This window comes from Nocardioides marmoraquaticus (assembly GCF_054777915.1).
The window spans coordinates 57,112-113,962 of record NZ_BAAHAA010000011.1 but is presented as its reverse complement, the minus strand read 5'-3'; the positions used below and the strand labels follow the sequence as shown (position 1 = coordinate 113,962).

Annotated in this window: 53 protein-coding genes (1 of these 53 cut by a window edge); 36 read left to right on the top strand and 17 right to left on the bottom strand. The window is 73.9% G+C overall.

Annotated features, from left to right (window positions below; all coding sequences use genetic code 11):
- Positions 1-221, bottom strand: partial view of a hypothetical protein gene (locus ACYU8I_RS10545; RefSeq protein ID WP_460840392.1) — the 5' portion only. Its footprint begins 322 nt before the window's first position; 221 of the gene's 543 nt are visible here — the first part of the coding sequence; its start codon is at positions 219-221; the stop codon falls past the left edge of the window.
- 212 nt (positions 222-433) lie between these two features.
- Here ACYU8I_RS10545 and ACYU8I_RS10540 point away from each other — a divergent pair, with 212 nt between their 5' ends.
- From ACYU8I_RS10540 to ACYU8I_RS10495, 10 genes are all read left to right on the top strand, one after another.
- Complete coding sequence (locus ACYU8I_RS10540; protein ID WP_460840390.1) at positions 434-1,711, top strand: NupC/NupG family nucleoside CNT transporter; 1,278 nt, start codon at positions 434-436, stop codon at positions 1,709-1,711.
- Between the two features lie 85 nt (positions 1,712-1,796).
- On the top strand, positions 1,797-3,434 hold the full coding sequence (locus ACYU8I_RS10535; RefSeq protein ID WP_460840388.1) for an AMP-binding protein: 1,638 nt from the start codon (positions 1,797-1,799) through the stop codon (positions 3,432-3,434).
- 151 nt (positions 3,435-3,585) lie between these two features.
- Positions 3,586-5,256, top strand: coding sequence for a DUF885 domain-containing protein (locus ACYU8I_RS10530; RefSeq protein WP_460840386.1), 1,671 nt, complete (start codon positions 3,586-3,588; stop codon positions 5,254-5,256).
- 249 nt (positions 5,257-5,505) lie between these two features.
- Positions 5,506-6,546 (top strand): LacI family DNA-binding transcriptional regulator, encoded by a 1,041-nt coding sequence (locus ACYU8I_RS10525; RefSeq protein ID WP_460840382.1) that lies wholly within the window; start codon positions 5,506-5,508, stop codon positions 6,544-6,546.
- Positions 6,543-7,826: an ABC transporter substrate-binding protein gene (locus ACYU8I_RS10520; protein ID WP_460840381.1), complete on the top strand. Its 1,284-nt coding sequence runs from the start codon at positions 6,543-6,545 to the stop codon at positions 7,824-7,826. The genes ACYU8I_RS10525 and ACYU8I_RS10520 overlap by 4 nt, the downstream gene beginning before the upstream one ends.
- 9 nt (positions 7,827-7,835) lie before the next feature.
- On the top strand, positions 7,836-8,714 hold the full coding sequence (locus tag ACYU8I_RS10515; RefSeq protein ID WP_460840379.1) for a carbohydrate ABC transporter permease: 879 nt from the start codon (positions 7,836-7,838) through the stop codon (positions 8,712-8,714).
- A 1-nt stretch (position 8,715) separates the two neighbouring features.
- A complete protein-coding gene (locus ACYU8I_RS10510) occupies positions 8,716-9,546 on the top strand; it encodes a carbohydrate ABC transporter permease (protein ID WP_460840377.1) in 831 nt (276 codons plus the stop codon).
- Positions 9,543-11,591, top strand: a complete 2,049-nt coding sequence (locus ACYU8I_RS10505; RefSeq protein WP_460840375.1) for a hypothetical protein — start codon at positions 9,543-9,545, stop codon at positions 11,589-11,591. Before ACYU8I_RS10510 ends, ACYU8I_RS10505 begins: the two co-directional genes overlap by 4 nt.
- Before the next feature lie 29 nt (positions 11,592-11,620).
- Positions 11,621-12,571, top strand: coding sequence for a glycoside hydrolase family 130 protein (locus tag ACYU8I_RS10500; protein ID WP_460840373.1), 951 nt, complete (start codon positions 11,621-11,623; stop codon positions 12,569-12,571).
- A complete protein-coding gene (locus ACYU8I_RS10495; protein ID WP_460840372.1) occupies positions 12,568-13,782 on the top strand; it encodes an AGE family epimerase/isomerase in 1,215 nt (404 codons plus the stop codon). Before ACYU8I_RS10500 ends, ACYU8I_RS10495 begins: the two co-directional genes overlap by 4 nt.
- A 6-nt stretch (positions 13,783-13,788) precedes the next feature.
- On the opposite strand, the gene ACYU8I_RS10490 is transcribed toward ACYU8I_RS10495, so the two are convergent.
- Positions 13,789-14,223, bottom strand: coding sequence for a hypothetical protein (locus ACYU8I_RS10490; RefSeq protein WP_460840370.1), 435 nt, complete (start codon positions 14,221-14,223; stop codon positions 13,789-13,791).
- Between the two features lie 64 nt (positions 14,224-14,287).
- Between ACYU8I_RS10490 and ACYU8I_RS10485 the strand changes: the two genes are divergently transcribed.
- On the top strand, positions 14,288-14,920 hold the full coding sequence (locus tag ACYU8I_RS10485) for an HAD family hydrolase (RefSeq protein ID WP_460840367.1): 633 nt from the start codon (positions 14,288-14,290) through the stop codon (positions 14,918-14,920).
- An 89-nt stretch (positions 14,921-15,009) separates the two neighbouring features.
- Complete coding sequence (locus ACYU8I_RS10480; RefSeq protein WP_460840364.1) at positions 15,010-15,405, top strand: cold-shock protein; 396 nt, start codon at positions 15,010-15,012, stop codon at positions 15,403-15,405.
- A 213-nt stretch (positions 15,406-15,618) separates the two neighbouring features.
- Here the strand turns inward: ACYU8I_RS10480 and ACYU8I_RS10475 are convergent, their stop codons facing one another.
- Positions 15,619-17,139, bottom strand: a complete 1,521-nt coding sequence (locus ACYU8I_RS10475; protein WP_460840360.1) for an MFS transporter — start codon at positions 17,137-17,139, stop codon at positions 15,619-15,621.
- Between the two features lie 70 nt (positions 17,140-17,209).
- Here ACYU8I_RS10475 and ACYU8I_RS10470 point away from each other — a divergent pair, with 70 nt between their 5' ends.
- Complete coding sequence (locus ACYU8I_RS10470) at positions 17,210-17,959, top strand: DUF3027 domain-containing protein (protein WP_460840358.1); 750 nt, start codon at positions 17,210-17,212, stop codon at positions 17,957-17,959.
- 396 nt (positions 17,960-18,355) lie between these two features.
- Here ACYU8I_RS10470 and ACYU8I_RS10465 read toward each other — a convergent pair whose 3' ends face one another.
- Together ACYU8I_RS10465 and ACYU8I_RS10460 are read right to left on the bottom strand one after the other, a co-directional pair.
- On the bottom strand, positions 18,356-18,895 hold the full coding sequence (locus ACYU8I_RS10465; protein ID WP_460840356.1) for a dihydrofolate reductase family protein: 540 nt from the start codon (positions 18,893-18,895) through the stop codon (positions 18,356-18,358).
- Complete coding sequence (locus ACYU8I_RS10460) at positions 18,892-19,266, bottom strand: DUF2530 domain-containing protein (RefSeq protein WP_460840354.1); 375 nt, start codon at positions 19,264-19,266, stop codon at positions 18,892-18,894. The genes ACYU8I_RS10465 and ACYU8I_RS10460 overlap by 4 nt, the downstream gene beginning before the upstream one ends.
- 54 nt (positions 19,267-19,320) lie before the next feature.
- Here ACYU8I_RS10460 and ACYU8I_RS10455 point away from each other — a divergent pair, with 54 nt between their 5' ends.
- The 8 genes from ACYU8I_RS10455 (at position 19,321) to ACYU8I_RS10420 (ending at position 28,183) form a co-directional block, all read left to right on the top strand.
- Positions 19,321-20,748 carry an NCS2 family permease gene (locus tag ACYU8I_RS10455; RefSeq protein WP_460840352.1) on the top strand — a complete coding sequence of 476 codons (1,428 nt, stop codon included), beginning with the start codon at positions 19,321-19,323 and terminating at the stop codon, positions 20,746-20,748.
- Positions 20,749-20,902: 154 nt separating this feature from the next.
- Positions 20,903-21,355: a MarR family transcriptional regulator gene (locus tag ACYU8I_RS10450; protein ID WP_460840350.1), complete on the top strand. Its 453-nt coding sequence runs from the start codon at positions 20,903-20,905 to the stop codon at positions 21,353-21,355.
- A 34-nt stretch (positions 21,356-21,389) separates the two neighbouring features.
- A complete protein-coding gene (locus tag ACYU8I_RS10445; RefSeq protein ID WP_460840347.1) occupies positions 21,390-22,688 on the top strand; it encodes an MFS transporter in 1,299 nt (432 codons plus the stop codon).
- Positions 22,678-22,800 (top strand): hypothetical protein, encoded by a 123-nt coding sequence (locus ACYU8I_RS10440; RefSeq protein ID WP_460840344.1) that lies wholly within the window; start codon positions 22,678-22,680, stop codon positions 22,798-22,800. Before ACYU8I_RS10445 ends, ACYU8I_RS10440 begins: the two co-directional genes overlap by 11 nt.
- Positions 22,801-22,802: 2 nt before the next feature.
- On the top strand, positions 22,803-24,014 hold the full coding sequence (locus ACYU8I_RS10435) for a class I SAM-dependent methyltransferase (protein WP_460840343.1): 1,212 nt from the start codon (positions 22,803-22,805) through the stop codon (positions 24,012-24,014).
- The gene (locus tag ACYU8I_RS10430) at positions 24,011-24,898 is read left to right on the top strand and encodes a hypothetical protein (RefSeq protein WP_460840342.1); all 888 of its coding nucleotides are present in this window, start codon (positions 24,011-24,013) and stop codon (positions 24,896-24,898) included. The genes ACYU8I_RS10435 and ACYU8I_RS10430 overlap by 4 nt, the downstream gene beginning before the upstream one ends.
- A gap of 10 nt (positions 24,899-24,908) precedes the next feature.
- A complete protein-coding gene (gene pta / locus ACYU8I_RS10425; protein ID WP_460840340.1) occupies positions 24,909-26,993 on the top strand; it encodes a phosphate acetyltransferase in 2,085 nt (694 codons plus the stop codon).
- Positions 26,990-28,183: an acetate/propionate family kinase gene (locus ACYU8I_RS10420; protein ID WP_460840338.1), complete on the top strand. Its 1,194-nt coding sequence runs from the start codon at positions 26,990-26,992 to the stop codon at positions 28,181-28,183. The genes pta and ACYU8I_RS10420 overlap by 4 nt, the downstream gene beginning before the upstream one ends.
- 99 nt (positions 28,184-28,282) lie before the next feature.
- On the opposite strand, the gene serC is transcribed toward ACYU8I_RS10420, so the two are convergent.
- Both serC and ACYU8I_RS10410 read right to left on the bottom strand, forming a co-directional pair.
- The gene (serC, locus tag ACYU8I_RS10415) at positions 28,283-29,404 is read right to left on the bottom strand and encodes a phosphoserine transaminase (RefSeq protein ID WP_460840336.1); all 1,122 of its coding nucleotides are present in this window, start codon (positions 29,402-29,404) and stop codon (positions 28,283-28,285) included.
- A gap of 23 nt (positions 29,405-29,427) precedes the next feature.
- Positions 29,428-29,883, bottom strand: coding sequence for a MarR family winged helix-turn-helix transcriptional regulator (locus ACYU8I_RS10410; protein ID WP_460840335.1), 456 nt, complete (start codon positions 29,881-29,883; stop codon positions 29,428-29,430).
- 59 nt (positions 29,884-29,942) lie between these two features.
- Between ACYU8I_RS10410 and ACYU8I_RS10405 the strand changes: the two genes are divergently transcribed.
- The gene (locus tag ACYU8I_RS10405) at positions 29,943-30,476 is read left to right on the top strand and encodes a GNAT family N-acetyltransferase (protein WP_460840333.1); all 534 of its coding nucleotides are present in this window, start codon (positions 29,943-29,945) and stop codon (positions 30,474-30,476) included.
- Positions 30,477-30,506: 30 nt separating this feature from the next.
- Complete coding sequence (locus tag ACYU8I_RS10400; protein ID WP_460840330.1) at positions 30,507-31,124, top strand: hypothetical protein; 618 nt, start codon at positions 30,507-30,509, stop codon at positions 31,122-31,124.
- A 130-nt stretch (positions 31,125-31,254) separates the two neighbouring features.
- Here ACYU8I_RS10400 and ACYU8I_RS10395 read toward each other — a convergent pair whose 3' ends face one another.
- Positions 31,255-32,358: a citrate synthase 2 gene (locus ACYU8I_RS10395; RefSeq protein WP_460840328.1), complete on the bottom strand. Its 1,104-nt coding sequence runs from the start codon at positions 32,356-32,358 to the stop codon at positions 31,255-31,257.
- 125 nt (positions 32,359-32,483) lie between these two features.
- Here ACYU8I_RS10395 and pdxH point away from each other — a divergent pair, with 125 nt between their 5' ends.
- The 9 genes from pdxH to ACYU8I_RS10350 all read left to right on the top strand — a co-directional run bounded on the left by pdxH (position 32,484) and on the right by ACYU8I_RS10350 (position 43,647).
- Positions 32,484-33,152, top strand: a complete 669-nt coding sequence (pdxH, locus tag ACYU8I_RS10390; RefSeq protein ID WP_460840326.1) for a pyridoxamine 5'-phosphate oxidase — start codon at positions 32,484-32,486, stop codon at positions 33,150-33,152.
- Positions 33,153-33,298: 146 nt separating this feature from the next.
- Complete coding sequence (locus ACYU8I_RS10385; RefSeq protein ID WP_460840324.1) at positions 33,299-34,546, top strand: glycosyltransferase family 4 protein; 1,248 nt, start codon at positions 33,299-33,301, stop codon at positions 34,544-34,546.
- A 133-nt stretch (positions 34,547-34,679) separates the two neighbouring features.
- Entirely contained in the window at positions 34,680-35,942 is a 1,263-nt protein-coding gene (locus ACYU8I_RS10380; RefSeq protein WP_460840322.1) for a hypothetical protein, read from the top strand.
- Positions 35,939-37,171, top strand: a complete 1,233-nt coding sequence (locus ACYU8I_RS10375; protein ID WP_460840320.1) for a glycosyltransferase — start codon at positions 35,939-35,941, stop codon at positions 37,169-37,171. Before ACYU8I_RS10380 ends, ACYU8I_RS10375 begins: the two co-directional genes overlap by 4 nt.
- Positions 37,172-37,174: 3 nt before the next feature.
- Positions 37,175-37,690 carry a hypothetical protein gene (locus ACYU8I_RS10370; protein WP_460840317.1) on the top strand — a complete coding sequence of 172 codons (516 nt, stop codon included), beginning with the start codon at positions 37,175-37,177 and terminating at the stop codon, positions 37,688-37,690.
- Positions 37,687-40,104: a hypothetical protein gene (locus tag ACYU8I_RS10365; RefSeq protein WP_460840315.1), complete on the top strand. Its 2,418-nt coding sequence runs from the start codon at positions 37,687-37,689 to the stop codon at positions 40,102-40,104. The genes ACYU8I_RS10370 and ACYU8I_RS10365 overlap by 4 nt, the downstream gene beginning before the upstream one ends.
- Positions 40,101-41,366, top strand: coding sequence for a lipopolysaccharide biosynthesis protein (locus tag ACYU8I_RS10360; RefSeq protein ID WP_460840313.1), 1,266 nt, complete (start codon positions 40,101-40,103; stop codon positions 41,364-41,366). The genes ACYU8I_RS10365 and ACYU8I_RS10360 overlap by 4 nt, the downstream gene beginning before the upstream one ends.
- Complete coding sequence (locus ACYU8I_RS10355) at positions 41,363-42,538, top strand: glycosyltransferase family 4 protein (protein WP_460840310.1); 1,176 nt, start codon at positions 41,363-41,365, stop codon at positions 42,536-42,538. Before ACYU8I_RS10360 ends, ACYU8I_RS10355 begins: the two co-directional genes overlap by 4 nt.
- Positions 42,535-43,647, top strand: a complete 1,113-nt coding sequence (locus ACYU8I_RS10350) for an acyltransferase family protein (protein ID WP_460840307.1) — start codon at positions 42,535-42,537, stop codon at positions 43,645-43,647. The genes ACYU8I_RS10355 and ACYU8I_RS10350 overlap by 4 nt, the downstream gene beginning before the upstream one ends.
- Positions 43,648-43,983: 336 nt before the next feature.
- Here the strand turns inward: ACYU8I_RS10350 and ACYU8I_RS10345 are convergent, their stop codons facing one another.
- Both ACYU8I_RS10345 and ACYU8I_RS10340 read right to left on the bottom strand, forming a co-directional pair.
- Positions 43,984-45,537, bottom strand: a complete 1,554-nt coding sequence (locus ACYU8I_RS10345) for an HNH endonuclease signature motif containing protein (RefSeq protein WP_460840305.1) — start codon at positions 45,535-45,537, stop codon at positions 43,984-43,986.
- Between the two features lie 330 nt (positions 45,538-45,867).
- Complete coding sequence (locus ACYU8I_RS10340) at positions 45,868-47,190, bottom strand: cellulase family glycosylhydrolase (protein ID WP_460840302.1); 1,323 nt, start codon at positions 47,188-47,190, stop codon at positions 45,868-45,870.
- Between the two features lie 239 nt (positions 47,191-47,429).
- Between ACYU8I_RS10340 and ACYU8I_RS10335 the strand changes: the two genes are divergently transcribed.
- On the top strand, positions 47,430-47,873 hold the full coding sequence (locus tag ACYU8I_RS10335) for a hypothetical protein (protein ID WP_460840299.1): 444 nt from the start codon (positions 47,430-47,432) through the stop codon (positions 47,871-47,873).
- 3 nt (positions 47,874-47,876) lie between these two features.
- Here ACYU8I_RS10335 and ACYU8I_RS10330 read toward each other — a convergent pair whose 3' ends face one another.
- Positions 47,877-48,110, bottom strand: coding sequence for a hypothetical protein (locus ACYU8I_RS10330; RefSeq protein ID WP_460840297.1), 234 nt, complete (start codon positions 48,108-48,110; stop codon positions 47,877-47,879).
- Between the two features lie 313 nt (positions 48,111-48,423).
- Between ACYU8I_RS10330 and ACYU8I_RS10325 the strand changes: the two genes are divergently transcribed.
- Positions 48,424-48,864 (top strand): MarR family winged helix-turn-helix transcriptional regulator, encoded by a 441-nt coding sequence (locus ACYU8I_RS10325; protein ID WP_460840295.1) that lies wholly within the window; start codon positions 48,424-48,426, stop codon positions 48,862-48,864.
- Positions 48,865-49,004: 140 nt separating this feature from the next.
- Entirely contained in the window at positions 49,005-49,691 is a 687-nt protein-coding gene (locus tag ACYU8I_RS10320) for a metal-dependent transcriptional regulator (RefSeq protein WP_460840293.1), read from the top strand.
- Here ACYU8I_RS10320 and ACYU8I_RS10315 read toward each other — a convergent pair.
- Positions 49,678-50,532: an NAD-dependent protein deacetylase gene (locus ACYU8I_RS10315; protein WP_460840290.1), complete on the bottom strand. Its 855-nt coding sequence runs from the start codon at positions 50,530-50,532 to the stop codon at positions 49,678-49,680. The genes ACYU8I_RS10320 and ACYU8I_RS10315 overlap by 14 nt on opposite strands.
- Complete coding sequence (locus ACYU8I_RS10310; RefSeq protein ID WP_460840288.1) at positions 50,525-50,797, bottom strand: DUF2277 domain-containing protein; 273 nt, start codon at positions 50,795-50,797, stop codon at positions 50,525-50,527. Before ACYU8I_RS10310 ends, ACYU8I_RS10315 begins: the two co-directional genes overlap by 8 nt.
- Positions 50,798-50,895: 98 nt before the next feature.
- Between ACYU8I_RS10310 and ACYU8I_RS10305 the strand changes: the two genes are divergently transcribed.
- A complete protein-coding gene (locus ACYU8I_RS10305; RefSeq protein WP_460840286.1) occupies positions 50,896-52,053 on the top strand; it encodes a saccharopine dehydrogenase family protein in 1,158 nt (385 codons plus the stop codon).
- Between the two features lie 16 nt (positions 52,054-52,069).
- Here ACYU8I_RS10305 and ACYU8I_RS10300 read toward each other — a convergent pair whose 3' ends face one another.
- The 4 genes from ACYU8I_RS10300 to efeO all read right to left on the bottom strand — a co-directional run bounded on the left by ACYU8I_RS10300 (position 52,070) and on the right by efeO (position 56,849).
- Positions 52,070-53,386, bottom strand: a complete 1,317-nt coding sequence (locus ACYU8I_RS10300; protein WP_460840284.1) for a hypothetical protein — start codon at positions 53,384-53,386, stop codon at positions 52,070-52,072.
- A 61-nt stretch (positions 53,387-53,447) separates the two neighbouring features.
- Positions 53,448-54,287: an aldo/keto reductase gene (locus tag ACYU8I_RS10295; RefSeq protein WP_460840281.1), complete on the bottom strand. Its 840-nt coding sequence runs from the start codon at positions 54,285-54,287 to the stop codon at positions 53,448-53,450.
- 140 nt (positions 54,288-54,427) lie between these two features.
- Positions 54,428-55,663 (bottom strand): iron uptake transporter deferrochelatase/peroxidase subunit, encoded by a 1,236-nt coding sequence (gene efeB / locus ACYU8I_RS10290; protein ID WP_460840279.1) that lies wholly within the window; start codon positions 55,661-55,663, stop codon positions 54,428-54,430.
- Positions 55,664-55,670: 7 nt separating this feature from the next.
- The gene (gene efeO, locus ACYU8I_RS10285) at positions 55,671-56,849 is read right to left on the bottom strand and encodes an iron uptake system protein EfeO (RefSeq protein WP_460840278.1); all 1,179 of its coding nucleotides are present in this window, start codon (positions 56,847-56,849) and stop codon (positions 55,671-55,673) included.
- Positions 56,850-56,851: the final 2 nt, after the last annotated feature.

The following is a 56,851-nucleotide window of genomic DNA, read 5'->3' as shown; positions in this document are numbered from 1 at the left end:
AGGACGTGCCCGTCGACCCGGACCGACCGTGGCACCCGGCACCGTGGGGCCGTCCCGGCGCAGCCCGCGGCGACCGGCTCCCACACCTCGGCGCGCGACGCGACGTCATCGGTGGTCACCGGCGCCCGTGCCCCGTCCAGCCGCGAGGACAGCACCACCAGCCCCGCGACCACCAGCGCCGTCACGGCCAGCAGGGTTGTGATGAAGGTCCGACGGGGCATGCGGGGCCTTCCGGGCGGGGGTGTCACTCCCCGGGTGCCCAGTCGCGGGGTCAGTCGTCGTCGACGTCGACCTTGGTGGACAGGGTCCCGATCGAGCCGGAGCCGTTGCGGCGCACGTCGTACGACGACGCCGTCGAGCGCCACCCGCCGCGGCGTGGCGCACTCGGCCGGCTCCCAGTCCGAGCGCGGCTCGCACCTGGCACCATCAGCACGTGGACGCGCTCAGGGGGCTGCTCGCCCTGGCCCTGCTCATCGGTGTCGCGGTGCTCTTCTCCCGCCACCGGCGCGGCATCAGCCTGCGCACGGTCGGGGCGGCGCTGCTGCTCCAGGTGGTCTTCGCGATCGCCGTGCTGCGGTGGGGTCCGGGGGAGGCGGCGCTGCGCTGGACCTCCGACCGGGTGGCCGCCCTCGTCGGCTTCACCGACGAGGGCACGTCGTTCGTCTTCGGCTCGATCTTCACCGACGTGCCGGCCGACAGCCCCACCGTCGCGCTGTCGGTGCTGCCGGTGATCGTCTTCCTCGGCGCGCTCGTCTACCTGCTCTTCTACCTCCGGGTGATCCAGTGGGCGACGTGGATCTTCGGGGGCGCGATCGGCTGGCTGCTCAAGGTGTCCAGGGTGGAGTCGCTCTACGCCGCGACGGTCATCTTCCTGGGTCAGAGCGAGGCGCCGCTGATGGTGGCGCCGTACCTCAGGCGGGTGCGCACCGCCCAGCTGTTCGCCTTCATGACCGGCGGCTTCGCGGCGGCCGCGGGCTCCACGCTGGTGGGCTACTCGCTGCTCGGCGCGCCGCTGGAGTACCTCCTGGCCGCGACCCTGATGAACGCCCCGGCCGGCCTGCTCTTCGCCAAGCTGCTGTGGCCCGACACGACGCCGGAGCCGGAGTGGGCGGCGGCGTACGTGCGGGAGCACGCGGGGGAGGCCTCCGAGCTCGACGACGACTTCGACGTGCGCTCGGTGCGTGACGAGGAGTCGGCCAACGTGATCGACGCGATCGGCCGCGGTGCCCTCGCGGGCGGCCGGATCGCCGTCACCATCGGCGCGCTGCTGCTCGCCTTCGTCGCGCTCATCGCCACGGCCAACGCCGGGCTGTCGCGGGTGGGCTCGGTCTTCGGCAACCCCGACCTGACCTTCGACAGCGCCCTCGGCACCCTGCTCTCGCCGCTGGCCTGGCTGCTCGGCGTGCCGTGGTCGGAGGCGACCCAGGCCGGGGCCTGGATCGGCCAGAAGACGATCCTCAACGAGTTCGTCGCCTACGCCAGCTTCGGCCCGGAGGTCGGCTCGCTGAGCCCCGTCACCGTGGTCGTCGTGACCTTCGCGCTGGCCGGCTTCGCCAACCTCGCGAGCATCGCCATCCAGATCGGCACCTACGCCTCGCTCGTGCCCGAGCGCCGCTCCCACGTCGCCCGCCTCGGCCTGCTCGCCCTGCTCGGCGGCTCGCTCGCCAACCTCGCCAACGCCGCCATCGCCGGTCTCGTCGTCGCGGTGTAGCCGGGGTCGCGGACGGCGGAGCCCCGAGCTGCCCGTCGGTCGACGGGCACTGGCCCTGGGCGGGGCGCGCTCCTAGGTTGGGGTGATGGAGTCCTACGCCGCCGGAGAGACAACCCCGCCGCTGCTCGAGGAGACCATCGGGGCCAACCTGGCACGCACGGTGGCGGCGCACCCCGAGCGCGAGGCGCTGGTGGAGGCGGCGACGGGCCGGCGCTGGACGTGGGCCGACCTCGAACGTGACGTCGACGCCCTCGCCCGCGGGCTGATCGGTGCCGGGATCGAGCAGGGCGACCGGGTCGGGATCTGGGCGCCCAACTGCGCCGAGTGGACGCTGGTGCAGTACGCCAGCGCCCGCATCGGCGCGATCCTCGTCAACGTCAACCCGGCCTACCGCACGCACGAGCTGGCCTACGCCCTCGCGCAGTCGGGCACCCGGCTGCTGGTCGCGGCCGAGTCCTTCAAGACCTCCGACTACCGCGGCATGGTCGAGGAGGTGCGCGGCGCCGACGGTGTCGCGCTCGAGCGCACCGTGTTCATCTGCACCGACGACTGGGGCGCGCTGCTGGCCGAGGGGGAGGGCCTGCCGGACGACGCCGTCGCGACGCGGGCGGCGGCCCTGACGCCCGACGACCCCATCAACATCCAGTACACGAGCGGCACCACCGGCTACCCGAAGGGCGCCACGCTCAGCCACCGCAACATCCTCAACAACGGCTACCTGACCACCGAGCTGATCGGCTTCAGCGAGGTCGACCGGCTGTGCATCCCGGTGCCCTTCTACCACTGCTTCGGCATGGTGATGGGCAACCTCGGGTGCACCAGCCACGGCGCCACCATGGTGATCCCGGCGCCGGCCTTCGACCCCGAGACCACGCTGCGGGTGGTCGCCGAGGAGCGGTGCACGGCGCTGTACGGCGTGCCGACGATGTTCATCGCGATGCAGCACCACCCGACCTTCGCCGAGCACGACCTGTCGTCGCTGCGCACCGGCACCATGGCGGGCTCGATCTGCCCGGTCGAGGTGATGAAGCGCTGCATCGACGACATGCACATGGCCGAGGTGTCGATCGCCTACGGCATGACCGAGACCTCCCCGGTGTCGTGCCAGACCCGCGCCGACGACGACCTGGAGCGGCGTACGGCGACGATCGGGCGGGTGCACCCCCACGTCGAGGTCAAGGTGGTCGACCCGGTCACCGGCGAGACCGTCAAGCGCGGTATGCCGGGCGAGCTGTGCACGCGCGGCTACTCGGTGATGCTCGGCTACTGGCAGGACGAGGAGAAGACCGCCGAGGCCATCGACGCCGACGGCTGGATGCACACCGGCGACCTCGCCGAGATGCGCGAGGACGGCTACTGCAACATCGTCGGCCGGATCAAGGACATGGTCATCCGCGGCGGCGAGAACATCTACCCGCGCGAGATCGAGGAGTTCCTCTACACCCACCCCGACGTCGAGGACGTGCAGGTCATCGGCGTCCCCGACGCGAAGTACGGCGAGGAGCTCTGCGCCTGGGTCAAGGTCACCGACGGCGCGGAGCCGCTCGACGCCGACGCCGTGCGCGCCTTCGCGACGGGCAGGCTGGCGCACTACAAGATCCCGCGCTACGTGCTCGTCGTCGACGAGTTCCCGATGACCGTGACCGGCAAGGTCCGCAAGGTGCAGATGCGCGAGGAGACCACCCGTCGGCTCGGCCTGGAGGGCGTCGGCCACGACGGGTGACGTCGCGCCCTTCGTGGCTCGCTCCGCTCGCACCTCAGGGACCGGCGCGCTCGGGGTGGCTCGCACATCAGGGACCGGAGGGGCCGCTCCCTGAGGAGCGCCGCGAGGGACGAGCGGGGCGTCACGAAGGGGCGCACGTAGGTTGTGCTGCGTGACTTCCGAGAGCAGCCCCGCCCACGACGTCGACAACCTGGCCCAGCAGTACTGGTCGCACCACCTCGTCACCAACCCGACCAGCGCCCACCTGCTGGGGGAGTACGACGCGGCGGGGCGGTTCGAGGACGGCAGCCGGACCGCCGAGGACGCCAACGTCTCGGCGCTGCGGGCGTTCGTCGAGCGGGCCGAGGCCGTCGACGCCGAGGGGCTCGACGACGACCGCCGGCTGACCGTGCAGGTGCTGGCCGCAGACGCGCGCAACCGCGCCGACCTGGCGGAGGCGCGGCTCGAGGAGATCGCGGCCGACCCGATCTTCGGTCTGCAGGGCTCCCTGCAGGTGCTGGTGCCGATGCTCGGCCTGCCGACGCCCGAGGTGGCCGAGGCGATGGTCGACAAGTACGCCGCCATCGGTCGCCACTTCGAGCAGCTCGGCGAGCGGTTGCGCGAGGGCGTCGCCGCCGGCCGGTTCCCGGCCGCCTTCGCGGTCGAGGGCACGGTGCGCCAGCTCGACGAGATCCTGGCGACCCCGGTCGCCGACGACGCCCTGCTGCGCACGGTTCCGCCGCCGGCCGGCATCGACGTCGACGGCTGGAAGGCGCGGCTGCGCGCGGTCGTCGAGCAGCAGGTGCGGCCGGGCATGGCGGCGTACCGCGCGGTGCTGGCCGACGAGGTCGCCCCCGGTGCCCGCGGCGACGAGCAGGTCGGCCTGGCCCACCTGCCGGGCGGCGAGGCGGCGTACGCCGCGACGCTGCGCTACTTCACGACCACCGACAAGAGCGCCGAGGAGATCCACGAGATCGGCACGGCGCAGGTGGCCAAGCTGGCCGAGGAGTACCGCGCGCTCGGCCCCGAGGTCGTCGGCAGCGACGACCTCCAGGCGATCTTCGAGGCGATGCGCACCGACCCCCCTCTCCACTACAGCGACGGCGAGCAGATGGTGCGCGACTCCGAGGTCGCGATGCAGCGGGCGTGGGACGCCATGCCGGAGTGGTTCGAGGTGCTGCCGCAGGCTCCGTGCGCCGTGCAGTCGACGACCAGCGGCGCGAAGGCCTTCTACTACCCGCCGTCGCCCGACGGCAGTCGCGGCGGAACGTTCTTCGTCAACACCACCGACGTGGCGTCGTGGGGCACCTTCGAGCTCGAGGCGATGGCCTTCCACGAGGGCATCCCCGGTCACCACCTGCAGATCGCGATCGCCTCCGAGCTCGAGGGGCTGCCGACCTTCCGCCGCCACCTGCGCAACTCGGCGTACTCCGAGGGCTGGGGGCTCTACACCGAGCGGCTCTCCGACGAGATGGGGCTCTACTCCGGACCCGTCGACCGGCTCGGCATGTACTCCGCCGACTCGATGCGCGCCTGCCGCCTCGTCGTCGACACCGGCATGCACGCGCTCGGCTGGAGCCGCGAGCAGGCCGTGCAGTACATGGTCGAGAACTCACCGCTCACCGAGGGCGTCGTACGGCCCGAGATCGACCGGTACGCCGTGACCCCCGGCCAGGCCTGCTCCTACATGGTCGGCCGGCTCGAGATCCAGCGGATGCGCCACGAGGCCGAGCAGCGCCGCGGGGCGGCGTTCGACGTCAAGGCCTTCCACTCGGCCCTGCTCGACTCCGGCGCGCTGCCCCTCGGCGTGCTCGACGAGCAGGTCCGCCGCCGGCTGCCCTGACCCGCCCTGCCCGACGCCCCCGCCCGGCCCCGCCGGCGGGGGCGTCGACGCGCGCGGGCGGGGGATCCCGCAAACGCGCGGGTGCAAGTTCTGGACCGCGTCCGTCTTGGCCGGACCCGCCGGGACAGATCGGGCGGCCGCGACAACGTGAGTCCGCGTGTTTGCGGGTCGGGGTCACCGCGGGAAGGCGGCAGCGCTGCGAAAGTGACGGTTGACACACTCAGTCCTAAACCGGTTTAGTACGACGGCATGGCCCGCCCCACGATCGCTGACGTCGCCCGCGCCGCGGGTGTGTCGAAGGGGGCGGTGTCGTTCGCGCTGAACGACCGGCCGGGCATCTCGGCCGACACCCGCCGGCGCATCCTCGAGGCCGCCGAGGGGCTCGGCTGGACGCCCAACGCCGGCGCCCGGGCGCTGTCGACGAGCCGGTCGATGGCCGTCGGGCTGGTGCTCGCACGGGCCCCGGAGGTGCTGCGCGCCGACGCGTTCTTCCCGTCCTTCATCGCCGGGCTCGAGACCGTGCTCTCGGCCCACGACCGGGCACTGCTGCTGCAGGTCGCCGAGCGCGACGACCAGGCGGCGTACCGCCGGCTCGCGCGCGACGGCCGGGTCGACGGCGTGCTGGTCACCGACCTCCGCGTCGGCGACCGGCGGCCGGCGCTCCTGGCCGAGCTCGACCTGCCGGCCGTGCTCGTCGGCCCCGACCTGGGCGAGACCTGGGGTCCGCTCCAGGTCGCCTGCGGCGCCGACGACGCCCCCGCGGTCGTCGAGACGGTGCAGCACCTGCTCGACCTCGGCCACCGGCGCATCGCCCACGTGGCCGGTCCGCAGCAGCTCGTGCACGGCCGCTCGCGACGCCGGGCCTTCGAGCAGGCGCTGCTCGAGGCGGGGGTCGTGCCGGGTCCCGTCGTCGAGGCCGACTTCTCGGCCGAGTCGGGGGCCCGTGCGACCGCGCAGCTGCTCGACCTCGCCGACCCGCCCACCGCGATCGTGCTCGCCAACGACCTGATGGCCACCGCGGCGCTCGCCGTCGCCCACGAGCGCGGCGTCGACGTGCCGGGGCAGCTCTCGCTCACCGGCTTCGACGACACCGAGATCGCCGCCCACCTCCGACCCGCCCTGACCACCGTGCGCACCGACGTCGTCGCCTGGGGCCGCACCGCCGCCACCCGGCTGCTGCGGCTCGTCGGCGACGACGTCGGCGACGTGCCGCCGGCTCCCGCCGCCCGGCTCGTCGTCCGCGCCTCGACCGGACCCGCCCCGACCCCCACCCAAGGAGACCGCCCATGAACCGCCGTCTGGTGACCGGCACCGCCCTCGCCCTGTCCCTCGGCCTCACCGCCGCGTGCGGTGGCGGAGGCGACGCCTCGGAGTCGCGCTCCTCCACCGGCCCCATCACGATCTGGCTCTCGAACAACCCCGAGGAGATCGCCTGGGGCGAGCAGATGGTCGAGAAGTGGAACGAGGCCAACCCCGACCAGGAGGTCAAGGCCCAGGAGATCCCCGCCGGCAAGACCTCCGAGGAGGTCATCGGCGCGGCCATCACCGCCGGCAACGCGCCCTGCCTGGTCTTCAACACCAGCCCCGCGGCGGTGCCGCAGTTCCAGAAGCAGGGCGGCCTGGTGCCGCTCGACGACTTCGAGGACGGCGCGTCGTACGTCGAGGAGCGCAGCGGCGACCTCGCCGAGCAGTACCAGTCGCCCGACGAGAAGTACTACCAGGTCCCGTGGAAGCAGAACCCGGTGATGATCTTCTACAACAAGGCGCTGTTCGAGAAGGCCGGCATCGACGCCGAGAACCCGCCGCTGTCGACGTACGACGAGTTCCTCGCCACCAGCAAGAAGCTGGTCGACGAGGGCGTCTCGAAGGCGGCGATCTACCCCGCGCCGACGAGCGAGTTCTTCCAGTCGTGGTTCGACTTCTACCCGCTCTACGCCGCCGAGTCCGGCGGCCAGCAGACGGTCGAGGACGGCACGGCCACCTTCGACGACGAGGCCGGCGCGGCCGTCTGGGACTTCTGGTCGCAGATGTACGCCGACGGCTACAGCCCGAAGGAGAAGTACGACGGCGACTCGTTCGCCGACGGCGTCGCGGCGATGTCGGTCGTCGGGCCGTGGGCGATCAAGGTCTACGGCAAGGACGTCGACTGGGGTGTGGTGCCGGTGCCGACCAGCCAGGGCACCCCGGCCGAGGAGACCTACACCTTCTCCGACGCCAAGAACGTCGCCGTCTACTCGGCCTGCGAGAACCAGCAGACCGCGTGGGAGGTGCTGAAGTTCGCCACCAGCGAGGAGCAGGACGGCCAGCTGCTCGAGCTGACCGGGCAGATGCCGATCCGCGAGGACCTGCCGGGCACCTACCCCGACTACTTCGAGCAGAACCCGGCGTACGAGACCTTCGCCGACCAGGCCTCGCGCACCGTCGAGGTGCCCAACGTGGCGAACTCGGTGGAGATCTGGCAGGAGATCCGCGACAACTACTCGCGCTCGGTCATCTTCGGCGAGGAGCCGGTCACCGACGGGCTGAGGGCCGCGGCCGACAAGGCCGACGAGCTGGCCTCGCAGGGCTGAGGCAGCCCCGTGCTCCACAAGGTCTTCGGTCGCCAGCCCCTGGGGATGGTGTTCGCGGCGCCGTACGCGCTCTTCCTGGCGCTGGTGTTCGCCTACCCCCTCGGGCTGGCGGTGTGGATCAGCTTCCACGACTACTTCTTCGCCGCGCCCGGCGCGCAGGTGGAGCGACCGTTCGTGGGGTTCGCCAACTACGCCGCGGTGCTGGGCGACCCCGACGTACGACGCTCCTTCGTCAACGTCGGGATCTTCCTGGTCATCAACGTGCCGCTCACGGTCGGGCTCTCGATCGTGCTGGCCACGGCGCTCAACTCGGTGGCGCGGCTGCGGACCTTCCTGCGGGTGTCCTACTACGTGCCCTACGTGACGGCGAGCGTCGCGCTGGTCGCGGTCTGGCTGTTCCTGTTCTCCTCCGGCGGCCTGGTCAACCAGCTGCTCGGCCCGCTGGCGCCCGACCCGTCGTGGCTGGTCAGCTCCGGCCTCGCGATGCCCGTGATCGCGGTGTTCGTGACCTGGAAGAGCCTGGGCTTCTTCATCCTGCTCTACCTCGCCGCGCTGCAGGGCGTCGCGAAGGACCTGTACGACGCCGCGGCCGTCGACGGGGCGGGCGCCGTGCGCCGCTTCTGGCACGTCACCGTGCCGGGGGTGCGCAGCGCGAGCACGCTGGTCGTGATCCTGGCGACGATCACCGGCGCCAACCTGTTCACCGAGCCCTACCTGCTGACCAACGGCGGCGGGCCAGACGGGGCGTCCACCTCACCGGTCTTCGTGATGTACCAGAAGGGCATCGAGCAGGGGAACCCCGACGTCGCCTCGGCGATCGGCGTCATCCTCGTGCTCCTCGTCCTGGTCGTCTCGCTGGTCAACCGCAAGCTGCTGGAGCGTGACTGAGATGACGAGGACCCGCCGCTTCTGGTCGATGACCGCGCTCCTGCTGGGCGCTCTCGTCTTCCTCTTCCCCTTCTACTACATGGTGGTCGGCTCGCTGCAGAAGTCGCCCGACACCACCATCAAGGGCGCGCTGCCGCTGGGCGGCTGGACGCTCGACAACTACGCCGACATCAACGGCCGCGTCGACCTGGTGCGCTCGCTGCTGAACTCGGCGATCTTCACCGGCGGCGTCATGCTCGGCACGGTCGTCTTCGGGGTGCTCGCCGGCTACGCGCTGGCCCGGCTGCACTTCCGCGGTCGCGGCACGCTGTTCGCGGTGATGCTGCTGGTGCAGATCGTGCCCTTCCAGCTCCTCATCATCCCGATCTACGTGATGGTGGTGCGCTACTACGGGCTCGCCGACTCCTACCTCGGGATGATCGCGCCGTTCCTCATCAACTCGACCGCGGTCTTCGTCTTCCGCCAGTTCTTCCTGCAGCTGCCCGACGACCTGTTCGCCGCGGCCCAGCTCGACGGGGCCAGCGAGCTGCGGATCCTCTGGTCGATCGCGCTGCCCCTCGTGCGGCCCGCGCTGCTCACCGCGCTGCTCCTGACCTTCATCGGCCCCTGGAACGAGTTCCTCTGGCCCTTCCTGGTCACCAAGGACGCCGAGCTGCAGCCGCTCGCGGTCACGCTCGCCAACTACATCAGCAACATCGCCGGTCGGGCCGCCAACCCGTACGGCGCGATCCTCGCGGGCGCCGTCGTGCTCGCCGCCCCCGCGGTCGCGCTGTTCGTGGCCTTCCAGAAGCGGTTCACCGACCTCAGCATCGGAAGTGGAGTCAAGGGATGACGACCAGGACCACCCACCGGCTGCGCGGCCCCGCCGCGCTCGCCGCCACGCTCGGGCTCGCCGTCGGCGGGCTCGTGGCCTCGACGGGCTCGACCGACGAGGCGGCAGCCGCGCCCTTCGGGACGCCTCGTCCCTCGGCTCCTCAGCGAGCGGACGCCGCGGGCGCCCCGCTCACCAACCTCGACCACCTCGACTTCCTGGGCGACACCGCGACCCCGGAGCCCACGGCGCGCCACACGACGTACCGGCTCGAGCAGGAGCCCGAGGTCGGGATGCTGTGGACCTACGCCGACCGGCGCGACGACGGCTTCGAGCGCATCGGCGGCGGCACCGAGGACCCGGAGACGGGCGACTGGACCCAGGGCGCCTACAACGCAGACGACATCTCCCGCGCGGCGATCGTCTACGTGCGCCACTTCCGGCAGACCGGCGACCACGACAGCCTCGAGAAGGCCCGGCAGCTGCTGCGCGGGCTCACCTACATGCAGGTCACCCAGGGCCGCGACCGCGGCAACGTGGTGCTGTGGATGCAGCCCGACGGCTCGCTCAACCGCAGCGCGGAGCCGGTCGAGCTGCCCGACCCCAGCGACAGCGACGCGTCGTACTGGCTGGCCCGCACGGTCTGGGCGCTCGGCGAGGCCGTGCCCGCCTTCCGCGAGGAGGACCCGCGCTTCGCCCGCTTCCTCGAGCAGCGGCTCGCGCTCTCGCTCGGGGCGCTCGACCGGCAGGTGCTCGACGCCTACGGCCGCTACTACCGCGCCGACGGCCGCCGCACACCGGCCTGGCTGGTCGTCGACGGCGCCGACGCCAGTGCCGAGGCCGTCATCGGCCTGGCCGCCTACAACGCGGACGGCGGCACCCGCCTCAGCCGTCGCGTGGAGCGCCAGCTGGCCGAGGGCATCGCCGCGCTGTCGGGCGGCGACGCCCGTCGCTGGCCCTTCGGCGGCGTGCTGCCGTGGGGGCTGTCGCGCTCGATCTGGCACGCCTGGGCCTCCCAGATGGGCGGTGCCCTCGAGGTGGCCGGGCGCGACCGCGCCGCGCAGCGCGACGCCTTCGTCTTCGAGCCCTGGCTGATCACCTCCGGCGGGCCCGACAACGGGCGCCAGCCGACACGCGCCGACCGGGTGCAGATCGCCTACGGCGCCGACTCGCGCGTGCAGAACCTGCTGGCCCACGGCACCCGCGCCGGTGACGAGCTGGCCGGGGTCGACGCGGCGTGGTTCTTCGGCGCCAACGCCTCGGGCGAGCCGACGTACGACCCCGCCACCGGCGTGACGATCGACGGCGTCGAGGCCGACGGTCGCGTGAACCGCAACTCCGGTGCCGAGTCGACGATCCACGGCCTGCTGACCATGCTCCAGCTCGACGCGCACCCCGAGGTCGCCGCGATCGCGCGGGTCGCGCAGGAGTCCGGCGGCACCGGCATCACCGAGCTTCAGGCCGAGGCCGCTGCGTTGAGCGGAGGAGCCACCGCGGTCGAGCCCGAGAGCCGGTGGACGGGGGAGTCGCAGTACGGCGGCACCGGCTTCGCCAGGATCCCCGCCGGCGGCCGCGCGACCTTCGAGGTGCCCGAGGACCAGCCGGCCTCGCTCGTCGTCCCGGTCACCGACCACCGGCCCGGCTCGCGCGCCGTCACGTCGTACGTCGTCGACGGCCGCCGCGTCGGCGACGTGCGCTCCGGCGCCGTCGGGGCGCAGGGTCGCTCGCCGGCCCCCGGTGCGCTGCTGCCGCAGACCCTGGGCCGGATCCCCGAGGGCGCGACGACGCTGGTCGCCCGCACCCGCGGTGCCGCCGCCCGGCTCGACGCCGTCGTGCTGCAGCCGCTGGTGACCTCGCGGGTGCTCGCCGGCGACGGGAGCGCCACCGCGGTGCTGCGCAACGCCGACACCCGGCCGCAGCGCACCTCGCTCGCCGTGCCCGGCGAGGGCACCGCCCGCACCCGCGTCTACGACGGCTCCGGCCGCCTGGTGCGGACCGCGCGGACCCCGGCGAGCGACGTCGCCGTCACCCTCCCGCCCGGCGGCTTCGCCGTCGTGCGCCGCTGAACCCCACCCACCCCCACGAGAGGACGACCATGACCGCGCCCCGAGCCCAGTTCCCGCTGGGCCCGTTCACGCCGTACGACGCCAACCCGATCCTGGTGCCCCAGGGCGACGGGTGGGAGTCGGGGAGCATCTACAACCCCGCCGCGGTGGTGAAGGACGACCAGGTGGTGCTGCTCTACCGTGCCCACGCCGACGACATCGTCAGTCACGTCGGCTACGCCGTGAGCGACGACGGCATCCACTTCACCCGCGACGACAAGCCGGTGCTGAGCCCGAGCGAGCCCTACGAGGAGTTCGGCTGCGAGGACCCCCGCGTCACCGAGATCGACGGCACGTACTACCTCACCTACACCGCCTGGGACCGCACCAACGCCCAGCTGTGCCTGGCCACGTCGACCGACCTGCGCACCTGGGAGAAGCACGGGCCGCTCTTCCCCGACTTCAACACCTTCGAGCCGAACGCCGCCGACGTGCCGACGCCGTGGAGCAAGGCCGGCGCCATCCTCGACCGCAAGGTCGACGGCCGGTGGCTGATGTACTTCGGCGAGGGCTCGATCTACCACGCGTGGTCCGACGACCTGATCCACTGGGAGCCGGCCCCGCAGGACCAGCCGCTGATGCTGCCCACGCCGCCCGGGACCTTCGGCGAGTTCCTCGTCGAGGTCGGACCGCAGCCGATCTGGACCGACAACGGCCTGATCCTGCTGCTGCACAACGCGGCGGTGAAGTTCGAGGACGGCACCGTGCGCTACACCTGCGGCCAGCTGCTGCTCGACCCCGCCCGCCCGACCGAGGTGATGGCGCAGATGAACTACCCCTGGCTGGAGCCCTCGACCTTCGAGGACACCCACGGGCTGGTCTCCAACGTGACCTTCGTGGAGGGCCTGGTGCACTTCCAGGACACCTGGTTCGCCTACTACGGCCAGAGCGACTCCACCCTCGGCGTCGCCACCTTCACGCCGGGCACGTCGTGGTCGTGAGCGACGCCCCCGGGTCGCCGGCGTGGCTGGCCGCCGAGCTCGAGCGGCTGCTCGGGTTCGGCGAGCTGCGCCACCCGCTCGGTGGCTTCGCCTACCTCGACGACGACGGCCGGCCCCTGGTCGAGCGTCCCGTCGAGCTGTGGATCACCTGCCGGATGACCCACGTGCACGCACTGGGCCACCTGCTCGGCCGCGACGGGTCCGCCGAGCTGGTCGACCACGGGGTCGCCGCGCTCACCGGGCTGTTGCGCGACGCCGAGCACGGCGGCTGGTGGGCCGCGGTCGGCCCCGACGGGCCCACCACCACGGCCAAGACGGCGTACGAGCACGCGTTCGTGGTGCTCGCCTCGGCCAGCGCCACCGCCGCCGACCGGCCCGGCGCCCGCGCACTGCTCGACGAGGCGCTCGACGTGCTGCTGACCCGCTTCTGGGACGACGAGGCCGGCATGGTCGTCGAGGAGTGGGACGCCGCCTGGACCACCCTCGACGGCTACCGCGGCGTCAACGCCAACATGCACACGGTGGAGGCGCTGCTCGCCGCGGCCGACGTGCTGTCGCGCGACGACCTGCGCGACCGCGCGCTGCGCATCCTCACCAGGGTCGTGCGCGACCTCGGACCGGCCCACGACTGGCGCCTGCCCGAGCACTTCGACGAGGCCTGGACGCCGCTGCCCGACTACAACGCCGACAAGCCCGCCGACCCGTTCCGCCCGTACGGCGCCACGGTCGGCCACTGGCTGGAGTGGTCGCGGCTCGCGCTGCACCTGCGGGCGTCGCTCGGGACCGACGCCCCCGCCTGGCTGCTCGACCACGCCGTCGGGCTCTTCGACGCCGCCGTGCGCGAGGGCTGGGCGGTCGACGGCGCCGACGGGTTCGTCTACACCGTCGACTTCGCCGGCTCACCCGTCGTGCGCCAGCGGATGCACTGGGTCGTCACCGAGGGCTGCGCCGCCGCCGCTGCGCTCCACGAGGCGACGGGGGAGGCGACGTACGCCGAGCTCCACGCCCGGTGGTGGGCCTACGCCGACGCCTGCTTCGTCGACCGCGAGCGCGGCTCGTGGCACCACGAGCTCGGGCCCGACAACACCCCGGACCCCGTCACCTGGCCCGGCAAGCCCGACCTCTACCACGCCGTCGGCGCCACCCTCGTGCCCCGCCTGCCCCTCGCCCCCGCCCTCGTCGTCGCCGTGCGTGACGGGTTGCTCCGGTAGGCAGCCTCAGCCCAGACGCCTGAGCAGCCGGCTGACCACGAGGGCACCCACGGCGGCGACGGCGACCTCCTGCGGCATCCGGTTCATCGACTCGCGCTGCACGTCCACGTGGAAGGCGTCGAACCGCTCCGGGAAGGGCGAGCGGCCGAAGAACAGCGTGCTCGGCTTGTCGGCGTCGGGTAGGCAGGCGCCGAGCATGCCGGCCATGACGCGGGTGCGGTGACCACGCGGCGTACGGCGCATGACCCAGCCCATGGCGCCGAGCCCGGTCAGGCCGTCGGCGACCGCGACGTGCAGGACGTCCTCGATCGGCACGCCGCCCCAGTGCGGCACGCGGTCGGCGGTGAAGTGGGAGGCCAGGCCCAGGCCGAAGGCGGTCACGGGGCCGCGGGCGGTGGCGCCGATCGCCGCACCCTGGAGCACGTGGTTGGTGATCAGCACGGTGCCGACGATAGGGGTCCGACCAAGCGTGGGGCGGCGGTTCGGCCGTGGCTAGCCTGTGGCCGTGGTCTCGTCGTACGCCGGTCGCCTCGTGGTCGGCTTCGACCTCGACATGACGCTGATCGACACCGTGGCCGGCTTCGTGGCCACCCTCGACGCGCTGGCCGCCGACCTCGGCATCGAGCTGCCGTCGGCCGAGCTCAGCGCCAACCTCGGGCCGCCGCTCGACCACGTCCTCGCCGGCCACGTCTCCGAGGGGCAGATGGCGCACGCGATCACGCGCTTCCGTGCGCTCTACCCCGAGACCGCGATCACCCCGACGGCCGCTCTGCCCGGCGCGGTCGAGGCGTTGGTCGCCGTACGCCGCCACGGCGGACGCACCGTGCTGGTCACCGGCAAGTACACCCCCAACGCCCACCTGCACGTCGACCACCTCGGCCTCGACGTCGACGTCGTCGAGGGCGGCGTATGGGGCGGCGGCAAGGGCGAGGTGCTGCGGCGCCACGAGGCGACGCTGTACGTCGGCGACCACGTGCACGACGTCGAGGGCGCCCGCGCGGCCGGCGTGCCGAGCGTGTCTGTGCTCTCCGGCGGGTGCACCGAGGCCGAGCTGCGCGAGGCCGGCACCGACGTCGTGCTGCCCGACCTCCACGCCTTCCCCGGCTGGCTCGAGGGCTGGCTCGCTTCCGCCGGCTGAACTCGTTGGCTGCCGTTCGGCGGCTCCGTCTACGCTGTCCCGGCGCTGGTCAGCAGCGCTCTGGACGATCGATCAGGAAGGCCGGCACGGTGCCCACGGGAAAGGTCAAGTGGTACGACGCGGAGAAGGGCTTCGGCTTCCTCTCCCGTGAGGACGGCGAGGACGTCTACGTCCGCTCCTCCAACCTGCCGGCGGGCATCAGCACGCTCAAGGCCGGCACCCGCGTCGAGTTCGGCATCCTCGCCGGCCGCAAGGGCGACCAGGCCCACCAGGTGCGGCTGCTCGAGGCGCCGCCGTCGGTCAGCCGGGCCGTCGCCCGCCAGCAGCGCCGCAAGCCCGAGGAGATGGCCACCATCACCGAGGACCTGATCCGCCTGCTCGACGGCGTCGGCGAGGCCTACCGCCACGGCCGCCACCCCGACGCCCGCACCGCCAAGCCCACCGCCAAGCTCCTTCGCGCCCTGGCCGACGAGCTCGACCTCTGAGCGGTGTCGGTCCTGGGGGCAAAGTCACTGGTTGACCAGTGACTCTGCCGCTGGACGCGGCAAACAATCGTGGCTCAGCGTCAGACTTCGTGGCTCAGGACGCCGGCGGCCGGCATCGGCACGGAAAAGCTCTGCTCAGCCGCCGGCTCCGCGGTTGCCGCGGACCGACCTCGCGGAAAGCGGCCCCGGAGGTGCTGTCCGCGCGGAAGCACCTCAGGTGGCGGGCAGGGCCGGCACGTCCTGGTCGTGGCCAGGGCGACGGAGGAGGACGAAGGCGGTCCAGGCGACCAGGATCGCGGCGAGGGTGCCGAGGCCGAGGCGGGGGATCAACGGGAGCGTGATCCCGATGAAGCCGCCGGCGACCCACGACAGCTGCAGGATCGTCTCCGACCGCGCGAACGCCGAGGTGCGGTGCCGCTCGGGCACCGACTGCTGGATGGTCGAGTCGAGCGAGACCTTGCCGAGCGCCTGCGAGACGCCGGCGGTCAGGCCGAGGGCGACGGCGAGCGGGAGGCTGTAGAGCACCGCGGCCGCCACCACCACGGCGGCGTCGGCGAGCAGCGTCACGACGACGGTGATCGACGGCTGCACGTTCTTCAGCAGCGAGCCGAGGCTGATGCCGATGGTGTTGCCGAGACCGGCGGCGCCGATCACGAGCCCCATGAGCAGGGTGGTGCGGCCCTCCCACCCGTCGAACGGCTGGTCGCGCAGCAGGAACGCCATGTAGATCGTCAGGAACCCCGACAGCACCCGCAGGCCCGCGTTGCACCGCAGCGCGAAGGCCACGTCGACCGGCAGCGCGAAGCGCCGCGTCGAGGTCGGGCTCCCGACGGGCAGCTCGCCCGTGGAGGCGTCGGCGCGGGCCGGCAGCAGGATCGACAGGATCGTCGCGCCCGCGAAGACGACGAACGCGAAGCGCAGCGACCACTCCGGCCCGAAGTACGACGCCCCGCCGGCGAGCGGGGCCGCCAGCCCGGCGCCGACCACCCCCGCCAGCGAGATGCGGGAGTTGGCCTTGACCAGCGTGAGGCCGCTGGGTTGCAGCCGCGGCACCGTGGCCGCACGGGCCACGCCGTACGCCTTGGACGAGACGAGCACGCCCAGGGCGAGCGGATACATCAGCAGCGAGCCGTCGGCGATCGCGTCGGCCATCAGCCAGACGAGGAGCGCGCGGATCGCCATCGTGCCGCCGATCGCCCAGCGACGACCGTGGCTGAACCGGTCGAGGAAGGGCCCGAGCAGCGGCGCTACCACCGCGAACGGCAGCATCGTCAGCCCGAGGAACAGCGCGATCGGCCCGCGCGCCTCGCCGGGCTGGGCGAAGAACAGCGTGCCGGCCAGTGAGATCGCCACCGCCGCGTCGCCGGCGGCGTTGAAGGCGTGCAGCTCGATCAGCCGTGACAGCCCGGAGTCGCCGGCACCCTCGGCGTGCGAGGCGCGGCGGGCCTGACGCACGGTGTACGCCGCCCCGCGCCCGGTCGCGCTGCCCGCCGTCCGGATGCCCCGCCCGGTGGCTCCTGCGGCCCGCCGGAACCGACCGTGCTGGGGCCCGAGCCGGGGGCCCGGACGAGCGTCGTCGGACGGCTCGCTGGTGGCGGCGGTCGGCTCCTCGTCGGCCCGGGGTGCGCCGCCGGGAGCGGCGTACGGCGCGGTGTCCTCGCGCCAGTCGGTGACCCGACCCCGCTCGCCCCCGGGCGACCCGCTCGGGGAGGTCGGGTCGTCGGGTCCGGACATGCCGACCATCTTGCCAACCCGCGCCGGGTCGGGAGGACACGACCCGGCGGGATGGGGGACAATCCGCGGCGTGACTCCTGCCGACACCACCGAGAGCCCCGCCGTCGGGGCCGCCCGCGCCGCGCTGGTGGCCCAGGTCGGCGCCGACGTCGTCGGCGAGCACCTCGACGCGCAGGTCGAGGACTCGCCCGAGGTCGTCACCCACCGCTTCGCCTGCCGCGAGCGCGGCTACCACGGCTGGAGCTGGGCGGTCACCGTCGTGGCGCCCGCCGACCAGAGCGAGGTCACGGTCGACGAGGTCGTGCTGCTGCCCGACGACGACGCGATCATCGCCCCCGCGTGGGTCCCGTGGCGCGAGCGCGTGCGCCCCGGCGACATGACGCCCGGCGACCTGCTGCCCGTCGACGAGGACGACGCCCGCCTGGTGCCGACCTGGCTGGCCGGCGACGAGCCCGACCCGGTCGCCGAGGCGACGATCCGCGAGGTCGGCCTCGGTCGCGCCCGCGTGCTGTCGCTGGAGGGCCGCGACGGGGTCGTGCAGCGCTGGTACGCCGGCGACGCGGGCCCCGACGTCCCGCTCGCCCAGTCCGCGCCGGCCCGCTGCGGCGGCTGCGGCTTCCTGGTGCGCCTGGCCGGCCCGCTGTCGACCGTGTTCGGCGTCTGCGCCAACGAGCACGCCAACGACGACGGCCGCGCCGTCTCCCTCGACCACGGCTGCGGCGCCCACTCCGAGGCCCAGCTGCGCAAGAAGCAGCTGCCCCCGCCCCTGCCCGACCCCGTCTACGACACGGTCTCCGAGGACGAGCTCGAGACCTTCTGAGCCCTGCTGGTCGAGGTGTCCGAGCCCTCGGGCGAGGACCTCGAGACCCCCGCGCCCGAGGCGGGAGCTGATCTCACCGGGTCTCGCGGCTCGGGCCTGGCGGCCCTCGCACCTCGACCAGCCCTGTGCTGGGCGAAGGCCTCGAGACGCCGCACCCGTGGCACAGGCTGATCTCACCGGGTCTCGCGGCTCGGGCCTGACGGCCCTCGCACCTCGACCAGCCCTGTGCTGGGCGAGGACCTCGAGACGCCGCACCCGTGGCACAGGCTGATCTCACCGGGTCTCGCGGCCCGGGCCTGGCGGCCCTCGCACCTCGACCAGCCCTGTGCTGGCGAGGACCTCGAGACCCCCGCACCCGAGGCGTTGGCTGATCTCGCCCCGCGAGCGGACCAGGGCTCAGTCGGCGCGGGGTCCGCGGACCTCGAACCGCGCGACCAGGAAGTCGCCGGTGCGGTCGTGCTCGACCAGCGTCAGGTCGAGCGCCCGGGGGAGCAGCGGACGGCCGGCGCCGAGCACGACCGGCGCGATCGAGACGACCACGTCGTCGAGGCGGCCGAGGTCGGCGAACTGGCCCACGAGGTCGCCGCCGCCGATCAGCCAGACGTCCTTGCCGCCGGCCGCCTCGTCGATGGCCGGCAGGTGGTCGGCCACCGGGCCCTGCACCAGGCGCACGCCGGGGCGGCGCACGGGCAGGTCGCGGTGGGTGAAGACCCAGATCGTCTGGTCGGGCCCGGGGTCCCAGTCGGGCTCGTGCTCGAGCAGCCAGGAGTACGTCGTCGCCCCCATCACCTGGGTGCCGACGCCGGCCATGAAGGTGTCGAAGTCGGCCGGACCGCCAGGCTCGTGCTGCTGCTCGAAGAGCCAGGCCAGCGAGTCGTGCTCGTCGGCGATGAAGCCGTCGAGCGAGGTGGCGGTGTAGTAGCGGACCCGCGTCATCGCGGAGCCTGCTCCTCGGCCGCCTGCTCCTCGGCCGCCCGCTCCTCGGCGATGCGGCGACGACGCTTGCGCGCACAGTGGTCCCACCCGACGAGGCCGAGCCCCAGCCCCGCGACGCAGACCCAGATCCACCACTCCGCGTCGTTGGCGACGAGCCGACCGCGCAGGGCCAGCAGCACCACCAGCGCCGCGGCCCAGACGACGACGCCGACCTGCATCGTGCGCACGCCGTCGAGGTCGAGAGGCTCGACGTCGGCCACGAGGTAGGTGCGGTTGCCGATCTCGTGGGCGACCGGCTGCTCGTCGTCGCGCATGGCGCTCAATCTAGACCGGACCACCGACAGCACCCGCTGCGCCGTACGGCTCGTCACAGTTGACCTCCACGAAACCTGCGACGGGGTCGGTCCGTGGTTGGATGCCGCCTCGTGGACCAGTTCTTCAAGATCTCCGAGCGTGGCTCGACCGTGGCCCGCGAGGTGCGCGGCGGTGTCGTCACCTTCTTCACGATGGCCTACATCGTCGTGCTCAACCCGCTCATCCTGGCCGGGGCCCCCGACGCGACGGGTGCCTTCCTGGGCGGGGGCGACGGGCGGGGCGACGTCGAGGCGATCGCGGCCGGTACGGCGCTCGTCGCCGGCGTGCTGACCATCGCCATGGGGGTCTTCGCGAACTACCCGCTGGCCCTGGCCGCGGGGCTCGGGCTGAACGCCTTCGTCGCGTTCGGCATCGCCAGCCAGATGACCTGGGCCGACGCGATGGGCCTGGTGGTGCTCGAGGGACTGGTCATCCTGGTCCTGGTGCTGACCGGCTTCCGCGAGGCGGTCTTCAAGGCCGTGCCCACCCAGCTCAAGGTCGCGATCTCGGTCGGCATCGGCCTGTTCATCGCGTTGATCGGCTTCGTCGACTCGGGCTTCGTCACCCGCATCCCCGACGCCGCCAACACCACGGTGCCGGTGCAGCTCGGTGGCGACGGCCAGCTCAGCGGCTGGCCGGTGCTGGTCTTCGCCCTCGGCCTGGTGCTCGTCATCGGCCTGTGGGTGCGCCAGGTCAAGGGCGCGATCCTCATCGGCATCGCGATCACCACGGTCGTGGCGATCGTCCTGGAGGCGGTCCTCGACCTCGGCGGTGCCTTCGAGAACCCCGGCGGCTGGAGCCTCACCGTGCCGGCCCTGCCCGGCAACCCGTTCTCTCTGCCTGACCTCGGCACCCTCGGCGAGTTCGACCTGTTCGGCTCCGTCGAGCGCATCGGCCTGGTCGCCGTGCTGCTGCTGGTCTTCACCCTGATGCTGGCCGACTTCTTCGACACCATGGGCACGATGACGGCCATCGGCGCCGAGGCCGGCCTGCTCGACGAGACCGGCACCCCGCCCAACGCCCGCAAGATCCTCGTCGTCGACTCCGTCGCCGCGGCCGCCGGTGGTGCCGCCGGCGTCTCGTCGAACACGTCGTACATCGAGTCCGCCGCCGGTGTCGGCGAGGGCGCCCGCACCGGCCTGGCCTCGGTGGTCACCGGCGTGCTCTTCCTGCTGACCGTCTTCGCCGCCCCGCTCGTCGCGGTGATCCCGCTCGAGGCGGCCGTGCCGGCGCTGGTGCTGGTCGGCTTCCTGATGATGCAGCAGGTCAAGGGCATCGACTGGGACGACGTCGAGATCGCCATCCCGGCCTTCCTCACCATCGTGCTGATGCCGTTCACCTACTCCATCACCGCAGGCATCGGCGCCGGCTTCCTCGCCTGGGTGCTGATCAAGCTGGTGCGCGGCAAGGTCGCGGCGATCCACCCGCTGATGTGGGTGATCTCGGTGCTGTTCGTCCTCTACTTCGCGATCGACCCGCTCACCCGCCTGCTCACCTGAGGCTGCGGACCGTCCAGGCGTGCGGGCCGCGCCCTTCGTGGCTCGCTGCGCTCGCACCTCAGGGAGCGGGGCAGGCGCTCGCACCTAACAGAGCGCGGCGGGCACTCGCACCGAGGGGAATGCTTAGCCGAGGTAATGAGTTAGGCTAAGCATCGTGAGTCCGACGGTCCAGCACGTGGCGCGCACCGACACCGGGTTGGCGTCCGAGCTGCGGTTGTCGGTGATGCGGTTCTCGCGGCGGCTGCGCAGCGAGCGCGAGCCCGACAACACGCTGAGCGTCACGGCGCTGAGCGCGATGGGGGTGCTGTTCCGCGAGGGGCCGCTGACGGTCGGTGAGCTGGCCTCCCACGAGCGGGTGCAGCCGCCGTCCATGACGCGCACGGTCACCTGCCTGGTCGACGAGGGGTACGCCGCTCGCGCGCCCCACCCGTCCGACGGGAGGGCCGTGGTGGTGACGCTGACCGACCAGGGCCGCGAGGTGCTGCTGGCCGACCGGCGACGCCGCGACGTCTGGCTGGCGCGACGGCTGCGCGACCTCACCCCTGACGAGCGCGACCTGCTGCGGCAGGCCGCCCCCCTGATCCACCGACTGGCGACCGACGACTGAGCCGGCACCGACACATTCTCTGGGAAAGGCACTGTTGAGCCCCACCTTCCGCTCCCTGCACAACCGCAACTACCGCCTGTACGCCGCCGGCGGGGTCGTGTCCAACACCGGTACCTGGATGCAGCGGGTCGCCCAGGACTGGCTCGTCGTCGTCCTGGCCGGCGCGGCGGGCGGCATCGGCGTCGGCACCGCGCTCGGCATCACCACCGGCCTGCAGTTCCTGCCCGCGCTGCTGCTGTCGCCGTACGCCGGTCTGGTCGCCGACCGGATGAGCAAGCTGAGGCTGCTGCAGGTCACGCAGTCGGTCATGGGCGTGACCGCGCTGGCGCTGGCCGCCCTGGCCATCTCGGGGGTGGTGGAGGTCTGGCACGTCTGGGTGCTGGCCCTCGTCTTCGGCGTGGGCTCGGCCTTCGACGCACCAGCACGCCAGAGCTTCGTCAGCGAGATGGTCGACGCCGACGACCTGACGAACGCGGTCGGGCTCAACTCGGCGTCGTTCAACGCCGCCCGGCTGATGGGCCCGGCGATCGCCGGGCTGCTCATCGCCGCCCTCGGCGGCGGTGCGCAGGCCACGGGCTGGGTGATCCTGCTGAACGGGCTGAGCTACGCCGCGGTCATCTGGGCGCTCCGCTCGATGGCCGAGGACCAGCTTCACCCGACCACTCCCGCCACTCGTGAGAAGGGACAGATCCGCGCGGCGCTGACGTACCTGCGTGGTCGCCCCGACCTGCTGCTGGTGCTCTCGACGGTCGGCTTCGCCGGTGCCTTCGGCCTCAACTTCCAGATGACGTCGGCGCTGATGGCGACCGAGGTCTTCGACAAGGGGGCGGGGGAGTACGGCCTGCTCGGCTCGATCCTCGCGATCGGGTCGCTCACCGGCGCGCTGATGGCGGCGCGGCGCACCCGGGTGCGGCTGCGGCTGGTCGTCGGCTCGGCGCTGGCCTTCTCGGTCGTGCTGGTCGTCGCCGGCCTGGCGCCGTCGTACTGGACCTACGCGGCGCTGGCGCCCTTCACGGGCTTCTTCGCGCTGACGATGATGACGGCGGCCAACGCCACCATCCAGCTCGCCACCGCACCCCAGCTGCGCGGCCGGGTCATGGCGCTCTACGTCATGGTCCTCATGGGCACCACCCCGTTCGGGGCGCCCTTCATCGGCTGGCTCGGCGAGGCCTTCGGCGCCCGCTGGACGCTGATCGGCGGCGGGTTGCTCACGCTCGGCGGGATCCTGGTGTCGATGGCGCTGTTCGCCCGCAACGCCCGTGCCGTCGACCGCGAGGTCGAGGTGCGTCGGACGCTGCCGACCGAGGCCAGCGACCCCGTGGGTGCCCGGTGACGACCCGGGGGATGGGACGATCGTCGACGTGAACCCCAAGCTGCGCCGCCTCGTCATCCCCGTGGCGCTGGGGCTGCTCATCCTCATCGTCGTCGTCGCCGCCCTGGTCTGACGGTGGTTGACCCGCACGAGGTGCTCGCCGTCGTCCGCGACGAGGTGCTCGACGCCGAGCACCTCGTGCGGGCGCTCGCGACCGGGCGGCGCAAGGGCCGGCCCCACCCGGCCTGGGTCGGGCGCGACGTACGCCGCGTCGAGCTGCGGTGGGTCGACCTGCGGGCCGGTCGCCGGCTGAAGGTCGAGGCGTTCGACGCCACCCAGTCGCACACCTCCAACCACGGCCCCGACGAGGCGGCCGCCGTCGTCGACGAGCTGCTGGCCCAGGCGTGGGGCAACTGGCACGTCGACACCGTCGCGCGCACCCACCAGGTGCGCGTCACCAAGCGGGGCCAGGCGCTGCTCCACACCGCCGAGCGGGAGCGGCCGGTGGCGCCCGAGCGCGAGCACGACCGCGCCAAGGACCGACTGCTCGCCCCCGACCACCCGGTGCTGCGAGCGCTCGGCCTCGTCGACGACCAGGGCCGGGTCAAGCCGTCGCGGCAGGGCAAGCTGCGCCAGGTCGAGCAGCTGGTGCGGGCGCTGTCGACCGCCCTCGACGACGCGCTCGCCTCGGGCGCCGTACGCCGCCCGACCCCCGACGAGCCGCTGCGCGTGGTCGACCTGGGCTGCGGCAACGCCTACCTCACCTTCGCCGCCCACGCGTGGCTCGCCGATCGGCTGCCGGTGCGCACCGTCGGGGTCGACGTCAAGGAGCAGTCGCGCGAGCACAACGAGGCGCTCGCCGAGCGGCTCGGGCTGGGCGGGCAGATGGGTTTCGAGGTCGCCGGCATCGCCGAGGCGAGCATGGATCCCGCCCCCGACGTCGTGCTCGCCCTGCACGCCTGCGACACCGCCACCGACGACGCCCTGGCGCGCGCGGTCGCGTGGGACGCCGGGCTGGTGCTCGCCGCGCCGTGCTGCCACCACGACGTCTCCGCGCAGCTGCGCCGCGCCGAGCCGCCCGCGGCGTACGCCTCGCTCGTGCGCGACGGCATCCTGCGCGAGCGCTTCGCCGACACCCTCACCGACGCCCTGCGCGCCTCGTTGCTGCGCCAGCGCGGCTACCGCGTCGACGTCGTGGAGTTCGTCGAGAGCACCCACACCCCGCGCAACACGCTGCTGCGGGCCGTGCGCACCGGTGGCCCGGCGGCGGCCGACGAGCAGGAGCGCTACGCCGCCCTCGTCGCCGACTGGCAGCTGCGCCCCGCCCTGGCCGAGCGCCTGCCGTGAGGCTGTCGCTGGCGGCCGTGGTGGCCAGCGCCGTCTTCTCGTGGCAGGACCCCGCGATCGACGAGAGCAGCGGCCTGGTCGACCTCGGCGCCACGATGGTCACGACCAACGACTCGGGTGACGACGCCCGGCTGTTCGTGGTCGACGGCGACGGCCGCACCGTGCGCACGGTCGCCTTCGACGCCGACGTCCGCGACGTCGAGGCGCTGGCCCCCGCCGGCGACGGCGCGGTCTGGGTCGGCGACGTCGGCGACAACGAGCGCGCCCGCGACGACCTCGCCCTGCACCGGGTGCGGCTCTCCGACGGCGCGACCACGTCCTACCCGGTCCGCTACGCCGACGGCCGCTCCTACGACGCCGAGGCGCTCGTCGCCCTGCCCGGCGGCCGGCTCGCGGTCGTGACCAAGGGCCTGGTCGGCGAGGTCTGGCTGACGCCGGCCAGGCTGCGCGAGGGCGAGCCCAACGAGCTGGTGCGGGTGGCGCGCGTCGGCGGGATGCTCACCGACGGCGCCCGCGACCCCCTCAGCGGCCTGGTGGTGCTCCGCGGCTACGGCGGTGCCACCGTGCACGAGCTGCCGTCGTGGCGCCGGGTCGGCACCGTGCCGCTGCCCCGGCAGCCGCAGGGCGAGGGCGTCTCGGTCGGCCCCGACGGCCGGGTCCGGGTCTCGAGCGAGGGCGCGGGCACGGCCGTGCGGCAGCTGCCGCGACCGCTGGCGGCGTACGCCCCACCGCCGGGGGTGCAGCCACCTCCTCAGCCCGTCGACACCGTCGGGGGCTGGGCGCTGCCCGTCTGGGCGCCGTACGCCGGGATCGGGGGACTGGCGGTGGTGGCCCTCGGGCTGGTGGGGTGGTGGCGGGGTACCCGGCCACCGTCGAGCCGGTAGGGAGGACGACATGACCAGTGCGGTGTACGTCGCCTCGGCGCACGGGTGGACCGGCAAGTCCACGGTCGCGCTGGGGCTGGTCGAGCAGCTGTCGCGCCGGGTCGGACGCGTGGGCGTGTTCCGGCCGGTGGTGCGCTCCGACGCCGACGACTACGTACTCGACCTGCTCGTCACCCACGACGCGGTCGAGACGTCGTACGACGACGCGGCCGGGGTGACCTACGAGCAGGTGCACACCGACCCGGGCGCGGCGATGCAGCGGGTGCTCGACCGCTACCACCGCGTCGCCGCGCGCAGCGACGCCGTCGTCGTGGTCGGCAGCGACTACACCGACGTCGGCAACCCGGCGGAGTTCGCCTTCAACGCCCAGGTGGCGGCCAACCTCGGGGCGCCCGTGCTGCTCACGCTCGGCGCCCACGGCCTCGCGCCGGAGGAGCTGCGCACCCTGGCGGCGGTGACGGTGGAGGACCTCCGCGGCCAGCACGCGACGCTGCTCGGCGTCGTCGCCAACCGGGTCACCGGGCCGGGCGGCGGAGCCCCGTCGCAGGCCGACCTCGACGCGGCCCGTACCGCGGTCGCCGTCGGCGACGCGCTCGCGATGGCGCTGCCCGACGAGCCGCTGCTCGGGGCGCCGTCGGTGGGCGAGCTGATGGCGGCCTGCGACGGCCGGCTGACCAGCGGCGACGAGGCGCTGCTCGGCGCCGAGGCCACGGGGGTCGTGGTCGGCGCCATGACGATGCCCCACGTGCTCGACCGGCTCGCCGAGGGCGCCCTGGTGGTGACGCCCGGAGACCGCCCGGAGGTGGTGCTGGGCGTGCTGACCGCGCAGCGCTCCGACGGCTTCCCGCGCACCTCGGGCATCGTGCTCAACGGCGGCCTCGAGCTGCCCGAGCAGGTACGCCGCCTCATCGCCGGCCTGGGCGCCACCACCCCGATCATCGCCACCGACCTCGGCACCCACGCGACCATCTCGGCGCTCAACGACGTGCGAGGGCGGCTCTCGCGCAGCTCGCCGCGCAAGGTCGCGACGGCGCTGGCGCTGTGCGCCGACCACCTCGACGGCGACGCCCTGCTCGACCGGCTCGTCGTCACCGGCACCGACGTCGTGACGCCGCTGATGTTCGAGCACCAGCTGCTCGACCGGGCGCGCGCCCAGCGGCGACGCATCGTGCTGCCCGAGGGCGACGACGAGCGGGTGCTGCGCGCGGCCGAGACGCTGACCCGGCTCGGCGTGGCCGAGATCGTGCTGCTCGGCGACCCGCGGCGGGTGCGCGAGCGGGCCGCCGAGGCCGGCGCCGACCTGACCGGCGTCGAGGTGCTCGACCCGCACGACCCCGCGCTGGTCGAGCGGCTCGCCGAGCGCTACGTCGAGAAGCGCCGGCACCGCGGCGTCGAGCTGGAGGAGGCGCGCTCGGTCGTCACCGACGTGTCCTACTGCGGCACCCTGATGGTCGACCTCGGCCTCGCCGACGGCATGGTCTCGGGCGCCGCGCACACGACCGCCCACACCGTGCGGCCGGCGCTCGAGGTGATCCGCACGGCGCCGGGCGTCGCGACGGTCTCGTCGGTGTTCTTCATGTGCCTGGCCGAGCGGGTGCTGGTCTACGGCGACTGCGCCATCAACCCCGACCCCACCGCCGAGCAGCTCGCCGACATCGCACGGTCGTCGGCGCAGACCGCGGCCGGCTTCGGGATCGAGCCGCGGGTGGCGATGCTGTCGTACTCGACCGGCACCTCGGGCTCCGGCAGCGACGTCGACAAGGTCGCCGAGGCGACCCGGCTGGTGCGCGAGCGCGAACCGGGGCTGCCGGTCGAGGGCCCGATCCAGTACGACGCCGCCATCGACCTCGCCGTGGCGCGCACCAAGCTGCCCGGCTCCGAGGTGGCCGGTCGCGCCACCGTGCTCGTCTTCCCCGACCTCAACACGGGCAACAACACCTACAAGGCGGTGCAGCGCACGTCTGGTGCCGTCGCCGTCGGGCCGGTGCTGCAGGGGCTGGCCAAGCCCGTCAACGACCTCTCGCGCGGCGCGACCGTGCGCGACATCGTCAGCACGGTGGCGATCACCGCGATCCAGGCCCAGGTGCTGTCGTGACCGCGCCGGTGCTGGTGCTCAACACCGGCTCGTCGTCGCTCAAGCACCGCGTCGTCGACGCCGACTCGGGGTCGGTCATGGCCTCGGGGCTCGTGGAGCGGATCGGGGAGGAGTCGGGGCGCGTCGTGCACCGTGCCGACGGCGAGCACGTCTCCGAGCGGCCGGTCGCCGACCACGCCGAGGCGATCGCGGCCGCCCTCGCCGCCTTCGACGAGCACGGTCCGTCGCTCGCCTCCGTCGGGCTCGTCGCCGTCGGGCACCGGGTGGTGCACGGCGGCACCCGCTTCAGCGAGCCCACCCTCGTCGACGACGAGGTGCGCGACACCGTGCTGTCGCTCGCGCCGCTCGCTCCGCTGCACAACCCCGCCAACGTCGCCGGGCTCGACGCCGCCCGTCGCGCCTTTCCCGACCTGCCGCACGTCGCCGTCTTCGACACCGCCTTCCACCAGACGCTGCCCGAGCACGCGAGCACCTACGCCGTGCCCGCGGCGTGGCGGGAGGCCGGCGTACGTCGCTACGGCTTCCACGGCACCTCCGTCGCCTTCGTCTCCCGGGCCGCCGCGACCGCCCTGGACCGCCCGCTCGACGAGCTGCGGCTCGTGGTGCTGCACCTCGGCAACGGCGCCTCGGTCACCGCCGTCGACCGCGGCCGGTCGGTCGAGACCTCGATGGGCCTGACCCCGCTCGAGGGGCTCGTGATGGGCTCGCGCTCCGGCGACCTCGACCCCGCCGTGCTCGGCCACGCCCGCCGCGAGCTCGGCCTCACGGCCGACGAGGCCGAGGCCGCCCTCAACCGCGACGCCGGGCTGCGGGCGCTGGCCGGCGACAACGACGTCCGCGCCGTCGTCGCGGCCGCCACCTCCGGCGACCCGGCCGCCCGGCTCGCGCTCGACGTCTACGGCCACCGGATCCGCAAGTACGTCGGCGCCTACCTCGCCGTGCTCGGCGGGCTCGACGCCGTCGTGCTCACCGGCGGCGTCGGCGAGAACGCGGCGTACGTCCGCGCCGGCGCCCTCGCCGGCCTCGACCACCTCGGCATCACCGTCGACCCCGCGCTCAACGACTCCGCCCGCGGCCTCACCCGCATCTCGCCCCCCTCCGCCCCCGTCTCCGTCCTCGTCGTCCCCACCGACGAGGAGTGGGAGATCGCCCGGCAGGCGGTGGGGGTGGTGCGGGGCGCTGGTTCCTGATTACCCGCCTGAGCGGGTAATCGGTGACTTGTCGGCTGCCGAAACAGTCACTAAGTCATTGATTATCCGCCCAGGCGGGTAATCGTGGGGCGCGTGTGACTACCCCACCCGCTCCACGACGAAGTCGAGGCAGGCGGTGAGGGCCTCGACGTCGGCGGGGTCGACGGCGGGGAAGGTGGCGACGCGGAGCTGGTTGCGGCCGAGCTTTCGGTAGGGCTCGGTGTCGACGATGCCGTTGCTGCGCAGTACGGCGCAGACGCGGGTGGCGTCGATGCGCTCGTCGAGGTCGAGGGTGGCGACGACGAGGCTGCGGGCGTCGGGGTCGGCGACGTACGGCGTGGCGAAGTCGCGCGCCGCGGCCCAGTCGTAGAGCACCCGGGACGACGCGGTGGTGCGGGCGACCATGGCGTCGAGGCCGCCGGCGGCGAGCATGCGGTCGACCTGCTCGGCGAGCAGGAACAGCGTGGCGACGGCGGGGGTGTTGAGCGTCTGGTCCAGGCGCGAGCTGCTGATCGCGGCGCGCAGGTCGAGGAACGGCGGCACCCAGCGCGAGCCGCCGAGGTCGGTGGCCCGGGCGATCGCGGCGGGGGAGAGGACGGCGAGCCAGAGCCCGCCGTCGGAGGCGAAGGACTTCTGCGGGGAGAAGTAGTAGGCGTCGGTCTCGGCGACGTCGACGGGCAGGCCGCCCGCGCCGGAGGTCGCGTCGACCAGGACGAGCGCGTCGCCGCCGCCCACGCGGCGCACGGGCGACATCACGCCGGTCGAGGTCTCGTTGTGCACGTAGGCGTAGGTGTCGACGCCGTCCTCGTCGTGGGGGAGGACGAGCGAACCGGGCTCGGCGCGCACCACCGAGGGCGCCGCCAGGAACGGCGCGGCGGCCACGGCGTCGGCGAACTTGCCGCCGAACTCGCCCAGCACGACGTGCTGGGCGCGCTCGCGGACCAGGCCGAGCACGGCGGCGTCCCAGAAGGCGTGGGTGCCGCCGTTGCCGAGCACCACCTCGTGGCCCTCGGGCAGCGAGAACAACGAGGTCAGGCCCTCGCGCACGCGACGCACGAGACCGCGGACGGGCGCCTGGCGGTGGCTGGTGCCCATCAGCGTCGTGCCGCCGGCGGCGAGCGCCTCGAGGGTGCCGGTCGGCACCTTGGAGGGACCGGAGCCGAACCGCCCGTCGCGGGGCAGCAGGTCGGCGGGGATCACGAGGTCGTCACGTGCGGGCACGCGACGATCATCGCGGGTCGGGCTCAGCCGTTCTCGCCGAGGGCCACCGTCATGGCGCGCAGCTGCTCGCGCAGCTCGTCGATCTCGTCGCTCGGCAGGCCCGTGGCGGCCGCGATCTCGTCCTGCACCTCGCGGGCGCGGGGCATCAGCGCCTCGCCGGCCGGCTCGAGCGTGACGATGACGGTGCGCTCGTCGTCGACGCCGCGACGGCGACTGATGAGGCTCGCCTCCTCCATCCGCTTGAGCACCGGGGTGAGCGTGCCGCTGTCGAGCTCGAGGCTGCGGCAGATCTCCTGCATCGTCACCTCGGGCTCCTCCCACAGCACCAGGAGCACCAGGAACTGGGTGTACGTCAGGCCCATCGGCGCCAGTCGGCGGCGGTAGGCAGCGGTGAACGCACGCGACGCCGAGTAGGTCGCGAAGCACAGCTGGTCGTCGACGCGCTGCCTCGTGAGAGGTTTCGCCTGCTCGGTGGTCATAAGTCCTAGGGTAAGCGCCGCGTCGAGCCTCCGGGCGTCACGTCCGTACTCTGCGGTACGTGGACGTGTCGCCGCGTGTCGGAATGCCGGTCGAGTGGCAGGTGCGCGCCGTGCCCGTGACCCACCCCGACGCGGTCGCGCTCGTGGCCGAGGTGCAGCAGGAGTACGTCGCCCGCTACGGCAGCCCCGACGAGACCCCGGTGGTGCCCGAGCACTTCGTCGTCCCGGAGGGCCTCTTCGTCGTGGGCTACCTCGACGGCGACCCCGTCGCGACCGGGGCGTGGCGGCGTACGACGGTGCCGCTCGCGGGGGCGAGCCGGGTCGCCGAGGTCAAGCGCATGTACGTCGTGCCGCGCGCCCGCCACCGGGGCCTGGCCCGGGCCGTGCTCGGGCACCTCGAGCGCACCGCGGCCGACGCCGGGTTCGACGGGCTGCTGCTCGAGACCGGCACCAAGCAGCCCGAGGCGATCGCGCTCTACGCCTCCAGCGGCTACGTCGCCGTGCCCGGCTACGGCCACTACCAGGGGTCACCGCTGTCGCGGTGCTTCGGCAAGTTGCTGCGAAAATCGGACAAAAGCGACGTCGCTTCGTAGCGTGGAGGTCCACCCCGGCTGGAGGCCCCCGTGTCCGTCACCCCCGTACGTCGTCTCGTCCCGCTGCTGCTGACCGCCCTGCTGCTGCCCCTGCTCGCGCTCGTTGCCGCCCCGACGGCGGCGACCGCCGCGGACGAGGCGCCACCGGTCGAGGCCTACGCCCGCTACGAGGGACAGAAGAAGTGCTCCCCGAAGGCCAAGCCCGGCACGCTCACGCTGCGCGCCTGGGCCGTGAAGACGTACGGCGGTGCCGCCGGCGGCATCGCGCGCGCGTGCAACGTCGGCGGCGCGTCCGAGCACAAGGAGGGGCGTGCCTTCGACTGGACGCTCGACGCTGACAAGAAGGCGCACCGGGCGGTCGCGAAGAAGTTCCTCGACGCGATCTTCGCCGAGGGCAAGAGCGGCGAGGCCCACGAGCTCGCCCGCCGGATGGGCGTCATGTACGTCATCTGGGACGACACGATGTACGCGTCGTACCGCGAGTTCGCGCCCACGCCGTACGTGAACGCCTCCTGCAAGGGCAAGCCGCTGAAGAAGTGCTCCAAGACCCTGCGCCACCGCGACCACGTGCACGTGTCCCTGTCGTGGGCCGGCGCCCGCGCCACGACCAGCTGGTACGACACCCCCGCCGCCCGCCGCGCGCGCTGACGTCAGGACCTTCTCGAACGAGAAGCTCTTCCACGCCGGCCGTCGTCCGGGTTTCCGACCGATCGGCACCTCTCCGCCCGGCGTGTCGGGGGCTTTTCGTTCGAAAAGCCCCCGACGAGGCGGCCGGGAGTCACTCCCCCCAGGCGGACTGCCAGCCGTCGATGGAGTCGGCGGAGCGCTCGCCGGGGCCGGTGTAGACGGCCGAGGGGCGGATCAGGCGGCCGGTCTGCTTCTGCTCGAGGATGTGCGCCGACCAGCCGCCCGTGCGGGCGCAGGTGAACATCGAGGTGAACATGTTGGCCGGCACCTCGGCGAAGTCGAGCACGATCGCGGCCCAGAACTCCACGTTGGTCTCGAGCACCCGGTCGGGGCGGCGCTCGCGCAGCTCGGCGAGCGCGGCCTGCTCGAGCTCCTCGGCGACCTGGTAGCGCGGTGCCGACAGCTCCTTGGCCGTACGGCGCAGCACCCGCGCGCGGGGGTCCTCGGCGCGGTAGACGCGGTGGCCGAAGCCCATCAGGCGCTCGCCGTTGTCGAGCAGGCCCTTGACGTAGCCGCGGGCGTCGCCGGACTTCTCGACCTGCTCGATCATGCCGAGCACGCGCGACGGCGCACCGCCGTGCAGCGGGCCGCTCATGGCGCCGATGGCGCCGGAGAAGGCGGCGGCGACGTCGGCACCGGTGGAGGTGATGACGCGGGCGGTGAACGTCGAGGCGTTCATGCCGTGCTCGGCCGCGGAGCTCCAGTAGGCGTCGATCGCCTTGACGTGCTTGGGGTCGGCCTCGCCCTTCCAGCGGATCAGGAACCGCTCGGCGAGCGAGGTGCCGGCGTCGACCTCGCGCTGCGGCACGATCGGCTGGCCGATGCCGCGCGCCGACTGGGCGGCGTACGACAGCACCATGACCGCGATGCGGGAGAGGTCCTCGCGGGCCTCCTCGTCGCTGATGTCGTAGGTCTGCTTCATGCCGAGCTGGGGTGCGAGCATCGCGACGCCGGCCTGCACGTCGGCCCGGACGTCGCCGGTGTGCACCGCGAGGTTGTAGGGCTCGGCCGGGGGGAGGCCCGGGTCGTAGGCGCCGTCGATGAGCAGGCCCCAGACGTTCTCGAAGGGCACCCGCCCCACGAGCTCCTCGATGTCGACGCCGCGGTAGCGCAGCGCCGACCCCTCCTTGTCGGGCTCGGCGATGGTCGTCTCGAACGCGACGACGCCCTCGAGCCCGTGGTGCACCTCGGTCATGGGTCCCCTCTTCCTCCAGCGACCGGGTGGCCGCTCGGGCATTGTGCCGTGCGGCACGGACCGCTGGTACCCGCAGGGCGTCGCCGTGACGCCGGACCCCGCCCGGCCCTGGCTACCGTGGCGGCATGAGCGAGCAGCGGCCCGAGCAGCCGGACGACCACCTCGCAGGCCTGCGGCGCGAGTACGGCGACGCCGGCATCGACGTGGGCGACGTGCCCGCCACCCCGCTCGAGGCGCTGCGCCGCTGGCTCGCCGACGCCGAGGCGGCCGGGCTCACCGAGCCCAACGCGATGGTCGTGGCCTCGGCCACGCCCGAGGGTGCGCCGTCGCTGCGCACGGTGCTGCTGAAGGGGCTGGACGAGCGCGGGCTGGTCTTCTACTCCAACTACGGCTCGCGCAAGGCCGGCGAGCTCGAGGCGACCGGACGCGCCGCGGTGCTGTTCCCGTGGCACGACCTGCAGCGCCAGCTGCGCGTGGAGGGCCCGGTCGAGCGGGTCTCGCGCGAGGAGAGCCGCGCCTACTGGGAGCGACGCCCGCGCGGGTCGCAGCTCGGCGCCCTCGCCAGCCCGCAGTCGCGGCCGGTGGCCTCGCGCGAGGAGCTCGACTCGCGCTACGCCGAGGTTGAGCGGTCGCACGAGGGTCACGACGTCCCGCTGCCGGACGGCTGGGGCGGCTACCGCGTCGGCCTCGGCACCGTCGAGCTGTGGCAGGGCCGGGGTGGTCGGATGCACGACCGGCTCGTCTACCGCCCCGACGGGGCCGGTGGCTGGACCCTCGAGCGGCTCGCCCCCTGAGGGCGAACGATCCGAGACCCGGCGTCTCGAAAACCGGGCCAATTCCGGCTGTACCAGTGGCAATAGGGTCGTAACCGGACAACAGGGACTGGCGTTCCCGGTACGGAGAGCGCGCCACGGAGGCGCGCCGGCCCCCGGAGAACGCCATGCTGCTGCTGCGCACCGCCCCCGCCCGTCCGCGACTGGTCGGCCAGCGGAGCCTCGCCGCCCCAGCACTGCGGCGTACGACCACGCTGCGCACCACCACTGGTCGGGCGCCCCGCGTGCTGCACGTCTCGCACATGGCGGCGCCGCACGTCGGCGGCCTGGAGGCCGTCGTCGCCGCGCAGACCCAGGGCCTGGTCGAGCGGGGCTGGCAGGTCGACCTGCTGAGCAGCGCCTGCGGCGCGACCCCGGGCACCTCCCGCGAGAACGACGTCACCGTCACCCGCGTCCGGGCCTGGAACGGCCTCGAGGGGCGCGGCGTCCCGTTCCCCGTCTTCGCCCCGGTGCGGCTGCTGCTCGCGATGCTGCGCAGCGTGCGCCGCTCCGACGTGGTGCACGTGCACGACCCGCTCTACGTCAGCAGCTGGGTCGCGGCGTTCCTGTGCGTGCTCGTGGGGCGGCCGTACGTCGTCCACCGCCACGTCGCGGTCGTCGCCCACCCGTCGTGGGTGGTGCGCACCGTGCAGCGCACCGTGCTCGGCACGATGGGGCGGCTGGTGCTCCGCGGCGCCAGCCGGGTCGTCGCGATCGACGAGCCGATCGCCGAGTGGAGCCGCCGTACCGCCCCGAAGGCGGCGCCGGCGCGGGTGCTCGCCAACGGTGTCGACCACGAGCGCTTCCGCCCGGCCGTCGCCGGCGAGCGTGAGGCGATCCGCGCCGACCTCGGCCTGCCGCAAGACGTGGCGCTGGTGCTCTACGTCGGCCGGTTCGTGCCGAAGAAGGGCTTCGACCACGTCGCCGCCGCGACGGGCGACGACTACCGGATCGTCTTCGCCGGTGGCGAGCGCCCCGAGGGCCTCGACGACGAGCGGCTCGTCTTCCTCGGCGCGCTGAGCCCCGAGCAGGTCGCCCGCGTCTACCGCTGCGTCGACCTGTTCGTCGTCGGCTCGGTCGGGGAGTGCCCGCTGACGGTGCTGGAGTCGCGCAGCAGCGGCCTGCCGGTCGTCGTCAACGCCGACGCCGCGCTGACGTCGTCGCCGTGGACCTCGGGTCCCGGCGTCTGGACCTGCGACGTCGCCGCCCCCGGTGAGCTCGCCGCGACCCTGACCCGCCTCCTCGGCGATCGCGCCGCCGTCGCGACCGCAGGTGCGGCCGCCGCCCGCCACGTCGGTGAGGGCTTCGGCTGGGGCCGGCACCTCGACGACCTGGAGGAGGTCTACCGCGGGCTGGTGCGCGTGCACGCGGCCTGAGACCGCCGGTCGCCAGCCGGCGTGCCAGGAGCTGGGCCACACCCGACTGGACCACCTGCTGGAGGTTGTGACCGATAGCGAGACACATCGTTCCGTAAGGCAGACAATTCGGACAAGCATGGAGGACTTGACCGTGATGACTCTGCTGGACACCTCGCAGGTCGAGACACTCGACCGCCGCCTCGACGGCCTGGACGCCCCGTGGGTGGGCTCGGTGTCGCGCTACCTGCTGCTCGGCCTGGACGCCCCGTCGCCCGAGGCCGTGCGGGCCGCGGTGCACGGCGCGCTCGAGCCCGGCTCGCCCTGGGCCCGGCTCGTCGACGCCGACACCGCCACCTGGCGTCCGATCCGGTCCGACGAGCGCGACGGCTGGGCCGACGCCCTCGTCACGACGGGCCCCGCGGTCGGCACCGACCTCGAGCTCGCCTCCCGGCTCCTCGACGAGCCGCTCGGCCTGCGCCCCTTCTACGCCGTCGTCACCCCCGACGCCCTGCTGATGCGCGTCAACCACGTCTCAGGCGACGGGGTCGGCACCCACGCGCTCGTGCGCCGCATGCTCGGCTCCGGCGAGCCGCCGATGCCGTACGGCGAGACCGTCGCGCAGGTCGAGCGCCGGGTGCTGCGCGCGCTCGGTCGGCACCCGCTGCGCACGGCGCACACCGTCGCGACGTACCGCCGCCCGACGGCGGAGCGCTACGCGCCCGCCTCCGAGGCGATGACCGGCGTCGAGCCGGTGCTCGTCTCCTCGCGCACCGACGGCGGCTGGGCCGAGCGGCTGCTGGCGTTGCGCGACGAGCGCTGGCCCGGGGCGTCGTTCAGCGCCGTGATGCTGGTCGGGCTGCGTCGCGCCCTGGCCGAGCACGTCGCGACCCCGCGCCCCGGCGCCGAGCTGCTGGCCGACGTGCGTCGCTACCTCGGCGAGGGCGCCCCCGAGCTGGGCAACCTCGCGCGCGGCTTCTACGTCTGCACCGACGACGACGAGGACCCCCAGGAGGTCAGCCGCGTCGTCAAGCGCGATCTCGACCGCGGCATCCCGCTCATCGCCCTGGCCGCGTCGCTCGCGGTGGGTCGGCTGCGTCGTGGTGCGGGCGAGCCGATGGTGGCGGTCGGCGGCGCCGGTCCGCGGCTCGCGCTGACCTACCTGCGCGGCCTCGGCGGGCCCGTCCCCGACGTCTTCCGCCCCGGTGGCGGCTACTGGACCATGACCGCCCCCAACGGCCCCGAGGGCATCACCGTGCTCGCCCGCGAGCTCGGTGACTCCTTCGCCCTCGACGCCACCTTCTTCCCCGACGCGCTCGACCCGACGGCCGTGCGCGCGGCCCTCGACCACCTGCTCGACGACCCCGCGGGCGTGCTGCCCGTCCCGACCACCCGCACCCCCGAGGAGACGGCATGAGTGCCGACCCGACCCGGCCCCAGGTGGTCGTCGTCGTGCCCTGCTACGACGAGGAGGTCGCGATCGGCAGCGTCGTGCGCGACCTGCGCGCCGCCCTGCCTGGGGCCCGCGTCGTGGTCGTCGACAACAACAGCAGCGACGCCACCGCCGAGGTCGCCCGCGCGGCGGGCGCCGAGGTGCGCCACGAGCCGCGGCCCGGCAAGGGCAACGCGGTGCGCCGCGCCTTCGCCGACCTCGAGGCCGACGTCTACCTCATGATCGACGGCGACGCGACGTACGAGGCCGCGGCCGCTCCGCGGCTGGTCGAGGCGCTGCTGGCCGGCCCCCACGACATGGTGGTCGGCTGCCGCGTGCCCGAGGAGCACGACGCCTACCGACCCGGGCACGCGCTCGGCAACCGCGGCTTCAACCTGCTGGTGAGCCGCGTCTTCGGCAGCTCGGTGACCGACATGCTCAGCGGCTACCGCGCCTTCTCCCGACGCTTCGTCAAGACCTTCCCGGCCGCCTCGACCCGCTTCGCGATCGAGACCGAGCTGACCGTCCACGCCATCAACCACCGGATGCCGGTCGTCGAGGTGCCCGTCGGCTTCCGCGACCGTCCGGCGGGCTCGGAGAGCAAGCTGTCGACCGTCCGCGACGGCCTCGACATCCTGCGCACCATCGTCGGGCTGCTGCACCACGAGCGCCCGCTGTGGCTCTACCCCGCGCCCGCCGCGCTGCTGCTCACCGCGGGCCTGGTCACCGGCGGGGCGCTGTCCACGCTGCTGCTGGTGCTCGGCGCGAGCCTGCTGCTGGCCGGCACGACCCTGCAGAGCGCCGGCCGGGGTCGCCGCGAGCAGCTGCGGGCGGCGTACCTGCAGCAGGCGGCGCCCCCGCACCGGCTGCCCGTACCCCTCTCGGCACCCGTCTCGGCACTGGTCGCGGCGGCCTCCGCGACCCCCGCGACCCCGCCCGAGGAGCTGGTGGTGCTGGAGGCCCAGGCCGTGGCCGAGGTCGCCGCCGAGGTGGCCGCGGAGCTCGGGGGCGAGCAGCCCGCCACGGAGGTCGCCGACGCCGTCGCCCCCGTGCTCACCGACGACGACGTCGAGACCCGGAGCACCGGCGAGACCTCCGACGCCGGCCCCGCCCGCCGCGTCGTGCCGCTGCTGCACCGGGCCGAGCGCGAGGCCGCCCGCCAGGGCGCCGAGCCCGTCCAGCCCGTCCAGCCACCCGCGGTCGGAGAGGCCTGACCCGTGTCCGTGACCCCCGTCGACCCGGCCGCGCCACCGCGCGGGCCGGGCCCCGAGGCAGCGACCGGGACGAGCCGTCGGCAGCCGCCCCGGCTCGTCACCGTGCTCGCCGGCGTCGGCGTGCTCGTGGCCCTGACGGGGCTGCTGGCCGTGGTCTCGCCCGCGGTGCGCGAGCAGCTCGCGCTCAGCGTCGGCCGGCAGGACGCGCCGTACGTCGAGACCTGGTTCGCCGACACGGTCGCCGCCCGCAGCTGCAGCCCCGACCGGCCGCGGTACGGCGCCGAGGTCGCCGTGCGCAGCCACCTCACGGCGGCCGAGGACGTCGCCTGGGAGCTGCGGCTCCGACCGGTGCGTGGCGGCCGTCCGGTGGTCGAGCGCGGCAGCGTCACCGTGCTGCCCGACCGGGTGGCGGTCGTGGCGGTGTCGGCGCGCAAGCCCCGGGGCGGCTTCGTCGCCGAGGTGCGCTTCCCGGGCCGTGACCAGCGGCTGCTGGTGCGCTGCACGGGGGAGCGCCGATGACCACCGCACCGGTCACGGTGGTCGAGCGCGTGACGGCGGGCCTCGTCCGCGCCGAGCTGCGCCTGCGGGGCGCCGCCCAGCCGCGGTCGGGCGCCACCGCCGTCCGGTCTCGCCCGACGGCCGCGTGGTGGGCGCTGCTCGCGCTCGTCCTCGTCGGCCAGGTGGTCGTCGCCTCCGACGTCCAGGTGCCCGTCCTGCGCCAGGCCGTGGGCCTGCTGGTGCTGGTGCTCGTGCCGACCTGGCTGCTGTGCCCGTCCCTCGGCTGGGTGCAGGAGCGCCAGCGTGCGCTCACCGCACTGGGCCTGGTGCTGCTCGGGGTCGTCGCCGGGGCCATGCTCCTCGACGTCGGGCTGCCGCGCGTCGGCGTCGACGAGCCGCTGCGCGCGCCCTGGATCGCGCTCGCCTCGACCGTCGTCGACGTCGGGCTGCTGGTGCGCCAGCGCGCGACCGCCGCGACCTGGCTGGTCTCGCTGGGCGCGGCCGCCGACCACCTGCGCACCGCGCGGGTGCACGCCGCGCTCGCGCTCTCGTGCACCGGTCTCGTGCTCTCAGTGCTCGGCGCGGTGCGGCTCAACAACGGGGCCGGCGCGGGGCTGACGGTCGGCGCCTTCGCCTGCGTCGTCGTGGCGCTGCTCGCCATGGTCGTCATGCGGGGCAGCAGCCTGCGCACCGACGGGATGGTGGTGTTCACCTCGGCGCTCACGCTGCTGCTCGCCACCTCCCTGCGGGGCTGGTACGTCCAGGGCCACGACATCCAGCTCGAGCACGTCTCCTTCCTGCTCGTCGACCAGGCCGGCCGCTGGTCGATGAGCCAGTTCGACAGCCCGTACCACGCGTGCCTGGCCGTCAACGTGCTGCCGGTCGTGCTCGGCGAGGTCACCGGCCTGTCCGGCGCCTGGGTCTTCAAGGTGCTGATGCAGGTGCTGTTCGCCCTGGTGCCGGTGCAGTGCTACCTGTGGTTCCGCCAGCTGCTGCCCCGTCCGATGGCGGTCCTCGCCGTGGTGCTGGTGGTGGCCTTCCCGACCTTCACCACCGACATGCCCTACCTGGTGCGCCAGGAGGTCGCGTTCTACTTCTTCACCCTCGCCCTGCTCGCGGCCCACCCCCGGGCGGCCACGACCGGCGGACGTCGCGTGCTGTGGCGCACCCGGGCGCTGGTCCTCGTCTTCCTCGTCGCGATGATGCTGTCGCACTACTCCACGACCTACGTCGTGCTGATCACCACGGCGATCGGCGGCGGGCTCGTGGTCGCGGAGCGGCTCGTGCTGCGGCGCCGCGGCCAGGAGGCGAGCCGCAAGCCACTCGTGCTGCTGGCCTGGCCGGTCGTCGTCGGGCTCGCGCTGGCCACCTTCGTCTGGGTCAACCCGGTCACCGGCACCGGCGGTCACGCCGGCGACGTGTTCCGCTCGGCGATCGCGTCGCTCACCGAGGCCCGCGAGGCCACCGAGTCGTCGTCCGACCTCGGCAACGTGCCCTTCCTCGGCGGCGGTCCGACCGCGCAGGAGCGGCTCGACGACCACAGCGCGCAGGCGCTGGAGCAGGCTGCCGCGCTCGGCTACCCCGACGGCGGGCTCGGGCTCCCCGACCGGGCCAACGCCCCGCGCATCGACGAGCCCGACCCGACCCCGCTGACCGGCCTCGGTCGCGCCGCGGCCGACCGGGGCATCGACGTGCCGGGTGCCAACGAGGTGCTGCGCTCCGCGTTCGCGCTCGGTCTGCAGCTCGCGCTGCTCGTCGGGGCGTTCTTCCTGGTGCGCGGCCACCGGTTGACCGCGGCGTACGACCGGGAGCGGGTCTGGCTGACCGTCGGCGGCGTGGGGGCGCTCGGCGTCTTCGCCGTGGTGCCCGGGCTGTCGGTCGACTACGGCGTGCTGCGCGTCTTCCAGCAGGGACTGATGGTCTTCGCCCCCGCGGTGGTGCTCGGCTTCGTCATGGTCGCCACGCCGCTCGGCCGGTGGCGCACGCCCGTCGTCGCCGGGTTCGTGATGGCCTCGCTCGCCACCCTGGCCGGGTTCGTGCCGGCGATCACGGGCGGCGTCGACCAGCCGCGGCCGTCGTACAGCGCGACCGGCCCCTACCAGGAGCTCTACGGCATCTCGCCGCAGGAAGTGGCCGGCGCCGGCTGGCTGCGCGACCGCGGCGTCGTCGAGGACGGCCTGCCGACCGTGACGCGCGAGCCGTACTCCGACGAGCGGCTCTCGGGCTCGGTCGCCATCCGCGAGAACGCGCCGTACGTCTTCCCCTCGCTCGTGGCCCGCGACGTGCCGACCCTGCTCGGCCAGTCGGTCGTGCAGCGGCAGCGGGCGGCGGTCTTCGCCTCCGGCGACCTGCTCTTCTACCGCTACCCCCTGGGCGCGGTGCAGGCGCGCAAGGACCTCGTCTACAGCAACCCGTCCGCGGTGGTGCTCCAGTGACCGCGGCGCCGGAGGCCCCGGCCACCAGCGCCCCCGGCGCGCCGGAGGGCGGGGCGCTCGACCGCGTCGTCGCCAGCTCGGCCTGGATGCTCGCCACGATGGTGCTGATGTCGGGCGGCGGCATGGCCTTCTGGCTGCTCGCCGCACGACTGCAGGCGCCCGCCGAGGTGGGGTACGCCGGCTCGCTGGTCACCGCGATGACGGTGATCTCGCTGTTCGCCCAGGTCGGCCTCGACACCACGCTCGTGCAGGTGCTGCCGCGCAGCAGCCGACCCTTCGGCGACGTCGTCACGGCGGTCCTGGCCGTCGCGGTGGTCGGTGGGGGACTGGCCGCGGCGTACGCGCTGCTGCTCGGGGTCCTCTCGCCCGAGCTCGCCGGCGTGCTGGGCGGTGGCACCGGCTTGCTCCAGCTCGCCTTCCTCGTGGCCGCGCTGTCGGTCAACGCGCTCACCGACTCGGCGCTGCTCGCGGTGTCGCGGCTGCGGGCCAACTTCCTGCTCAACGGCGTGCTGATGACCGGCGCCAAGCTGGCGCTGCCGGTGCTCCTCGTCGACCAGGGCGCCATGGGCCTCGTGCTCGCCTTCGGCACCAGCGCGCTGCTCGCCGCGGTGGCGAGCGTGGTCGTGGTGCTGCGGGCCGTGTCCGGCCCGCGCACGGCGAGGCCGGGCCGCGAGCTGCTCGGGCTGGGCCGCTTCGCCGGCGCCGGCTACGGCGTCAGCGTGCTCGACACCGCGCCGTTCCTCGTCTTCCCCGTGCTGGTCGTGCACGCCCACGGCCCCGCGTCGGCCGCGGCGTACTTCGTGGCCTTCCAGGTCACCGTGCTGCTGCTCGCCGTCGGCTTCACGCTGAGCAACGCGATGTACGCCGAGGTGTCGGCACGCCCCGACGAGGCCGACGCCGTCGTCCGGCGCAGCGGGCTGCTCGTGCTGCTCGCGATGTCGCTCGGCGCCGCCGTGCTCGCGCTGGCCGCGCCCCTGGTGATGCGCGTCTTCGGTCCCGACTACGTCGACGAGGGCGTCCCGGTGCTGCGCGTGCTCGCGGCCTGCGCCGTGGTCGCCGGGCTCTGCTCGTGGTCGGCGCTGCGGCTGCGGGTGCACGGCCGGCTCGGCGCCATGCTCGGCGGCTACGCCGTCGGCACCGTGCTCGTGCTCGTGCTCGCCTGGTGGTGGTCCGACGTGGCGCTGTGGGGGGTCGCGCTGGCCTGGGGCGTCGGCCGCGGCGCCACCCTCGTCGTCAACCTGCTGCTGGGGGGCCGGCGATGAGCCGCACGGTCGTCGCGGTGGTCTCGGCGTACACCGTGCCCGACATCGGCGGCGTCGAGGCGTACGGCGCCCGCGTCGCCCGGGCGCTGCGCGACTCCGACCGCTACACGCCGGTGATCGTCGCCGCGAGCCCCGACCGTCGTGACCACCACCTCGAGGTCGACGGCGTGCCGGTGCACCGCCTCGGCAGCCGCGGCCGCGTCTCCAACACCCCGGTCAACCCCGACTGGTGGTGGCGGCTGCGCGGCCTGCTCGACGACCTCGACGTCGGGCTCGTCAACGTGCACGCCCCCGTCCCGGGTCTGCCCGACGCCGCGCAGTGGGCCTCGCGGCGCCGTCGGCCCGTCGTGACGACCTTCCACTCCGGCGACATGCTCAAGGGGGAGCACCACGGGATCGACCTGGCGCTGCGGATGTACCAGTCGCTCTGGCTGCCCTCGATGTTCCGGCGCAGCGACGCGGTGATCTCGTCGTCGTCGGTCGCGCTGTCGCACCGCTGGCGCGGCGAGGACACCATCGTCTCGCCCGGCGTCGACGTCGAGCAGTTCCGCCCGCTCGGCCTCGAGCGCGACGCCTCCCTGCTCTACGTCGGCCGCCTCGAGCGCAGCTCGGCGTGGAAGGGCGTGCACGTGCTCGTCGACGCCGTGCCCGAGGTGCTGCGCGCCCGACCGGACGCCCGGCTGCGCCTGGCGGGCCACGGCGACGCCGTGCCCGACCTGCAGGAGCGCGCCCGCCGCCTCGGGGTCGCCGACCACGTCGACTTCCTCGGGCCGAAGTCGCACGCCGAGCTGGTCGAGGTCTACAACCGCGCCGGCGCTCTCGTGCTGCCGTCGCTGACGGAGGCCGAGTCGTTCGGCATGACGCTGGTCGAGGCGATGGCCTGCGAGACGCCCGTCGTCGGCTCGACCATCGGCGGCATCCCGACCGTCGTGCGCGACGGCGTCGACGGGCTGCTGGCCACGCCCGGAGACGCCGCCTCGCTGGCCGCGGCGTGCACCCGCGTCCTCACCGATCCCGCGCTCGCCGCCCGTCTCGGAGCGGCGGGCCGAGCAGCGGCCGTCGACCGCTGGGCCTGGGACAACGCCATGGCCACGACCCTCGCCGTGTTCGACGGCGTGCTCGCCGCCCGCGGCGCCGTGCCGCGGCGCACCCGCTTCGTGGCGCGCGCGTGACCGCCCTCGCCCCGGCGCCAGCAGCGGCGTACTCGCCCGCGGGGCTGTGGGCCAGCCTCCGCGCGCTCCGACCCACCCCGGGCGACGACCGCAACCTCGCCCTCGACGGTCTGCGTGGCGTCGCGGTGCTGCTCGTCGTGGGCAGCCACACCACGGCGACCGCGGTGCCGCTGGGCGGGGTGGTGGGCGTGACGACGTTCTTCGTGCTGTCGGGCTACCTCATCACCAGCCTGCTGCTGGCCGAGGTGGACGGTCGCGGCACGATCGCCTTCGGGGCCTTCTACGTGCGGCGCGCGCTGCGGCTGGTGCCGGCGCTCGTCGCGGTGCTGGCGCTGACGCCGGTGCTGCTCTGGCTGCTCGACGACCCGCACCTCGGGCCCGGGCTGGTGCCCGCGTCGCTGGTCGCGCTGCTCTACCTCTCCGACTTCTTCCGCGCTGCCGGCGACGAGCTGGTGGTCTACGGCCACACCTGGTCGCTCGCGGTCGAGGAGCAGTTCTACCTGCTGTGGCCGGCTCTGCTCGGCCTGGTGCTGCTCCGGCGGCTGCCGCGACGACGGGTGCTCCAGGTCGTGCTCGCGACGGCCTCGGTGCTGGTGGCGTGGCGCCTCGTCGCGGCCGCGACGCTGGAGCCCGAGCGGGTGTGGTTCGCGGTCGACACCAACGCCTTCGGGCTCGTCCTCGGCGCGGCGCTCGCGTTCGTGCCCGCCCGCCTCCCGGCCCGCGCCGCTCGGTGGGCGACCGGCGTCGGCGTCGGCGGGCTCCTCGGGGTCTCCGTGCTGCCCGTGGTGCCGCAGTCAGCGGCGTACCTCGCCGCTGTCGGGTACGGCGCCCCCCTCGCCGCCCTCCTCGCCCTGGTCGCGGTCGCCGGCGCCCGCCAGGTGACGTGGGGCCTGTCGACACCGTGGCTGGTCGCCTGCGGCCGGATCTCGTACGCGCTGTACCTCTGGCACGAGGTCCTCCTCGTCTCCACCCCCTCCGGCGAGCCGGTCGTCGGGCTCTGGCGCCTCGTCGCCGTCGCCGCGGCGTTCGCGCTCGCCGTCGCCTCCTGGGCCCTCGTCGAGGCCCCCGCCCTCCGCCTCAAGCGGCGCTTCGAGCGCGCCCACCTGTAGCCCGCGTCCGATCTCCCGAGTGGGGTGCCTCCGCTTCCCGCGGTGCGCTCGTCCCTGACGGGGCTCCTCAGGGATCGGGTGCTGCGCCGCCGCTCCCTGAGGTGCGAGCGGAGCGAGCCTCGAAGGGTCGGCGCCCACATCATCGGAGGCGATCACTGTCACCTGGTGGCACCAACCCGCTCCGACGATGGGCGGGGGCCCTTCGTGACGGTCGCAGGGCGACCTACTCGATCACCGCGGGCCGCCGCTCCCTGAGGTGCGAGCGGAGCGAGCCTCGAAGGGTGCGGGCGTGCCTGTGGCCCGACTGCCGGGGTCGGTGGTCGGGTCGCAGGGCGGTCAGAGGTTCAGTGGTGCGCGGGTGTTGGGGACGACGACGTAGCCGTGGTGGGTGGGGCTGGTCCAGGTGTAGGCGCCGTCGGGACGTCGACGGTAGGTCCAGCCGTGGTGGGTCTTGGCGTTGTGGTGGCGTCTGCAGAGGGGCGCGAGGTTACTTGCGTTGGTCTGGCCGGGTGGTCCGCCGTCATCTGGTGGCAGGTAGGCCTCGGTGTGGTCGAGGTCGCAGGTGCGGGAGTCGCGGCGGCAGCCGGGGAAGACGCAGTGGCCGTCGCGTTGCGCGACCTGTTCGCGCATCAGTGGTGGCGGGTCGTGGGCGTCGACCGCGGTGTCGTTGCTCAGGTGGATGGGGGTGAGGGTGGTGACGGGGGCGTCGATGCCGTGCCGGGCCAGCCACGCCCGCACTTCGCTGGTGAGGTCGGTGGTGGCGTCGTCGCCGGTGGTCGAGGAGGTCGCGCAGCGACCGTCACGAGGCCCCCGGTGCCCCCGGTGTCCCTGGTGTCCCTGGCCGTGGAGGACGGCCCGGACACGCACACGTCCGTCGTGGGTGGCGCGGCGTCGGATCCACGCGGCCCGCTGTAGAGCAGACACGGGGCCGCGGGTCTCCTCGACGAACGTGCCTTGCTCGCTGGTCGTGTCGTCGAGGTCAACCGGGGTGAGGTGGACGACGAGGTCGGTGTCACCGCCCGATCCAGCTTGCCCGCCGGGCTGGACGTCGGTGGTGCGGCCGGACATGAGGTCGAGGGCGTGCTGGGGGTCGGCGAGGATCCCGACCGCGGTCGCCCGCCGGATGTCGCGGCTGGAGGTGTCGCCGAGGTCGCGCAGGTCGGCCGCGACCCGGGAGACGGTGGCGTCGAGGAGGTCGGCATCGTCGGCGTCGAGCGTCATGTTGACGTCGATGACGCCGGGTGCGCGGCGGTCACGGCGCAACCACACCCCGCGACGCGACATCGCTTCTTCCTCGTCGGCGACGGCGCGGTCGGGGTCCGCGGTCAGCCGGGCCTCGTGGACCAGCCGGCGGGCGTCGACGCGGGCGATCTTGTCCGGCACGGCGGTGATGAGCCGGTCGGCGTGGGCGGCGGCGTCGTAGGCCAGGTCGCGGGTCTCGCGGGAGATCTGCCGCGCCACCCACACCGGCACCCGCTCCTCCTGCACGAGCGCCCACAGCCGCGAGAGCCGGAACGCCAGCTCCAACGCATCCGCGAGCAGGTGCATCGCGTGGTCGACGGACCGGTCGAGTGCGGCGGCCAGCTCGAGCGGCGCCAGTGGGTGGACCAGCGGGGCACCCGGTCCGGCGAGCGGCACCAGCGGACCGGGCATCGACAGCCGTGGCTCGCCCCAGCCGGCGTAGTCGGTGATCACACCGTCGGCGCCGACCACCGCGGGGTGGGCCAGCGCCCACTGCAGCGCCATCCAGACCTGCTTCACCTCGCCGGCGTGGACCTGGGCGCGGGCGGTGAGGAGCTCGTCGATGATCGCGGCGCGCACGTCGACCTCGACCGGCCCATGGACCGGCACGGGTGCCGTGTCGGTGGTCGTCGTGGGGGCCAGCTCCATGAACGGAGTCTACCGCTCCGCACTGACAATCGAACAAGTGATCGACAGCATGCGGACTCGCGGATTGCCGGTGCCGGCGGTCGGGTCACCGGGGCCTCGCGGCTCGTCGCCCAGGGGCTCCTCACACCTCGACCAGCCCGGCTTCGTCGTGTGGCACTACTACAACTCCGGTCCTCCCTTCGTGGGGCTCGGTCGTCCCTCGCGGACTCCTCGGGGAGCGGAGGCTGCGATCCCGATCCCTGAGGTGCGAGCGAAGCGAGCCTCGAAGGGCGCGCCCCCTTCGTGGGGCTCGGTCGTCCCTCGCGACTCCTCGGGGAGCGTGGGCTGCCTTCAGCGGCGGAGGGCCGAGACGGCCTTGGCGAAGGCGGCGTACGACGGCTTCTTGGTGCCGTCGGGGCGGCGCAGGCCGAACCACGTCGAGGGGTCGGCGCGGACGCCCTGGTCGCGGTCGGTGTAGACGAACAGGTGCGAGACCCGCGGCTGGGCGGCGGCGGTGCGCACGCCGTCGGCGACGATCGCCGCCTGGTGCCGCTCGGTGACGTGGGTCGTCACGCCCGGCACCCACGCGGAGGCGGAGTCGGCGGCGAGGCCGGGGCCGCCGGTGGGGGCGCCGGACTCGTTGAAGCTCACCTCGAGGTGGCCGAGCCCGAGCGAGTCGAGCACCGACACCAGGGCCCGCGAGTCGGACCCGTCGCGGAAGACGTGCTCCCACGGCGTCAGCCAGCTGGTGCGGGTGCTCGGCAGGTGCGGGAAGGTGTACGGGTGGTAGGCGACGCCGGCCAGCGACTCGCAGCCACCGTCGCGGCAGGCCTCGAGCAGGAAGTCCGACGGGCTGTGCAGCCCGCCCCGGGTCGGCTGGTAGGCCAGCCCGCCGAACCACACCTTCGCCTGCGGTGCCGCGGCGAGGATCGAGCGGGTGCCGGCGAGCAGCACCTCGCGGTAGTCGCGCGGGTCGGGGTCGGTCCAGAAGAACGGCAGGTTGGGCTCGTTCCAGATCTCGAAGCTCGTGACGCCGTGCGGCGCGTAGCGCGCGGCGACCGCGCCGGCGTAGCGGCCGTACGCCGCGGGGTCGGCGGGCGGGCAGAACTCGCCCGCCGTGCACGTGGGCTCCTGGGCCCAGCGCGGCGTGTAGTCGAGGATCAGCAGCACCTCGAGGCCGCGGGCCCGGGCGTCGGCGATGGCGGCGTCGTACGGCGCCCAGCTCCAGCTGTCGGGCCCCGCCGGCTGCAGCCCGCTCCACGACAGGTCCATGCGGACCCACCTCGCGCCGAGCGCCACGACGTCGTCGAGCGCGGCTGCGCGGCGGCTGGCGCTCATCCAGGGCAGGGTGTTGCCGAAGGCGACGCCGACCCCGAGCCGGCTCGGCGTGGTGACGGGCGCTGTCTGGGCCTTGGCCTGCGCGGCGCGGTAGCGCCTGATGCAGGCGCGCTCGCGCACCAGCCGCACGAACGTCCGCCGGCACTGCGCCGGGGTCAGCACCCGCGGGGCCCCGACCACCCGGGCGGAGGCGACCGGCGAGGTGGGCGCAGCGGCTCCCGCGGGGGAGGCGAGCCCGACGGCCAGCAGCGGCGCCAGCAGCAGGGCGACGAGCGCGGCGACCAGCGGGCGCGGCGCGGCAGGTGCGCCCGAGGTCACGACGCGGGGGGACGGCATGACGGCAGCGTAGGGACGATCGCGTCCTGACGGGGCGAAATGTCCGATTCCCCGGGCGGGATGCTCCGCTCCCGACGCACAGCGCGGCGTCCCCGGGCCAGCACGGCGACGGACCCACCGCCGACTGGGCCACGTCCGGGTAGACCAGTCCGGAGCGGACGTGACCGAGGTCGCATCGTCGCGTTGAGGGTGCTGTCCGCGCCACGGGGGGAGCGGGCACCACGTCGGAGGAGTGCGGCATGGCCATCATCGGTGCGGGTCCGACGCTTCGTCAGGTCCAGCGGGGTCGGGGGGCCTCGCTGGACCAGACGGAGGCCACCACCTGGCTGCTCGGCATCACGGCCGACCCGGCCGCCGTACGGCGCGCGGTGCTCGCCGAGCTCGGCAGCGGGTCGACGTGGTCGAAGGTCCGCAGCCTCGGCGACGGCCGCCACCGCGCGGTCGACCTCGCCGAGGTGCCGCTGTGGGTCGACGAGGTCGTCCGCACCGGCCCCGCCGTCGAGGGCGACCTCGCCCGGGCGCACGCGCTCGGCTCCGAGCCGCTGGAGCGCCGACCCTTCGTCGTGGTGGTCGCGCCCGACGCCGTGGTGCTCCGCTGGCACCGGGGGCTCGCCGGTCACCGCGAGGCCCGGCTGCTGCTGCAGCGCCTCGCCTCACCGTCGCGGCACCGTCGGGCCGCCTGAGACTCAGGTCCCGGAGCTCCCGGAGCCGTACTCCGCGTCCTCGGCCGTCAGCGGCGCGGTCTCCGGCTCGCCCTCGCTGTCGGCGCCGATCGCGTCGTCCTGGTCGCCGGTCTCGTCGGGGTGGCGCGCCAACGGGTTGTCCTCGTCGGCGCGCAGGTCCTCCGGCAGCTGCTCCTCGCCGATGCCACCGGGCTCCTGCTCGTCACCGGACGTCTGCTCCTGCTCGTGCTCGCTCATGCCCGCGCCCGTACCCCCGGGCCGCCTGCGTCACCGCTGCGGAAAAAGACCGTTGAGCGTGCGCCGCGCACGACCTACCGTGGTCGGACACGGGAAAGGAGGTGGTCCGAAGAATGAGTTCTTCCAGGACGCGTGAGGTGGCTGCTCACTAGCAGCGACCGCCCCAGCGCGGACGCGCTGGTGAATCCAACAGCAGTCACCCGACCCGCAGGCGCACCGGGACGTCCCCCGGCTGGGTCCCCCTCATGGGGACCACGCCTGCGGGTCGCTGCACGTCCGGGGTCGGCTTCATCCGTCCCGCTAGGGTGCGCGCATGGTCGACACCGCCACCATCCTCGCGCTCGAGCACGAGATGGGGGTGCTCATCCGTCGGCTGCGCCGTCGCATCGCCGAGCGCGCGCGGCTGATCCACCCCGAGCTGTCGCCGGTGGCCTACTCGATGCTGATGGCGCTCCACGACTCCGGGCCGCAGCGCGCCAGCGAGCTGGTCGAGCTGTTCAGCATCGACAAGGGCGCGGTGTCGCGCCAGGTGCAGCTCCTGCTCGAGCTCGGCCTCGTCGAGCGCGAGCCCGACCCCGCCGACCGTCGCGCCCAGATCCTCACCGTCAGCGACGCCGGCCGCGAGCGCCTCGACGCCATCGCCACCGCCCGCCGCGCCGAGCTGGGCGAGAAGCTCGACGCCTGGGCCGACGACGAGCTCGCCTTCTTCGTCGACCTGCTCGCCCGCTACAACGCCTCCGCCTCCACCCGCTGACCCACGGACTCCGGTGCTTCCCCGCGTCTGCGGGCTGGGGGAAGGCTGGAGCCACTGGTCCACCAGTGACTCCGGAGCCGACGGAGCAGCCCCACCCGCGGCTGACCGCCCACCACCGCGCGTAGGACACAATGACTCGCGTGAGCGACCTGATCGACACCACGGAGATGTACCTCCGCACCATCTACGAGCTTCAGGAGGAGGGCATCGTCCCGCTGCGCGCGCGGATCGCGGAGCGGCTGCACCAGAGCGGGCCCACGGTCAGCCAGACGGTCAACCGGATGCAGCGCGACGGGCTGCTGACGGTCGAGGGCGACCGCCACCTCCAGCTCACCGACGAGGGCACGGTCCTCGCCACCCGCGTGATGCGCAAGCACCGCCTCGCCGAGCGGCTGCTCACCGACGTCATCGGGCTCGACTGGGAGCTGGTGCACGCCGAGGCGTGCCGCTGGGAGCACGTCATCAGCGAGAACGTCGAGCGGCGCCTGCTCGAGCTGCTCGAGCACCCCACCGAGTCGCCGTACGGCAACCCGATCCCGGGGTTGTCCGAGCTGGGTCAGACCGACGAGGCCGAGGAGTTCCGCGACGGCGTCGAGGTGCTCGCCGAGGTCGTCACGGCCGACTCCCGGCGGGTGCGGGTGCGCCGCATCAGCGAGGAGATGCAGAAGGACGAGGTGCTGATGGGCGCGCTGCGCCGCGCCGGCGCCATGCCGGGGGCCACCATCGCGGCGCAGGCGACCGAGGAGGGCGTGCTGCTCGGCAGCTCGGGCGAGACCGCCGAGATCGTCACCGAGGCCGCCGAGCACATCTTCGTCACACCGGCCTGAGCGCCTTCGCCGCAGCCGTGGGCGCTGCCCTCACCGCGGCCGAGAGCCCGGTCAGCCACTCGCTGGTGCCGGCCTCGACCTTGTACGTCGCCAGCTCGTCGCCGCGCGTCGTGCCGCGGTTGACCACGACGACCGGGAGGCCCGCCTTGGCGGCGTACCGCACGAAGCGCAGCCCCGACATGACCGTGAGCGACGACCCGGCGACGAGCAGGGCGTCGGCGTCGTCGAGGGCGGCGTAGCAGCGGGCGACGCGGTCCTTGGGCACGTTCTCGCCGAAGAAGACGACGTGCGGCTTGAGCCGGCCGCCGCAGGCCTCGCAGGCCGGCACCCGGAAGCCGTGGGTGTCGTCGAGCTCGACGTCGCCGTCGGGCCGTTGCACGGCCTCGGCGTGGGCCTCGACCCAGCCGGGGTTGAGCTCGGTGAGCCGGCGCTGCACCGAGGTGCGCGCCGTGACGGCGCGGCACTCGAGGCACACCACCTCGCTGATGCGGCCGTGGAGCGCGACGACGTCGCGGGACCCGGCGCGCTCGTGCAGGCCGTCGACGTTCTGGGTGATGAGCAGCCGGCAGCGACCCTGCTGCTCGAGCTCGGCGACGGCACGGTGCCCGGCGTTGGGCTCGGCCTCGCCCATGCGCGCCCAGCCGACGTGGGCGCGTGCCCAGTAGCGCTGCTGCGCCTGCGGGGTCGCGACCAGCTCCTGGTAGGTCATCGGCTGCCGCGCGGGCTTGCCAGGACCGCGGTAGTCGGGGATGCCGGAGTCGGTGGAGACGCCGGCGCCGGTGAGCACCACGAGCCGGGGGCCGAGCAGCGGTTGCAGCGCCTCGGGGGAGAGGTCACCCACGGGCGTAGCGCAGCTCCGCCCGGGCACGCGCCTTGGCCGCCTCGACGTCACGGTCCTTGGGCGGCGCGGCGGTCGTGAGCTCGGCCAGCAGGTGCCGGGTGGCGTGGGCGACCTCGGCCACCGCGCGGTCGAACGCCTCCTGGTTGACCTGCGAGGGCCGCGTGCTGCCGCTGATCTTGCGGACGTACTGCAGCGCGGCGGCGTGCACCTCGTCGGTGGTCGCGGGCGGCTCGAAGTTGTGCAGGGTGCGGATGTTGCGGCACATGTTCAGAGCGTACGCCGCCGCGGCGTACGGGCCGGGCTGTCGATGGGTGGGCGGCGTCGGGGAGGATGGCGGGGTCCACCCACTCCCAGGAGGTCCCCGTGCCCGCAGCTGACTCGCGCACCCACGACGTCGTCGTCCTCGGCGCCACCGGCTTCACCGGCGAGCTGACCGCGGCCTACCTCGCCGAGCACGCCCCCGAGGGCCTGCGGTGGGCGATCGCGGGCCGCAACCAGGCCAAGCTCGACGCCGTCCGCGAGCGGCTCGGCGTCGACGTGCCGACGATCGTCGCCGACAGCTCCGACGACGACTCGCTGCGCGCGCTGGCCGCCTCGACCCGCGTCGTCGTCACCACCGTCGGCCCCTACCTGCTCCACGGCGAGCCGCTGGTCGCGGCGTGCGCCGCCGAGGGCACCGACTACGTCGACCTGACCGGCGAGCCGGAGTTCGTCGACCGGATGTACCTCCAGCACCACGCCCAGGCCGAGCGCTCCGGCGCCCGCCTGCTCCACGCCTGCGGCTTCGACTCGATCCCGCACGACCTGGGTGCCTACTTCACCGTGCGCGAGCTCGGCGGTGACGACCCGATCCGGCTGCGGGGCGTGGTGCGCTCCAACGGCACGTTCTCCGGCGGCACCTTCCACTCCTTCCTCGGCGCGGCCAGTCGTGCGACGCAGATGCGGGCGGCGATGAAGGAGCGCCGCGCGGCCGAGCCGCGTCCCGAGGGCCGCCGGTCGCGCGCCGTCGCCGGCAAGCCGCACCGCGACGCCGAGCTCGGTTACTGGTTGCTGCCGCTGCCCACGATCGACCCGTTCGTCGTCGCGCGCTCCGGCGCCGCGCTGCCGGCGTACGGCCCCGACTTCCGCTACAGCCACTACGCCGGCCTCACGACGCTGCGCTACACCGCCGGGGCGGTCGTCGGCGTGGGCGTGCTCGCGGCCGCCGCCCAGGTCAAGCCGGTGCGCAGGCTGCTCGAGTCGCGCGTGCCGGTGGGGCAGGGGCCGTCGGAGGAGCGTCGCGCCACGACGTGGTTCACCGTCGACTTCGTCGGCGAGAGCGCCGGCCGCACCGTCCGCACGCGCGTGAGCGGCGGCGACCCGGGCTACACCGAGACCGCCAAGATGCTCGCCGAGTCGGCGCTGTGCCTCGCGCTCGACGACAACCCGGTCACCGCCGGACAGGTCACCACGGCGCAGGCCATGGGCGACCACCTGCTCGAGCGGCTGCAGACCGCCGGACTGCGGTTCGAGGTCGTCTGACCGAGCCGTTCGTCCCTCAGGACGCGTCGACCACCAGGGCGGTCATCCGGGCGCCCAGCGACAGGGGCACCGCCGTGCCCGACCCGTGCCGTGCGCCCGGCGCACCGATGCGGTGCAGGCTCCAGCGGTCGCCGTCGGGCAGCCGCACCGTCACGTCGACGGCCTCGACGTCGCGGGGGCTGCGGGTGCGCACGTCCCACACCGAGACGTCGCGCCACAGCAGCACGAGGTAGCGGCCGTCGGGCCGTCGCAGCACCATGCGGTGCAGGTCGCGGGTGGCGCCCTCCACGCCGACGGTGAGGGAGCCCCGGCGTGCCGGCCCGTCGCCGGCCGAGGCCAGGCGCAGCAGCTGGCGGAGGGCGACGTACGCCGGCTTCGGCGACCAGTCGTGCCGCAGCAGGCCGAAGTTGTCCTCGCGGTGCACGCGGTCGGGGTCGTCGAACTGGTCGAGGAGCTCGTGCAGGTAGGTGCGCTCGACCCCGATCTCGAGGTTGCCGACGACCAGGCGCGGCAGGTAGATCCCGGCCACCCCCTCCGGCACGGGCGGGTGGCCCACGGTCTCGGGCGTCGCCGGCCCGGTCGCGTTGTGGTAGCCGGTCTCGGTCAGCACGAGTGGGCGGTCGGGGTGGGCCGACTCGAACCGCTCGATCTTGCGACGCATGACGGCGCCGGGCTCGCGGCCGTCGGGGTAGAGGTGGGCGTTGTCGCGGTCGGCGTCGCCGGGGAAGCGCCCGGCGGCCGACCAGTTGTAGGCCCAGGTGATGGACGGCGCGAGCACGGGCACGCCCGCGAGCGCCGGCTCGGAGCGCACGGCCGCGTGCAGGCCCCGCTGCCAGGCGCGGACCTCCTCGGCCCACGGCTCGCCGCCCCAGAGGTCCCACTCGTTGAGGCCCTCGACCATCTCGACCCGGTCGCCGAGCTCGCGGGCCAGCACCCGCACGTGCTCCCGCGGGTCGGCCGAGGCGAGCTCCGCGGCCTGGTCGGGCCGGGGACCGACGATGAGGTCGCTGCGGATCCCGGCGTCACCGAGGGTGCGCAGCGCCTCCCACTGACGGGGCTGGTCGAGCCGCCACTCGTCGCGCACGTGGTGCACGCCGAGGTCCTGGAGCGCGCCCAGCACGCGGTCGGTCTCGACGTACGGCGTGTCGAGGAACCCCAGGTGGATCCCGACGCCGACGGAGTCGACCAGGTCGGCCGCGGGGCGGGCCGGCACGGTACGCACGGTCGCCAGGTCGTCGCGTCCGGGCTCGGCGAGCACCGGCGCGGAGACGGCCAGGACGGTCAGGAGCAGGGCGCCGATGCTCGCGGCCAGCCTGCGGGGCGAGGCGTGCACCTGTCCATTGTGCACTTTTCGCACGATTTTGGACGGGCAAGTCTCGAAGTGCCGCGAGGGGCTACATCTCCTCGTGGGTGTCCGGGTCGCCCCCGAACAGCCGCCCGTCGGGCGCGGCCAGCGCCGAGATCGCGTCGACCTCCTCGGGGGTCAGGTCGAAGGAGAAGACGTCGAGGTTGGCCGCCTGGCGCTCGGCGCTGCTGGACTTCGGGATCGGGAGCGAGCCCAGCTGCACGTGCCAGCGCAGCACCACCTGTCCGGGGGTGACGCCGAGCCGCTCGGCGGCCGCGACGACCGCCGGCTCCTCCAGCGGCGCCCGGCTCTTGCCCATCGGGCTCCAGGCCTCGGTGACGATGCCGAGGCGCTCGTGGGCCTCGCGCATCTCCGGCTGCGGGAAGCGCGGGTGCAGCTCGACCTGGTTGACCACCGGCGCCACCCCGGTGTCGTCGACGATCGCGGCGAGGTGCTCGACGGTGAAGTTGGAGACCCCGATCGAGCGCAACCAACCGCGCCGCTGGCACTCGACCAGCGCCCGCCACGCCTCGACGTACTTGCCGACGCTCGGGTTGGGCCAGTGGATGAGGTGCAGGTCGAGCTGCTCGAGGCCGAGCCGCTCCAGCGAGCCCTCGACCGATGCGATCGCGTCGTCGTAGCCGTGGTGGCGACCGGGGAGCTTGCTGGTGACGAACAGCTCCTCGCGCGCCACCCCGCTGCGTCGGATGGCCTCGCCGACCTCGGTCTCGTTCTCGTAGTTGACCGCGGTGTCGAGCAGCCGGTAGCCCACCTCGATCGCGGAGACCACCGCCCCGACGCCCTCCTCGCCCTTCAGCGGGTAGGTGCCGAAGCCGATCGCGGGGATCTCGTGGCCGTCGGAGAGCGTGTACGTCGGTGCTGGCGTCATGCCGGCTCCGTGCCCCGTGGGTGGGTGGGGCGAACGGCGGGGGGCGAATTCCCCGGCTGACCGGGGAATTCCTCACTTGTCGGCCTTGATCTCGGCCGACAAGTGGAGAAAAGGGCCAACCAGTCCGCCGAGATGTCCGATCAGGCGAAGAGCGTCTCGCCCACGAACCCGTCGGCCGACGTCACGCCTGGCGGCACCGCCCAGAGGCCGGAGCCGGTGTGCTGGAGGTACTCCATCAGCCCGTCGTCGCGCGAGAGCCGGGTCTGCATCGGCACGTAGTGGCGCAGCGGGTCGCGCACGAAGGCGATGAAGAACAGCCCGGCGTCGAGCCGGCCGAGCTGGTCGGCGCCGTCGGTGAAGTTGTAGCCGCGCCGGAGCATCCGTACGCCGCCGTTCTGCGACGGGTGGGCGAGCCGGACGTGGGAGTCGGTCGCGATGAGCGGCCCGTCGCGACCCTGGAGCGCGAAGTCGGGCTCGGTGCGCTCGGAGCCGCCCGAGAGCGGCGCCCCCTCGGCGCGGTCACGGCCGACGAGGGCCTCCTGCTCGCGCAGCGACGTGCGGTCCCACGGCTCGATCGCCATGCTGATGCGACGGGCGACGAGGTAGGTGCCGCCGGCCAGCCAGTCGCCGCCGCTGTCGGCAGCGTCGACCCAGCAGAAGTCGGTGAGCGCGGAGGTGTCCTCGGCGCGCACGTTGGCGGTGCCGTCCTTGAAGCCGAACAGGTTGCGCGGGGTGGCCTGGGCGGCCGTCGTCGACGAGGTGCGCCCGAAGCCGAGCTGCGCCCAGCGCACCGACACCGTGCCGAAGCCGATGCGGGCGAGGTTGCGGATCGCGTGCACCGCGACCTGCGGGTCGTCGGCGCACGCCTGCACGCACAGGTCGCCGTCGCTGCGCGCCGGGTCGAGCTGGTCGGCCGGGAAGTGCGGCAGCCGCCGCAGCGGCTCGGGGCGACGCTCGGCGAGCCCGAAGCGGTCGTCGAACAGCGACGGACCGAAGCCGAAGGTCAGCGTCAGCCCCGAGGCGTGCAGGCCCTGGGCCTCGCCGGTGTCGGTGGGGGGAGCGTCGTACGCCGTGGGCACGCCGCCGCCGACCTCGCGGCCCGCCACCAGGTCGCGGGCGGCGTCGCTCCAGGCGCGGAGCAGGCGCACCAGGTCGTCTCGGGAGTCGGTGGTGACGTCGAAGGCGGCGAAGTGGAGCCGGTCCTGGGCCGGCGTGACGATGCCCGCCTGGTGGCGGCCCTCGAAGGCGAAGCCGGTCGGGCGGGCCGCAGCGGGCTCGTCGTGACCGACGGCGTAGCCGGCCGCTCCGGTGCCGACGGCGACCGCCCCGGCGCCCGCGGCCCCGAAGAGGCCGCGCCGGGAGAGGCCGCGCGTCACCGGGTGCTCACAGCGTCAGGGCCGCGGTCATCTGCGACAGCGGCTCGGCCAGCGTGTTGACGGCGTCGCTCAGCTGCTTGCGCTGCGCCGCGGTGACGGTGTCGTAGGAGACGAAGCCGTCGCCGTCGCGGTAGCGGTCGAGCTGCTCCTGCAGGGCGGTGAAGGCGGTGTCGATGCGCTGCGACAGCTGCGGGTCCTTGACGTCGAGCAGCGGCTGCAGCCCCTCGTAGGCGACCCGGGCGCCGTCGACGTTGGCCTGGAAGTCGTAGAGGTCGGTGTGCGACCAGATGTCCTCCTCGCCGGTGATCTTGCCGGTCGCGACCTCGTCGAGGAGGCCCTTGGAGCCGTTGGAGATCTGGTCGACGGTGAACTCGAGGTCCTGCACCCGGGTGTCGAGGGTCCGGGTGTTGGTCAGCAGGTCCTGGCCGTACGTCGCCCGCTCGGCCTCGCCGAGCGCGGTGTAGCCCTTCGCCGGCGGCCAGAGGTCCTTCTCGATGCGGTGCCAGCCGGTCCACTCCTGCCCGGGCTCGAGGTCGGCCTCGCGCAGGTCCATTTTGGGGTCGAGGTCGCCGAACGACTCCGCGACCGTCTCGATCCGCTCCCAGGAGCCGCGGGCGACGGGGTAGAGCGCGCGGGCCTCCGCGTCGTCGCCCGCCTCGTACGCCGCCACGAACCGCTCGGTGTCGCCGAGCAGGGTGCGGGCCTGGTCGCGCACGTAGGCGGCGTACGCCGCGGTGGCCTGGTCGACGTCGGCCTGGTCGACGCCGGTGATCGCGAGGTCGGCGCCCGAGTCGGTGACGGTGAAGTCGCTGCGGATGCCGTCGCCCTTCATGCCGGGCTTGCAGGCGGTGACGTAGCTGCCGGGCTCGGCGCGCACGACGAGGTCGCGGGTCAGGCCGGGGCCGACGTTCTCGACCTCGCCGACGATGCGCATGCCGTCCTCGCCGTAGAGGTAGAACTCGGTGACCTCGTCGCCGGTGTTCTCGACCTGGAACACCACGTTGCCCGACGGCGCCTCGGCGGTGGTGAGCTCGCACGCGTCGGCGCTGGAGTCGACGCTGATGACCCCGTCGCCCTCCCCGCCGGCCGCGGGCTCGTTGGACTCGGTCAGGGCGCAGCCGCTGGCTAGCAGCAGCAGGGCGGCGGCGCCGCCCGGCAGGGCGCGGCGGATCAGGGTGCGGGACACGG

Excerpts from the sequence above, each read along its gene's own strand:
- pta (WP_460840340.1), top strand. The coding sequence starts at position 24,909 with ATGACCAGTGCGGTGTACGTCGCCTCGGCGCACGGGTGGACCGGCAAG.
- ACYU8I_RS10510 (WP_460840377.1), top strand. The coding sequence starts at position 8,716 with ATGACGAGGACCCGCCGCTTCTGGTCGATGACCGCGCTCCTGCTGGGC.
- ACYU8I_RS10355 (WP_460840310.1), top strand. The coding sequence starts at position 41,363 with ATGAGCCGCACGGTCGTCGCGGTGGTCTCGGCGTACACCGTGCCCGAC.
- ACYU8I_RS10520 (WP_460840381.1), top strand. The coding sequence starts at position 6,543 with ATGAACCGCCGTCTGGTGACCGGCACCGCCCTCGCCCTGTCCCTCGGC.
- ACYU8I_RS10335 (WP_460840299.1), top strand. The coding sequence starts at position 47,430 with ATGGCCATCATCGGTGCGGGTCCGACGCTTCGTCAGGTCCAGCGGGGT.
- ACYU8I_RS10505 (WP_460840375.1), top strand. The coding sequence starts at position 9,543 with ATGACGACCAGGACCACCCACCGGCTGCGCGGCCCCGCCGCGCTCGCC.
- ACYU8I_RS10385 (WP_460840324.1), top strand. The coding sequence starts at position 33,299 with ATGCTGCTGCTGCGCACCGCCCCCGCCCGTCCGCGACTGGTCGGCCAG.
- pdxH (WP_460840326.1), top strand. The coding sequence starts at position 32,484 with ATGAGCGAGCAGCGGCCCGAGCAGCCGGACGACCACCTCGCAGGCCTG.
- ACYU8I_RS10365 (WP_460840315.1), top strand. The coding sequence starts at position 37,687 with ATGACCACCGCACCGGTCACGGTGGTCGAGCGCGTGACGGCGGGCCTC.
- ACYU8I_RS10525 (WP_460840382.1), top strand. The coding sequence starts at position 5,506 with ATGGCCCGCCCCACGATCGCTGACGTCGCCCGCGCCGCGGGTGTGTCG.
- ACYU8I_RS10375 (WP_460840320.1), top strand. The coding sequence starts at position 35,939 with ATGAGTGCCGACCCGACCCGGCCCCAGGTGGTCGTCGTCGTGCCCTGC.
- ACYU8I_RS10500 (WP_460840373.1), top strand. The coding sequence starts at position 11,621 with ATGACCGCGCCCCGAGCCCAGTTCCCGCTGGGCCCGTTCACGCCGTAC.
- ACYU8I_RS10475 (WP_460840360.1), bottom strand. The coding sequence starts at position 17,139 with ATGTCCGGACCCGACGACCCGACCTCCCCGAGCGGGTCGCCCGGGGGC.
- ACYU8I_RS10410 (WP_460840335.1), bottom strand. The coding sequence starts at position 29,883 with ATGACCACCGAGCAGGCGAAACCTCTCACGAGGCAGCGCGTCGACGAC.
- ACYU8I_RS10345 (WP_460840305.1), bottom strand. The coding sequence starts at position 45,537 with ATGGAGCTGGCCCCCACGACGACCACCGACACGGCACCCGTGCCGGTC.
- ACYU8I_RS10340 (WP_460840302.1), bottom strand. The coding sequence starts at position 47,190 with ATGCCGTCCCCCCGCGTCGTGACCTCGGGCGCACCTGCCGCGCCGCGC.
- ACYU8I_RS10465 (WP_460840356.1), bottom strand. The coding sequence starts at position 18,895 with ATGACGCGGGTCCGCTACTACACCGCCACCTCGCTCGACGGCTTCATC.
- ACYU8I_RS10395 (WP_460840328.1), bottom strand. The coding sequence starts at position 32,358 with ATGACCGAGGTGCACCACGGGCTCGAGGGCGTCGTCGCGTTCGAGACG.
- ACYU8I_RS10325 (WP_460840295.1), top strand. The coding sequence starts at position 48,424 with ATGGTCGACACCGCCACCATCCTCGCGCTCGAGCACGAGATGGGGGTG.
- ACYU8I_RS10310 (WP_460840288.1), bottom strand. The coding sequence starts at position 50,797 with ATGTGCCGCAACATCCGCACCCTGCACAACTTCGAGCCGCCCGCGACC.
- ACYU8I_RS10295 (WP_460840281.1), bottom strand. The coding sequence starts at position 54,287 with ATGACGCCAGCACCGACGTACACGCTCTCCGACGGCCACGAGATCCCC.
- ACYU8I_RS10535 (WP_460840388.1), top strand. The coding sequence starts at position 1,797 with ATGGAGTCCTACGCCGCCGGAGAGACAACCCCGCCGCTGCTCGAGGAG.
- ACYU8I_RS10330 (WP_460840297.1), bottom strand. The coding sequence starts at position 48,110 with ATGAGCGAGCACGAGCAGGAGCAGACGTCCGGTGACGAGCAGGAGCCC.